Source organism: Pseudomonas sp. RA_35y_Pfl2_P32 (assembly GCF_963970735.1).
Taxonomy (GTDB): Bacteria; Pseudomonadota; Gammaproteobacteria; order Pseudomonadales; family Pseudomonadaceae; genus Aquipseudomonas.
Genome location: NZ_CAXAQF010000029.1, coordinates 1 through 57671, shown reverse-complemented (window position 1 = coordinate 57671; position 57671 = coordinate 1). Strand labels below are relative to the sequence as shown.

Annotated in this window: 54 protein-coding genes, 1 other RNA gene and 1 pseudogene (1 of these 56 running past the window's edge); 23 read left to right on the top strand and 33 right to left on the bottom strand. The window is 61.5% G+C overall.

Annotation, left to right across the window (positions count from 1 at the left end; all coding sequences use genetic code 11):
• The 6 genes and pseudogenes from AACY45_RS24440 to AACY45_RS24415 all read left to right on the top strand — a co-directional run.
• Positions 1-260, top strand: partial view of an ABC transporter ATP-binding protein gene (locus tag AACY45_RS24440; RefSeq protein WP_339547847.1) — the 3' portion only. Its footprint begins 832 nt before the window's first position; the window shows 260 of its 1092 coding nt (coding positions 833-1092); the start codon falls outside the window, past its left edge; it ends in the stop codon at positions 258-260.
• A gap of 90 nt (positions 261-350) precedes the next feature.
• On the top strand, positions 351-1463 hold the full coding sequence (locus AACY45_RS24435) for an ABC transporter substrate-binding protein (RefSeq protein WP_339547846.1): 1113 nt from the start codon (positions 351-353) through the stop codon (positions 1461-1463).
• Between the two features lie 10 nt (positions 1464-1473).
• On the top strand, positions 1474-2340 hold the full coding sequence (locus AACY45_RS24430) for an ABC transporter permease (protein ID WP_339547845.1): 867 nt from the start codon (positions 1474-1476) through the stop codon (positions 2338-2340).
• 8 nt (positions 2341-2348) lie between these two features.
• A complete protein-coding gene (locus AACY45_RS24425) occupies positions 2349-3176 on the top strand; it encodes an ABC transporter permease (RefSeq protein WP_339547844.1) in 828 nt (275 codons plus the stop codon).
• Positions 3177-3272: 96 nt separating this feature from the next.
• Positions 3273-3350: pseudogene (locus AACY45_RS24420) on the top strand (outer membrane lipoprotein carrier protein LolA); the annotation flags it as partial.
• A 173-nt stretch (positions 3351-3523) separates the two neighbouring features.
• Positions 3524-4228: a hypothetical protein gene (locus AACY45_RS24415; protein ID WP_339547843.1), complete on the top strand. Its 705-nt coding sequence runs from the start codon at positions 3524-3526 to the stop codon at positions 4226-4228.
• Between the two features lie 642 nt (positions 4229-4870).
• Here the strand turns inward: AACY45_RS24415 and cyoE are convergent.
• The 7 genes from cyoE to hmpA all read right to left on the bottom strand — a co-directional run bounded on the left by cyoE (position 4871) and on the right by hmpA (position 12931).
• Positions 4871-5758 carry a heme o synthase gene (gene cyoE / locus AACY45_RS24410; protein WP_339547842.1) on the bottom strand — a complete coding sequence of 296 codons (888 nt, stop codon included), beginning with the start codon at positions 5756-5758 and terminating at the stop codon, positions 4871-4873.
• A gap of 11 nt (positions 5759-5769) precedes the next feature.
• A complete protein-coding gene (cyoD, locus tag AACY45_RS24405; RefSeq protein WP_339547841.1) occupies positions 5770-6102 on the bottom strand; it encodes a cytochrome o ubiquinol oxidase subunit IV in 333 nt (110 codons plus the stop codon).
• The gene (locus AACY45_RS24400; RefSeq protein WP_339547840.1) at positions 6103-6729 is read right to left on the bottom strand and encodes a cytochrome o ubiquinol oxidase subunit III; all 627 of its coding nucleotides are present in this window, start codon (positions 6727-6729) and stop codon (positions 6103-6105) included. It lies immediately after the preceding gene.
• A 3-nt stretch (positions 6730-6732) separates the two neighbouring features.
• Positions 6733-8763 carry a cytochrome o ubiquinol oxidase subunit I gene (gene cyoB, locus AACY45_RS24395; protein WP_339547838.1) on the bottom strand — a complete coding sequence of 677 codons (2031 nt, stop codon included), beginning with the start codon at positions 8761-8763 and terminating at the stop codon, positions 6733-6735.
• Between the two features lie 3 nt (positions 8764-8766).
• On the bottom strand, positions 8767-9702 hold the full coding sequence (cyoA, locus tag AACY45_RS24390) for a ubiquinol oxidase subunit II (protein WP_339547837.1): 936 nt from the start codon (positions 9700-9702) through the stop codon (positions 8767-8769).
• Positions 9703-10520: 818 nt separating this feature from the next.
• Positions 10521-11030, bottom strand: a complete 510-nt coding sequence (locus AACY45_RS24385; RefSeq protein WP_339547836.1) for a disulfide bond formation protein B — start codon at positions 11028-11030, stop codon at positions 10521-10523.
• A 719-nt stretch (positions 11031-11749) separates the two neighbouring features.
• Entirely contained in the window at positions 11750-12931 is a 1182-nt protein-coding gene (hmpA, locus tag AACY45_RS24380; RefSeq protein WP_339547834.1) for an NO-inducible flavohemoprotein, read from the bottom strand.
• A gap of 157 nt (positions 12932-13088) precedes the next feature.
• On the opposite strand from hmpA, the gene norR reads away from it, so the two are divergent.
• The 5 genes from norR to AACY45_RS24355 all read left to right on the top strand — a co-directional run bounded on the left by norR (position 13089) and on the right by AACY45_RS24355 (position 17435).
• Entirely contained in the window at positions 13089-14645 is a 1557-nt protein-coding gene (gene norR / locus AACY45_RS24375; protein ID WP_339547832.1) for a nitric oxide reductase transcriptional regulator NorR, read from the top strand.
• Positions 14646-14831: 186 nt separating this feature from the next.
• Positions 14832-15734, top strand: a complete 903-nt coding sequence (locus tag AACY45_RS24370) for a chemotaxis protein CheV (RefSeq protein ID WP_339547831.1) — start codon at positions 14832-14834, stop codon at positions 15732-15734.
• 3 nt (positions 15735-15737) lie between these two features.
• Positions 15738-16220 (top strand): GNAT family N-acetyltransferase, encoded by a 483-nt coding sequence (locus AACY45_RS24365; RefSeq protein WP_339547829.1) that lies wholly within the window; start codon positions 15738-15740, stop codon positions 16218-16220.
• A 58-nt stretch (positions 16221-16278) separates the two neighbouring features.
• Positions 16279-16605 (top strand): hypothetical protein, encoded by a 327-nt coding sequence (locus tag AACY45_RS24360; RefSeq protein WP_339547827.1) that lies wholly within the window; start codon positions 16279-16281, stop codon positions 16603-16605.
• Positions 16606-16685: 80 nt separating this feature from the next.
• Positions 16686-17435 (top strand): YkgJ family cysteine cluster protein, encoded by a 750-nt coding sequence (locus AACY45_RS24355; RefSeq protein WP_339547825.1) that lies wholly within the window; start codon positions 16686-16688, stop codon positions 17433-17435.
• A gap of 50 nt (positions 17436-17485) precedes the next feature.
• Here AACY45_RS24355 and AACY45_RS24350 read toward each other — a convergent pair whose 3' ends face one another.
• On the bottom strand, positions 17486-17731 hold the full coding sequence (locus AACY45_RS24350) for a hypothetical protein (protein ID WP_159997873.1): 246 nt from the start codon (positions 17729-17731) through the stop codon (positions 17486-17488).
• A 209-nt stretch (positions 17732-17940) separates the two neighbouring features.
• On the opposite strand from AACY45_RS24350, the gene AACY45_RS24345 reads away from it, so the two are divergent.
• From AACY45_RS24345 to AACY45_RS24315, 7 genes are all read left to right on the top strand, one after another.
• Positions 17941-19110: an efflux RND transporter periplasmic adaptor subunit gene (locus AACY45_RS24345; protein WP_339547824.1), complete on the top strand. Its 1170-nt coding sequence runs from the start codon at positions 17941-17943 to the stop codon at positions 19108-19110.
• Entirely contained in the window at positions 19107-22202 is a 3096-nt protein-coding gene (locus tag AACY45_RS24340) for a multidrug efflux RND transporter permease subunit (protein WP_339547823.1), read from the top strand. The genes AACY45_RS24345 and AACY45_RS24340 overlap by 4 nt, the downstream gene beginning before the upstream one ends.
• 8 nt (positions 22203-22210) lie before the next feature.
• Positions 22211-22888: a heavy metal response regulator transcription factor gene (locus AACY45_RS24335; protein WP_159997879.1), complete on the top strand. Its 678-nt coding sequence runs from the start codon at positions 22211-22213 to the stop codon at positions 22886-22888.
• Positions 22878-24242 (top strand): heavy metal sensor histidine kinase, encoded by a 1365-nt coding sequence (locus tag AACY45_RS24330; protein WP_339547821.1) that lies wholly within the window; start codon positions 22878-22880, stop codon positions 24240-24242. The genes AACY45_RS24335 and AACY45_RS24330 overlap by 11 nt, the downstream gene beginning before the upstream one ends.
• Before the next feature lie 141 nt (positions 24243-24383).
• Positions 24384-24608 carry a hypothetical protein gene (locus AACY45_RS24325; RefSeq protein WP_339547820.1) on the top strand — a complete coding sequence of 75 codons (225 nt, stop codon included), beginning with the start codon at positions 24384-24386 and terminating at the stop codon, positions 24606-24608.
• 193 nt (positions 24609-24801) lie between these two features.
• On the top strand, positions 24802-26118 hold the full coding sequence (locus AACY45_RS24320) for an OprD family porin (protein ID WP_339547819.1): 1317 nt from the start codon (positions 24802-24804) through the stop codon (positions 26116-26118).
• A 300-nt stretch (positions 26119-26418) separates the two neighbouring features.
• A complete protein-coding gene (locus AACY45_RS24315; protein WP_339547818.1) occupies positions 26419-27927 on the top strand; it encodes a sensor domain-containing diguanylate cyclase in 1509 nt (502 codons plus the stop codon).
• A gap of 65 nt (positions 27928-27992) precedes the next feature.
• Here the strand turns inward: AACY45_RS24315 and lpxC are convergent, their stop codons facing one another.
• The 18 genes from lpxC to rsmI form a co-directional block, all read right to left on the bottom strand.
• Positions 27993-28904: a UDP-3-O-acyl-N-acetylglucosamine deacetylase gene (lpxC, locus tag AACY45_RS24310; protein WP_007939852.1), complete on the bottom strand. Its 912-nt coding sequence runs from the start codon at positions 28902-28904 to the stop codon at positions 27993-27995.
• A 112-nt stretch (positions 28905-29016) separates the two neighbouring features.
• Positions 29017-30213 (bottom strand): cell division protein FtsZ, encoded by a 1197-nt coding sequence (gene ftsZ, locus AACY45_RS24305; protein ID WP_339547816.1) that lies wholly within the window; start codon positions 30211-30213, stop codon positions 29017-29019.
• Positions 30214-30287: 74 nt separating this feature from the next.
• Complete coding sequence (ftsA, locus tag AACY45_RS24300) at positions 30288-31550, bottom strand: cell division protein FtsA (RefSeq protein WP_095168933.1); 1263 nt, start codon at positions 31548-31550, stop codon at positions 30288-30290.
• Between the two features lie 14 nt (positions 31551-31564).
• Complete coding sequence (locus AACY45_RS24295) at positions 31565-32431, bottom strand: cell division protein FtsQ/DivIB (protein WP_095168934.1); 867 nt, start codon at positions 32429-32431, stop codon at positions 31565-31567.
• A 4-nt stretch (positions 32432-32435) separates the two neighbouring features.
• On the bottom strand, positions 32436-33392 hold the full coding sequence (locus AACY45_RS24290; protein ID WP_339547815.1) for a D-alanine--D-alanine ligase: 957 nt from the start codon (positions 33390-33392) through the stop codon (positions 32436-32438).
• Positions 33389-34849: a UDP-N-acetylmuramate--L-alanine ligase gene (gene murC, locus AACY45_RS24285; protein ID WP_339547813.1), complete on the bottom strand. Its 1461-nt coding sequence runs from the start codon at positions 34847-34849 to the stop codon at positions 33389-33391. The genes AACY45_RS24290 and murC overlap by 4 nt, the downstream gene beginning before the upstream one ends.
• Positions 34842-35912, bottom strand: coding sequence for an undecaprenyldiphospho-muramoylpentapeptide beta-N-acetylglucosaminyltransferase (gene murG / locus AACY45_RS24280; protein ID WP_339547811.1), 1071 nt, complete (start codon positions 35910-35912; stop codon positions 34842-34844). Before murG ends, murC begins: the two co-directional genes overlap by 8 nt.
• Positions 35902-37119, bottom strand: a complete 1218-nt coding sequence (gene ftsW, locus AACY45_RS24275; RefSeq protein ID WP_095168938.1) for a putative lipid II flippase FtsW — start codon at positions 37117-37119, stop codon at positions 35902-35904. The genes murG and ftsW overlap by 11 nt, the downstream gene beginning before the upstream one ends.
• On the bottom strand, positions 37116-38462 hold the full coding sequence (murD, locus tag AACY45_RS24270; protein WP_339547810.1) for a UDP-N-acetylmuramoyl-L-alanine--D-glutamate ligase: 1347 nt from the start codon (positions 38460-38462) through the stop codon (positions 37116-37118). Before murD ends, ftsW begins: the two co-directional genes overlap by 4 nt.
• Before the next feature lie 5 nt (positions 38463-38467).
• Positions 38468-39550: a phospho-N-acetylmuramoyl-pentapeptide-transferase gene (gene mraY, locus AACY45_RS24265; protein WP_095168940.1), complete on the bottom strand. Its 1083-nt coding sequence runs from the start codon at positions 39548-39550 to the stop codon at positions 38468-38470.
• Entirely contained in the window at positions 39550-40917 is a 1368-nt protein-coding gene (locus AACY45_RS24260; RefSeq protein WP_339547807.1) for a UDP-N-acetylmuramoyl-tripeptide--D-alanyl-D-alanine ligase, read from the bottom strand. Before AACY45_RS24260 ends, mraY begins: the two co-directional genes overlap by 1 nt.
• Positions 40910-42373: a UDP-N-acetylmuramoyl-L-alanyl-D-glutamate--2,6-diaminopimelate ligase gene (locus AACY45_RS24255; protein WP_339547806.1), complete on the bottom strand. Its 1464-nt coding sequence runs from the start codon at positions 42371-42373 to the stop codon at positions 40910-40912. Before AACY45_RS24255 ends, AACY45_RS24260 begins: the two co-directional genes overlap by 8 nt.
• The gene (locus AACY45_RS24250) at positions 42373-44112 is read right to left on the bottom strand and encodes a peptidoglycan D,D-transpeptidase FtsI family protein (RefSeq protein ID WP_339547854.1); all 1740 of its coding nucleotides are present in this window, start codon (positions 44110-44112) and stop codon (positions 42373-42375) included. The genes AACY45_RS24255 and AACY45_RS24250 overlap by 1 nt, the downstream gene beginning before the upstream one ends.
• A complete protein-coding gene (gene ftsL, locus AACY45_RS24245; RefSeq protein ID WP_095168944.1) occupies positions 44112-44405 on the bottom strand; it encodes a cell division protein FtsL in 294 nt (97 codons plus the stop codon). The genes AACY45_RS24250 and ftsL overlap by 1 nt, the downstream gene beginning before the upstream one ends.
• Positions 44402-45349 (bottom strand): 16S rRNA (cytosine(1402)-N(4))-methyltransferase RsmH, encoded by a 948-nt coding sequence (gene rsmH / locus AACY45_RS24240; protein ID WP_445261219.1) that lies wholly within the window; start codon positions 45347-45349, stop codon positions 44402-44404. Before rsmH ends, ftsL begins: the two co-directional genes overlap by 4 nt.
• Positions 45346-45801 (bottom strand): division/cell wall cluster transcriptional repressor MraZ, encoded by a 456-nt coding sequence (mraZ, locus tag AACY45_RS24235; protein WP_019693566.1) that lies wholly within the window; start codon positions 45799-45801, stop codon positions 45346-45348. Before mraZ ends, rsmH begins: the two co-directional genes overlap by 4 nt.
• Before the next feature lie 453 nt (positions 45802-46254).
• An RNA gene (rnpB, locus tag AACY45_RS24230) (RNase P RNA component class A) lies at positions 46255-46608 on the bottom strand.
• A gap of 75 nt (positions 46609-46683) precedes the next feature.
• The gene (rsmI, locus tag AACY45_RS24225) at positions 46684-47556 is read right to left on the bottom strand and encodes a 16S rRNA (cytidine(1402)-2'-O)-methyltransferase (RefSeq protein ID WP_339547803.1); all 873 of its coding nucleotides are present in this window, start codon (positions 47554-47556) and stop codon (positions 46684-46686) included.
• Between the two features lie 209 nt (positions 47557-47765).
• On the opposite strand from rsmI, the gene AACY45_RS24220 reads away from it, so the two are divergent.
• The 4 genes from AACY45_RS24220 (at position 47766) to AACY45_RS24205 (ending at position 51209) form a co-directional block, all read left to right on the top strand.
• Positions 47766-49577: a penicillin-binding protein activator gene (locus AACY45_RS24220; protein WP_339547802.1), complete on the top strand. Its 1812-nt coding sequence runs from the start codon at positions 47766-47768 to the stop codon at positions 49575-49577.
• Entirely contained in the window at positions 49577-49939 is a 363-nt protein-coding gene (locus AACY45_RS24215) for a YraN family protein (RefSeq protein ID WP_339547800.1), read from the top strand. Before AACY45_RS24220 ends, AACY45_RS24215 begins: the two co-directional genes overlap by 1 nt.
• 101 nt (positions 49940-50040) lie before the next feature.
• Positions 50041-50634 carry a phosphoheptose isomerase gene (locus AACY45_RS24210; RefSeq protein ID WP_007904374.1) on the top strand — a complete coding sequence of 198 codons (594 nt, stop codon included), beginning with the start codon at positions 50041-50043 and terminating at the stop codon, positions 50632-50634.
• Positions 50631-51209: a BON domain-containing protein gene (locus AACY45_RS24205; protein WP_095168947.1), complete on the top strand. Its 579-nt coding sequence runs from the start codon at positions 50631-50633 to the stop codon at positions 51207-51209. Before AACY45_RS24210 ends, AACY45_RS24205 begins: the two co-directional genes overlap by 4 nt.
• A gap of 122 nt (positions 51210-51331) precedes the next feature.
• Here the strand turns inward: AACY45_RS24205 and AACY45_RS24200 are convergent, their stop codons facing one another.
• The 7 genes from AACY45_RS24200 to rplM form a co-directional block, all read right to left on the bottom strand.
• Positions 51332-51745, bottom strand: coding sequence for a ClpXP protease specificity-enhancing factor (locus AACY45_RS24200; RefSeq protein ID WP_095168948.1), 414 nt, complete (start codon positions 51743-51745; stop codon positions 51332-51334).
• 16 nt (positions 51746-51761) lie between these two features.
• Positions 51762-52379: a glutathione S-transferase N-terminal domain-containing protein gene (locus AACY45_RS24195; RefSeq protein WP_339547799.1), complete on the bottom strand. Its 618-nt coding sequence runs from the start codon at positions 52377-52379 to the stop codon at positions 51762-51764.
• A 150-nt stretch (positions 52380-52529) separates the two neighbouring features.
• A complete protein-coding gene (locus tag AACY45_RS24190) occupies positions 52530-53312 on the bottom strand; it encodes a cytochrome c1 (RefSeq protein ID WP_339547798.1) in 783 nt (260 codons plus the stop codon).
• Positions 53312-54523, bottom strand: coding sequence for a cytochrome b (locus AACY45_RS24185; RefSeq protein WP_095168951.1), 1212 nt, complete (start codon positions 54521-54523; stop codon positions 53312-53314). The genes AACY45_RS24190 and AACY45_RS24185 overlap by 1 nt, the downstream gene beginning before the upstream one ends.
• Complete coding sequence (gene petA / locus AACY45_RS24180) at positions 54523-55116, bottom strand: ubiquinol-cytochrome c reductase iron-sulfur subunit (RefSeq protein ID WP_095168952.1); 594 nt, start codon at positions 55114-55116, stop codon at positions 54523-54525. Before petA ends, AACY45_RS24185 begins: the two co-directional genes overlap by 1 nt.
• A 252-nt stretch (positions 55117-55368) precedes the next feature.
• The gene (gene rpsI / locus AACY45_RS24175) at positions 55369-55761 is read right to left on the bottom strand and encodes a 30S ribosomal protein S9 (RefSeq protein WP_003205364.1); all 393 of its coding nucleotides are present in this window, start codon (positions 55759-55761) and stop codon (positions 55369-55371) included.
• A gap of 14 nt (positions 55762-55775) precedes the next feature.
• Complete coding sequence (gene rplM / locus AACY45_RS24170; protein WP_007905295.1) at positions 55776-56204, bottom strand: 50S ribosomal protein L13; 429 nt, start codon at positions 56202-56204, stop codon at positions 55776-55778.
• 245 nt (positions 56205-56449) lie between these two features.
• On the opposite strand from rplM, the gene AACY45_RS24165 reads away from it, so the two are divergent.
• A complete protein-coding gene (locus AACY45_RS24165) occupies positions 56450-57490 on the top strand; it encodes an NADP(H)-dependent aldo-keto reductase (RefSeq protein WP_339547795.1) in 1041 nt (346 codons plus the stop codon).
• The last annotated feature ends 181 nt before the right edge of the window (positions 57491-57671 follow it).

The following is a 57671-nucleotide window of genomic DNA, read 5'->3' as shown; positions in this document are numbered from 1 at the left end:
CGAGTGTGCTGGCGGTGCGTCCCGAACACATGGACCTGCACAGCGAACGCCCGAACCGCGACGGCTACAACGTGATCCCGGCGCAGCTCACCGACAAGGTCTACCAGGGCTCCAGCACTCACCTGTCGCTGAAGGTCGGGGGCGATGCCCTGCCGATCAACCTCTCGGTACCCGGCAATCACCCGGGGGCTTTGATGCCCAGCGGCGCGCCGGTGTGGCTGAGCTGGCCGGTCCAGCAAAGCTTCCTGCTGCAAGCCTGAATCCCTGAATTACGTGCGTCACAAAGCTCTCTCCTAACGACAACAATAGGCCCTTGTCCCAACGGACACCCGCCATCTGAGGACTTGCCCATGAGCCAGGATCATCAACGCGACTGTATTGAAGTGCTTATCGAAAAGGCCCGTGGCGGGCAGATCAACCGACGCACCTTCATCCAGGCCATGGGCCTGCTGGCGGCCGTGCCCCTGGCGCTGCGCAGCGGTATCAGTTGGTCGGCCGACAAGCCGCTGGTGGTGGTCAACTGGGGTGGCGACGCACTGACCGCCTTCCGCTCCGCCTGGACCGACACCTTCACCAAGAACACCGGGATCCAGGTGCGCATCGACGGCGCCGGCCCCACCGAGGGCGCGATCCGCTCGCAACTGGCCAGCGGCCAGCCCAGCTGGGATGTGGTCGACGTCGAGAGCTACAGCGCCATTGTCCTGGGCAAGGAAAAGATCCTGCAGCCCCTGGACTACACCGTGATCAAGCGGGACCAGGTGGCGCCGGTACTGGCCTCCGACCATGGCATCGCCAGCTACCAGTTCAGCTACGTGATGGCCTGGGACAGCGAGAAGTTCGGCGATAACGGGCCGAAAACCTGGGCCGATTTCTGGGACGTGAAAAAATTCCCCGGCAAACGCACCCTCTACAAGTGGATGAACGGCATGCTCGAGGCGGCCCTGCTGGCCGACGGCGTACCGGCCGATCAGCTCTACCCGCTGGACGTGGTGCGCGCACTGAACAAGATCGACGAGATCAAGCCCCACGTGCTGTCGTTCTGGAGTTCGGGCGCCGAAAGCCAGCAACTGATGGTCGACGGCGAAGTTTCGGTGGGCGCCATCTGGCACACCCGCGCCAAGCTGCTCAGCGAAGACACCGAAGGCCGCGTGCGCTGGAGCTTTGACAACGGTTTCATCAACTCCAGCAGTTGGGCGGTGCTGTCGGCCAACCCGGCGGGCAGCCAGCCGGCGATGCAGTTCATCCAGCATGCCCTGCAACCGGAAGGCCAGCTCAAGCTCTTCGAACTGCTGGGCAACGGGCCGTCCAACAGCGCGACCGAGAAGCTGATGTCGGCCGAACAACTGCAAGCCAACTGCGCGTCGCCAGAGAACCTGAAAAAGCAGATCGCGCTCAACGCCCAGTGGTACGCCGATCACTACTCCAACGCCCTGGAGCAGTACCTGACGCGGCTGTCCAAGTGAGCCATCGATCATGACCATGACCTTGACCCTGAGCAAACCCAAGCCGCGGTTCAGTTCGCCGACGCTGGAACGCAGCTTGCTGCTGTTCCCGCTGCCGGTGTTGCTGCTGATCTTCTACGTGCTGCCGTTTATTGGCGTGGTCGGCTGGAGCTTCTCGCTGCCGACACCGGGCCTGGAGCAGTACGAACGCATCGCCACCGACCCGGCCATCCACGACATGCTCTGGCGCACCCTGCGCCTGTGCCTGACCGTCAGCGTCCTGGCCCTGGTAATCGGCTACCTGCTGGCCTACTGCTGGGTGTTCAGCCCGCCGTTCTGGCAACGGGTGGTGGAGATCTGCATCTTCATCCCGTTCTGGATCTCGGTGCTGGTGCGGGCATTCGGCTGGTTGATCGCCCTGCGCAGCAACGGTGTGCTCAACAATGGGTTGATGGGCATGGGCCTGATCGATCAACCGCTGCAACTGAGCCGTAACGAAATCGGCGTGGTGATCGGCATGCTCCACGTGATGATTCCGTACGCGGTGTTCCCGCTGCTGTCGAGCATGCGCCAGCTGGACCAGCGCGTCCTCATGGCCTCCCGCGGCCTGGGAGCCGGGCCACTGCGCACCTTCTGGCAAGTGCTGCTGCCCCAGACCCTGCCGGGGGTGCTGGGCGCCTTCATCATGGTCTTCGTGTTCTGCCTGGGCTTCTTCATTACCCCGGTACTGCTGGGTGGCGGGCAGACGGTGATGATCGCCGAATACGTGTTCCTGCAAATGTTCCAGACCAGCAACTGGGGCCTGGGGGCCGCCTTGAGCGTGGTGCTGCTGTTACTGGTCAGCGCATTGATCTGGGTGCTGCTGAAAATGACCCGCGTGAACCGCCTGGTAGGCTGAGGTTACCTATGAACACCCACCGTACAAGCCTGAGTACCCGCCTGCTGGCCGTGATCGCCATGGCGTTCATGCTGTTCCCGCTGCTGACGGTCATTCCGGTGTCGTTCACCAGCAAGCGCTTCCTGTCGATGCCGCAGGGCAACTGGTCGCTACGGCACTACGAGGCGCTGGTGAGCAATCCGGACTGGTTCCATGCCATCAGCCAGAGCCTGACCATTGCCTTTGCCACCAGTATCATCGCCACCCTGCTGGCGGCCAGCTTCAGCCTCGGCATCTGGTACATGCGCTCGAAACTGGCCACCGCGCTGATCGGCCTGGTGCTGTTGCCCATGGCGATTCCGCCGGTGATTTCGGCGCTGGTGCTGTACTTCATGGAAACCAAGCTCGGCCGATTCGCCCCGGGCATGGGCTACGACACCCTGACCGGGGTGGTGATCGCCCACGTGATCATGGTGGTGCCGTACGGGGTGGTGACCATGCTGGTGGCCCTCAGCCAGATCGACCGGCGGATTGAACTGGCCTCGCGCAACCTCGGTGCCAGCCTGATGCAGACCACCTTCATGGTGATCCTGCCGAACCTCAAGCTAGGCCTGGCGTCCACCGCCCTGCTCGGCTTTGCCCTGTCGTGGGAAGAAGTGGCGGTGACCCTGTTCATCACCAGCGTCAACGTCGACACCCTGCCCAAGCGCATCTGGAGCGGCTTGCGCGACAACGTCGACCCAAGCGTGGCGGCCATCTCGGTGTTGTTGATTTCGCTGACCCTGCTGGTCTTGATTGGCCGCCTGGTGGTCCAACACCTGGCCGACAAGCGTGCGCAGAAACTTCTGCATCCGTAACGCGCTTACCCCCGAGAGAGCCCCGCGTTTGCCTGGCATGCGCGGGGCTTTTTTCGTTTATCCCCCGCCGCCCCTGTAGGAGCGAGCTTGCTCGCGATGGTCGTCAACGATGACGCGAACATCCTGAATGCACGCGGCGCCCTCAGGTTTTTCGCGAGCAGGCTCGCTCCCACAAGGAGTTTGCGGTGGACGCTGATCTCGTGATCAGCCACAAACATTGCAGGAACGAAAACATGACCAGTCACCCGTTCATCCGTGACAACGCCGCCCCGCTCCCATAAATTAGGCGGCCCGAAAAGCCCCCAGGCTTTCTCGCCCGATCCAGTTATAGAAGTAGTGAAATTTCAATGCCAGATTCCAACACCGCTGAATCCGTAGTCACCTTGTCGTCCAAAGCGGAATACGAAAACTCCATCAATCTTTCACAACACGTGCCCCAAGCCAAAACCATCAGCGAGATGGTCCTGGACGCCTTCCACACCTCCAAGGAAAGCGAGCAGATTCGCGAGTTGCGCGCCGCCATCCGCCAGGCCCACGACCGCTTCGACGACGACCAGGCCTATGAACTGATGGGCCAGCTCAAGCAACTCAAGGACGCCGAGGCCGCCGACATCGCCGCCCTCGAAGACCTGAGCAGCAAGTTCCCGATCAGCCGCATCCTGTCCAGCTTCAAGGACGACCCCAGCTTCCAGGAACTGGTCTACGGCCTGGCCCTGAAAGTCCTCAACCAGACCCACCAGGCCATCAGCAACCCAAGCGGCAGCAAGGGCAAGGCTGCCCGCGCGAAGAAAGACGTCGAAGTGTTCAGCATCAGCAAGGACGGCCTCAGCGTGACCCTGCCCCTGCGCACCCCACGCTCGAAACCCAGCGTCGATCGCCAAGCCTATGAATTCCTCGGCTTCAGCTTTGTCGGCGAAGGCGACGACCTGGAACTGGAAAACGAAACCTTCCTCGACACCAGCGGCACCGAACAACCGGCCACCCGCAAAGCCATCATCACCGCCCTGCAACAGCAGACCGCGTTCGCCGGCTACAGCATCGCTGCCCAGTAATCGCCAAGCAAAACCGGCCCGATAAAAAAGCCCCGCTCTTCGTTTGAAGGCGGGGCTTTTTGCTGGGGCGACCGAACGCATCGGCCCGCAAACGCAGCCTCGCGGGCTCGACAGCTGCTACGGGGGATTGGGGGTCATGTCGATATCTACGGTGTGGCGGAGATCGTCATCGCGAGCAAGCTCGCTCCCACAGAAATACTCCAGCCAGAAAAAGCAGGCCGGCCGGTAGGCCGCCTCGGCCGCCCTTACCACTCAGGCCGACCGGTAGGTCGCCGTGCTCTGGCTCTTGATCTTGATCCACCCGCCCCATCGGCAGGCTGAGCGAAGGTGTCCATCAGGGGTAGGCGCGTAGCGCCGTGCGGCGAAGCCGCATACATCGAGAGGAGGTGCAGCGAAGCAAACCGGAGGCGATGGCCCCTGATGGGCACCGTAGCGAAGGAACCCCGAGCCCTAGCGAGGGGCCGTACGTCAGGGGCAAAGCGTTTTGCTTCCTTTTGGGCGTTTGTAAAAGGGAGTCGCCGTAAGGGCGAAACCATAAGCAGCCGTTACCGCAGCAACGGATATGCCCCCCACCCCCCACCCCCTGAAACAAAAAGCCCCGCTCTTCTCACAAAGGCGGGGCTCCCGGTACAGCGGCAAACCTTAAGGCGCGTAAGTCAGCAACAACTCACTGGGCACCTTGAAATCCAGCGACATCATCACGCTCAGCGCCGTGATGGTGAAGATCGAGAACACAAACAGCTTGCGTGCCCACACCGTGTCATCGACTGCCTTGTAGCCGGTCCAGGCCATGTACAACCAGTACATGCCCATGGCCGCGGCGACAGCCAGGTAGCTCATGCCCGCATAACCACTGAAGGTCAGCATCAAGGTCGCCACCAGGAACGCCAGGATATAGAGCAGGATGTGCCGCTTCGCCACCTTGATCCCACGCTTGACCGGCAACACCGGAATCGATGCCGCCAGGTAGTCGTTGAAACGGAAGATCGCGATCGCATAGGAATGCGGCATCTGCCACAGGCTGAACATCACCAGCAGGGTCAGCGCAGCCATGTCGAAGCTGTTGCTCACGGCCACATAACCGATCACCGGCGGCATTGCCCCCGACAGACTGCCCACCAGCGTGCCGTGAACCGACTTGCGCTTGAGGTACAGGCTGTAGAAGCCGACATAGATGACAAACCCGATCACCGCGAACAGCGCCGCCAACGGGTTGGCCACTTTGTACAGCAGGGCCACGCCGGCAACACCCAGGACCGTCGCGTAAACCAGTGCCAGTTTCAGGGAGATCAGGCCCTGCACCAGCACCCGGTTTTTGGTGCGCTCCATCTTCAGGTCGATGTCTCGGTCGATGCAGTTGTTGAACACGCAACCCGAGGCCACCACCAGGGACGTGCCGATCATCGCTGCCAGGAAAATGGCCAGATCGACATGCCCCTTCGAGGCCAGGAAGAATCCGCCTGCCACAGAAAGCACGTTACCGAAAATGATCCCCGGTTTGGTGATTTGGATAAAGTGCTTAAAGGACATCCGGACTTACCTCACTTCGCCATCATGAAGGTGTGGATGCTGAACATGATCCACAGCGACAGACCCACCAGTAGGACAATCACCAGTGCGGCGAAGACAAACGCGATCACGTTGTTACGCTGAGCCTGCGAACGATCCAGGTGGAGGAAGTACACCAGGTGCACCAGCATCTGGATCACGGCGAATGCCAGGACGATCCACAGGGTGATCGACTTCGGCAGCGATGGGTACATCACCAGGCCGAACGGGATCACCGTCAGGATGACCGACAGGATGAAGCCGATGGCGTAGGACTTGACGCTGCCGTGGCCGGCGTCGTCGTGGGAATGTGATGTGTTAGCCATTTACATAGTCCCCATCAGGTAAACAACGGTGAATACGCAGATCCACACGACGTCCAGGAAGTGCCAGAACAGGCTCAGGCAGCTCAGACGGGTCTTGTTGGTCGCCGTCAGGCCGTTTTTCTGCACCTGATACATCATGATCGCCATCCAGATCAGACCGCTGGTCACGTGCAGACCGTGGGTGCCGACCAGGGTGAAGAACCCGGACAGGAAGCCGGAACGGCTAGGACCGTAGCCTTCGGAGATCAGCAGGTGGAACTCGTTGATCTCCATGGCGATAAAGCCGGCGCCGAGCAGGAAGGTCATGGCCAGCCAGCCCAGGACCTGGCTCTTCTTGCCCTTGAACAACGCCAGCATGGCGAAGCCGTAGGTGATCGAACTGAACAGCAGCAGAGCGGTTTCGCCCAGTACGTACGGCAGTTCGAAGATGTCGTGGCCCGACGGGCCACCGGCGACGTTGTTTACCAGTACCGCGTACACCGCGAAGATCGACGCAAACAGGATGCAGTCGGTCATCAGGTAGAGCCAGAAGCCGTATACGGTCATCTCGCCCGAGTCGTGGTGATGGTCATCATGCCCATGTCCATCGACATGGGTGTGTCCAGCATTGGTCACTAAGTTCGACATGGTTTAAGCCTGTTCCAACGAGGTTTCAACACGGGTGGCGGTGGCTGGAATTTTCCCGGCCGCTACCAGACGCTTGTGCTGCTCGGCTTCGATGCGCTCGATCACGTCGACCGGCACCATATAGCCCTGATCATCACGCGCAGCGTGGATCACGAAGTACACCACGGTGCCGACCAGACCGAAGGCGGCCAGCCACCAGATGTGCCAGATCATCGCGAAACCGAACACGGTCAACAGTGCGCCCATGACCACACCGGTCGCGGTGTTGTTGGGCATGTGGATCGGTTCGTAACGGCTTGGCGCCTGGTACGCAGTACCGTTTTCCTTGGCTTCGGTGAACGGATCGATCACATCGGCTTTTGGCAGTACGGCGAAGTTGTAGAACGGTGGTGGCGAGGAGGTCGACCACTCCAGGGTATGGGCATTCCACGGGTCACCGTGTTCGCACATGTTTTCTGGCTTGTTGCGATCACGCACGCTGACGTACAGCTGGATCAACTGGCAGGCGATGCCGACAGCGATCATCACGGCGCCGAACATGGCGACGTACAGGTACGGTACCCATTCCGGGTTGGTGGTGGCGTTCAGGCGACGGGTCATGCCCATGAAGCCCAGGACGTAGAGCGGCATGAATGCGACGAAGAAGCCGGTGATCCAGAACCAGAATGCAGCCTTGCCCCAACCTTCGTGCAGCTTGAAGCCGAACGCTTTCGGGAAGTAGAAGCCGAAACCGGCGATGTAGCCGAACACGGCGCCGCCGATGATCACGTTGTGGAAGTGCGCGATCACAAACAGGCTGTTGTGCAGGACGAAGTCAGCACCCGGGATGGCCAGCAGTACGCCGGTCATGCCGCCGATGGCGAAGGTCACCATGAAGCCCAGGGTCCACAGCACTTGGCTGGTGAAACGCAGACGGCCCTGGTAGATGGTGAACAGCCAGTTGAATAGCTTCACACCCGTGGGGATCGAAATCAGCATCGTCGCCAGGCCGAAGAAGGCGTTGACGCTGGCACCCGAACCCATGGTGAAGAAGTGGTGCAGCCAGACCATGAAGCCCAGGACCGAGATCGCGCCCGAGGCGTAGATCATCGAGTGGTGGCCGAACAGTTTCTTGCCAGTGAAGGTCGAGATGACTTCGGAGAAGATCCCGAACGCCGGCAGAATCAGGATGTAAACCTCGGGGTGACCCCAGGCCCAGAACAGGTTGACGTACATCATCGGATTGCCACCAAGTTCATTGGTGAAAATGTGGAAATCCATGTAACGGTCAAGCGTCAGCAGTGCCAGGGTAGCGGTCAGGATCGGGAACGAAGCGACGATCAGGACGTTGGCCCAGGTGCAGGTCCAGGTGAAGATCGGCATGTCCATCAGCTTCATGCCCGGGGTACGCATTTTCAGCACGGTAGCCAGGAAGTTGACCCCCGTCAGCGTCGTACCTAACCCGGATAGCTGTAGCGCCCAGATGTAGTAGTCCATCCCCACGCCCGGACTGTATTGCAGGCCCGACAGCGGCGGATAGGCAACCCAGCCGGTCTTGGCGAATTCGCCAACGCCCAGGGACAGGTTGATCAGCACCACGCCGGACACCAGCAGCCAGAAGCTCAGGGAGTTCAGGAACGGGAAGGCAACGTCACGCGCGCCGATCTGCAGCGGCACTGCAAGGTTCATCAGGCCGGTGAAGAATGGCATCGCCATGAAGATGATCATGATCACACCGTGAGCGGTGAAGATCTGGTCATAGTGTTCAGGAGGCAGGTAGCCCGGCGAACCCTCGGTGGCCATGGCCAGTTGGGTACGCATCATGATGGCGTCGGCAAAGCCGCGCAGCAGCATGACCATGGCGACGATGATGTACATCACGCCGATTTTCTTGTGGTCGACCGACGTCAGCCACTCGGTCCACAGGTAGGTCCACTTCTTGAAGTAGGTGATTGCAGCGAACAGCGCCAGACCACCGAGCGCGATCATGGCGATGGTCACCATCACGATCGGTTCGTGGAACGGGACCGCTTCCCAACTTAATTTACCAAACATCGTTTACTCCTCTGCCCCGGCAGCTGAATGCGATTCCATGTCCGTAGCGGCCACTTCTTTCTCTTTCTTCTCGTGCTTGACCTTCGGACCCGGTTTCATGCCCTCGTACTTGTCGACGATGATCTGGAACAGGTTCGGCGTGACCGAGGAGTAGAGTTCGACTGGGTTGTTCTGGCTCTGCTTGGAAAGGGCTGCGTATTCAGCTTGTTCAAGCTGTTTAGGTGCCTTTTTGACTTCGCTTACCCAGGCGTCGAACGCTTCCTGGGTGGTGGCGATTGCCTTGAATTTCATACCGGTGAAACCAGCGCCGCTGTAGTTGGCGGAGATACCGTCCATTTCAGCGTTCTGGTTGGCGATCAGGTGCAGCTTGGTCTGCATGCCCGCCATCGCGTAGATCTGGCCGCCCAGGCCCGGGATGAAGAACGAGTTCATCACGGCGTCCGAGGTCACCTTGAAGTTGATCGGGGTGTGCGCCGGGAACACGATCTTGTTGACCGTGGCAATGCCTTGTTCCGGGTAGATGAACAGCCACTTCCAATCCAGCGCGACCACTTCGATGGTCACCGGCTTGACGTCGGATTCCAGCGGACGGTACGGGTCCAGGGCGTGGGTCGACTTGTAGGTGACGTAACCCAGGGCAATGATGATCAGTACCGGGACAGCCCACACTGCGATTTCGATCTTGGTGGAGTGGTTCCACTTGGGCGTGTAGGTGGCGCTGGTGTTGGACGCACGGTACTTCCAGGCGAACAGGAAGGTCATGACGATGACCGGAACCACGACCAGGAGCATCAGCAGCGTTGCGGTGATGATCAGGTTTCGCTCGTCCAGGCCGACCTGGCCCTTGGGATCGAGCAAGGTCATGTTGCAGCCTCCCAGCAACAGCGTGCCGAGCAGCGGCAATAAGCCTAGTAGTCTGGGGTACCTGTTTTTACTCATCTCACGACCTCTAAAGCAGCTTGCGCAATGCAGTTGGGTTTTGATCGCCAACACTTCACCCTGCCAAGGGTTGGCATTTTTCTTGGATTGAATAAGGGCTTGCCCGTCACGCGTTAAACGCTGATTGACACATCCTGGGCCAGCGGTGAGTTCTTATTCGAATTCGTGGTCAAAGGCCTTGTTACAGACCAATTCCATTTGGTGCGGATAATTGGAAAGGCACCGACACCTGGGGTCGCACGAAGCCATCGAACCGCTCCTCGACCACCCTTTTCTGCTCAGGGGTGAGCAGTGCCGGAATTTCAGTGCGGGCGATTGTAGATATGTAACGTTTTATAAACCATGTCTCATCTCGAAATAATTTTTATCGGATACGGCAACAATCATTAACCAATCCTGTAAAGACTGCCGATTTTATCGCGATTAATTCTCAACAAGAACCCCAAAATTTGTAGGTCTACTGGGCGCAGTTCAGACAGTTTCTGGGTCCAACCTTCGCCCGTCAGGCTCGCCAAAGCCCCCTTTTCACAAGGCCTGTGGCCATTCGCCCAAGCCTGTTAAAACTGCCTGGCGCGGCATGCTGGCTGGCTTTTGGCCAATTCCGAGGCTGGGCAAATCTTTGTATCTTTCCATGCCAGAACACAGAGTTTGAAATGCATTGCGACACTTGAGCTGTGACAACATGTCGCACACTTGTCGCGCCCGCGATTGCCCCACATCACGAACTTTTTCCCGCCCCGCCGAAACGTCAAACGCCCCGGCCTCTTTCGAGGACCGGGGCGTTTTTTGTGCAGCGACGGTGGCTGAGGGTATCGGCCTCAGTTCAGCGGTTTGCGGTTGCGCGAAACCAGCAGCGGTACCAGCACCACGGTCAGCACAAAGGCCAGCAGGGCCCACTGCGCCAGCGACAGGCCGAGGATCGGCGGATAAGGCGTGGAGCAGAAACCGTCGACCTGGAAGCCCAGCGGGAAGATCTTCGCCAGTGGCAGGCCATCGACGATCGGCTGCAGCACATCGATGCCGCAGCTCACCGATGGATAGAACTGGGTGTAGACGTGATGGGCCGCGGTGCCCGCGCCCGCCAGGGCAAAGATCACCACCAGGGTCTCGAATACCGTGACGCTGCGACGGGTGCGCATGGCCGCCCCGGCGAACGCACTGAGGGCGATCAGCAGCAACGCGTACCGTTGCAGGATGCACAGTGGGCACGGCGCTTCGCCCAGCACGATCTGCATGTACAGCGCCCCCCCGATCAGCGCCAGGCAGATAATGCCCAGCAACACCAGAAAGCGCCGCTCACGGCCCAAGCGCATCGAATCCTCGTTCATTCCCGTTTCCTTCGTCATAAATGCTGGCTATGGCCGCCAGTTTACACGCCAGGCGTGTGCATGCAGCACGTGGCGTGGGGGCGAACCTTTGGCTGGGAATTAACAGTGGGAGGTATTAACAGCGGATTAACCCTTGGGGTCGGTGTTGACGCGCATGACGCCATCGCGAGCAGGCTAGCTCCCACAGGGGGAGATCCGTACCCCAGGAAAAAGCAGGCCGGCCGGTAGGCCGCCTCGCCCGCCCTTACCACTCAGGCCGACCGGCAGGTCGCCGTGCTTTTGCTCTTGATCCACCCGCCCCATCGGCAGGCTGAGCGAAGGTGTACATCAGGGGGGAGGCGCGGAGCGCCGTGCGGCGCAGCCGCATACATCGAGAGGAGGTGCAGCGAAGCAAACCGGAGGCGATGCCCCCGGATGGATACCGTAGCGAAGGGACCCCGAGCCTTAGCGAGGGGCCGAACGCCTGGGGCAAAGACCTTTGGTTACTTTGGGGCGTTTGCCAAAGTGACCCGCCGTAAGGGCGGAACCATTAGCCGCCACAACCGCAGCAATGGATATACCCCAAATCCAAGATCAAAAGATCACAACCTTCAGCAGCTCCCACAGACCCTCAACACCATAGAATCTCCCACCGTTGACCTTGCCTCGACTAAAGACTGGTGGAAGCGAGCCTGCACGCGATGGGGGCGACTCGGCCTGACCAAGTCGCCCCCTTGCCGTCATTCCAACGCCGCCGCCGGCCCAAAGAACTCGTAACGGCTCTGGCTCGGCGGCACACCCAGCGCCTTGAGGTGACGCTTGATCACCGCCATGAAGCCCTTGGGGCCCAGGAAGTAGGCGTCCAGGTCCCGTTGCTCGGGCAGCCAGTGACCCAATTGCTCCTGGCTCAGCAGCCCGACCTGGTCGGCTGCCGGGCTGACCCCGTCATCTTCGGCGTAGCAGTAGAAGCGCTTGAGTTGGGGATGACGCTCGGCCAGGTCGTCGATCCAGTCGCGGAAGGCATGCACCCCGCCGTTGCGCGCGCAGTGGATAAAGTGCACCGGCCGCTCGGTGGCCAGGGCCGCTTCGAGCATGGCCAGGGTCGGGGTGATGCCCACCCCGCCGCTGATCAGCACCAGCGGCTTGTCGCTGGCCGTCAGGGTGAAGTCGCCAGCCGGGGGAAACAGCTCGATGTGGGCACCGACCTGGAACTGGTCATGCAGGTAGTTCGACGCGCGGCCACCGGCTTCGCGCTTGACGCTGATGCGGTACTGGCCGTCAGTGGCCAGGGACGACAGCGAGTAGTTGCGACGAATCTCTTCACCGTCCAGCAGCAGCTTCATGCCGATGTACTGGCCAGGCTCTGCGGCAAGGATCGGGCCTTTGTCCGCCGGTTCGAAGTAGAACGAGGTGATTTCCGCGCTCTCCTCGACCCGCTGGGTCAAGATGAACGCCCGCGCCCCGCGCCAACCGCCAACGGCCTCGGCTTTCTGGTCGTAGATCGCGGCTTCGGCACCGATCAGGATCTCGGCCAGTTGGCCGTAGGCCGCGCCCCAGGCACTCATCACTTCGGGCGTGGCGATCTCGTCGCCGAGCACTTCACTGATGGCGCGCAACAGGCAGCTGCCGACAATCGGATAGTGCTCAGGAAGAATCTGCAGGGCCACGTGCTTGTTGATGATCTTCGCCACCAAGTCGCCCAACTGGTCGAGCTGGTCGATATGCCGGGCGTACATCAGCACGCCGTTGGCCAGGGCCCGAGGCTGGTCGCCGCTGGCCTGGTGCGCCTGGTTGAACAGCGGGCGCACTTGCGGGTATTCGCTGAGCATCATGCGGTAAAAGTGAGTAATCAGGGCTTCACCACCGCTTTCCAGCAGCGGCACAGTGGATTTGACGATGGCACGGTCTTGGGCACTCAGCATAAGGGGATGAACTCCTGAACGACTGCTTTTAATGGATTGCCCTTTGGGTATCAGTTTCCATGCCAATAATTAAATCCTTATAAATCAATGATTTAATTAATATGTAGTCATAACGACCCTTAGGGTTTTATAGTCACCTCGACTACATGGAGTCAATATGACTGCAAAATCCTTGCTGACCACCCTACTGCCCCTGGTCTCTGACCTGTCCCGCGAACTGCCCGAAGGCGAGCGCTACCGGCGCCTGCTGGAAGCCATGCGCGCCCTGCTGCCCTGCGATGCCGCCGCCCTGCTGCGCCTGGATGGCGAATGGCTGGTGCCACTGGCGGTGGACGGCTTGAGTACTGACACCCTGGGCCGGCGCTTCAAGGTCAGCGAGCACCCGCGCTTCGCGGCACTGCTCAGCAGCCCTGGCCCGACGCGCTTTGCCGCTGACAGCGAGCTGCCGGACCCCTATGACGGCCTGGTGGAGGGCCTCGACGAGCACCTGGAGGTCCATGATTGCATGGGCTGCCCACTGTTTATCGATGAACGGCCCTGGGGCCTGCTGACCCTGGATGCGCTGGACCCGGAGCGCTTTGAACCCATCGAACTGGATGCCCTGCAGGCCTTCGCCAGCCTTGCGGCCGCCACGGTCAACGCCGCCGAGCGCATCGAACGGCTGGCCAATCGGGTCGAAGACGAGCACCAGCGGGCCGAGGTCTATCGCCAGGCCAGCGGCCAGCAGGACCGCGAACTGATCGGCCAGAGCAAGGCGCACAAGCGCCTGGTAGAGGAGATCAAGCTGGTGGGCGGCAGCGACCTGACGGTGCTGATCACCGGGGAAACGGGGGTCGGCAAGGAGCTGGTGGCCCAGGCGATTCACGCCGCATCCGCGCGGGCCCACAAGCCGATCATCAGCCTCAACTGCGCCGCCCTGCCCGATACCCTGGTGGAAAGCGAGCTGTTCGGCCACGTGCGCGGGGCCTTCACCGGCGCCACCAGTGACCGGCGCGGCAAATTCGAGTTGGCCAATGGCGGCACCCTGTTTCTCGACGAAGTCGGCGAGTTGTCCCTGACGGTGCAGGCCAAATTGCTGCGGGTCCTGCAAAGCGGCCAGTTGCAGCGCCTGGGGTCGGACAAGGAGCATCAGGTCGACGTGCGCCTGATCGCCGCCACCAACCGCGACCTCGCCGAAGAAGTGCGCAGCGGCCGCTACCGTGCCGACTTCTACCATCGCCTGAGTGTGTATCCGTTGCGGGTGCCGGCCCTGCGTGATCGCGGGCGGGATGTGCTGTTGCTCAGTGGCTATTTCCTCGAACAGAACCGCTCGCGCATGGGCCTCAACAGCCTGCGCCTGTCCAGCGATGCCCAGGCGGCGCTGCTGGCTTACAGCTGGCCGGGCAATGTGCGCGAACTTGAACACTTGATCGGCCGCAGTGCCTTGAAGGCTCTGGGCAACTCCCGCGAGCGGCCGAAGATCCTCAGCCTCGGCGCGGCCGACCTGGACCTGCCCCATGACCCCCTTGAGGCCACCGCAGCCCCTGCGCCTGCCGAACCGGCGCCGGCACTGGAGGTGGGCGGCGACCTGCGCCAGGCCACCGAGCACTACCAGCGCCAACTGATCAGCGCCTGCCTGGAGCGCCACCAGCACAACTGGGCCAGCGCCGCCCGCGAGCTGGGCATGGACCGGGCGAACCTGGGGCGACTGGCCAAGCGACTGGGCATGAAATGATCGCAGCCCCTGCAACTGCCGAAAGCTGCGTGAGAGGACGCCGCCCTCGCCAAGCCAGTCACCGCGCGGCGACTGCGACAAAGGTTGTACCGACCCTAAAGCCTGCCCCCGACAAGTCGATAACCCGTTATCAATAGTTGTCGGCGCTCCCGCGATCCCCCGTCACCTTTTCCACAGAAGGTTTTTATGTCCTCCACCAAAGCCCGCGCAGATTCACTTTCGCTTCTGCTGTTTACCTTGCGCAGTGGCAAGCTGATGGCGATCAACCTGCTGAAAGTCAGTGAAATCATCCCTTGCCCACCGCTGACCCGGCTACCGGAGTCGCACCCCCACGTCAAAGGCATCGCCACCCTGCGTGGCAACTCGCTGTCGGTCATCGACCTGAGCCGGGCCATCGGCGAGCGCCCCCTGGCGGACCCGGACGGTGGCTGCCTGATCGTCACCGACGTCAGCCGCTCGAAACAGGGCCTGCACGTGCAGGCGGTGAGCAAGATCGTGCACTGCCTGACCTCCGACATCCGTCCGCCGCCCTATGGCTCGGGTGGCGGACGTTCCTACATCACTGGCGTGGCCTCGGTCGATGGCACACTGGTGCAGGTGCTGGACATCGAAAAAGTCATCCACGGCATTGCCCCGGAGCCGGTGCCAGTGGCGCCCACCGAATTGAGCATGGAAGATGCCGAGTTGCTGGGCAACGCGCGCATCCTGGTGGTCGACGACAGCCAGGTGGCGCTGCAACAGTCAGTGCACACCCTGCGTCACCTTGGGCTGTTGTGCCACACCGCACGCAGCGCCAAGGAAGCCATCGACTGCCTGCTGGAACTGCAAGGCACCGCGCAACAGATCAACCTGATTGTCTCGGACATCGAGATGTCGGAAATGGACGGCTACGCCTTCACCCGCACCCTGCGCCAAACCCCGGATTTCGCCCACCTCTACGTGCTGCTGCACACCTCCCTGGACAGCGCGATGAACAGTGAAAAAGCCCGACTGTCCGGCGCCAATGCGGTGCTGACCAAGTTCTCCTCGCCGGAGCTGACCCAATGCCTGATCGACGCCGCCAAAGCGGTGGCGCAGCAAGGCCACTGAGCCATGGCCCCGGCTTACTGCCTGTTATTGCGCCGCGACCTGGCCGGCCCCCTGCCGCCCAGCACATGGCCAGCAGGCATCCGCCTGGACACCTACCAACCGGCGCTGGCCGAGGCGGTGCATCAATTGCTGGAGGCCGGTTATCGCCAGGGCGGTGGTCAGGTGTCGACCCTGGCTATCTGGCGCGAACGTTTTGAGCGCGACCCCGAGTACGATCCACACCTGTGCGTCATTGCCACGGACGCCCAGGGCCTCGTCGGCGTGATCCAGTGTTGGACCAGCGCCTACATCAAGCACCTGGTGGTGCATCCCCGCGCTCAGGGACAAGGGCTGGGTCGGGCGTTGCTGTTGCATGCCTTCAGCCTGTTCCAGCAACGTCGCGAAGGGTTTGTCGATTTGAAGGTACTGGAAGACAACCTTCGGGCACGGCAGTTGTACGAGCGTTGTGGCATGCGCCTGATCCGCCGGGAACCCGTTCCCGACTGAGGACCTCTCCCCCCCCTCCATCAGGCATACTCCCTCTCTATTTTCCAGGAGCCCTGCCATGCGATCCCCTGCCCTGCTTTTCATCGCCCTGACCAGCCTCGCCCTCCACGCCCAGGCCTCGACCCCAGATGCCTGGGCCGCCTACGACAAGACCGTACTCGCCAGTTGCACCAATGCCGGCCAGTTGAGCCACGCCAAGCCGGTGGGCAACGCCGCGCAGTTCGATGATCGCGTCGGCTACAGCGCCTTGCTGCTTGAGGGCCAGTACCCGCAGAAGCACATGAAGGGGCAGCGGGGCACGGAGCTGTGCCTCTACCACAAGAAGAGCAAGACGGCCCATGTCACTGAATGGGACTCGGTGCGCCCGGCCACCCAGGGCCAATGACTGGCGCACAACTTGCTTTGCACCAGGCCCAGGCGGTGTTTTTTTGTCATCGCTGATGCTTTCGGACTGTGACCGCTCCCATGAACACATCGTTTTCCTGCGTAGGCTGCGGCAAATGCTGCAATGACCACCATGTGCCCCTGACCCTCGCCGAGGCCCGTATGTGGGCGGCGGATGGCGGCGCGGTGATCGTGCTGGTCGAGGGGTTCCTGGACAACGGCCTGGGCTTGCCGCTCGCGCAGCGCGAACACGCCCAACGCCGCTCCGTGGTAGTGCCCTGCGGTGACACCCACGCCTACGTGACCATTACCTTCGCCGCCTTCAACGTGGGCCGCTGCCGGAATCTTGACGAAGACAACCTGTGCCGGATCTACGAGCGTCGGCCGCTGGTGTGCCGGATCTACCCGATGGAAATCAACCCGCACATTCCCCTGACACCGGGGGCCAAGGACTGCCCGCCCGAGTCATGGCAGCAAGGGCCTGAGTTGATCGTTGGCGGCCAGTTGGTCGACCAGCCGCTGGCGAGCCTGATCGAACAGTCGCGCCAGGCCGATCGGGACGATATTCAAGCCAAGGAAGGGATTTGCGCACAGTTGGGGATTGGCACCACCGCCCTCAAGGGCGACGGTTTTACCGCCTATCTGCCCGACATGAGCGCGTTTGCCGCCGCCATGGACCGGGCCCAGGCCGAACCGCTATCGGGCTCGGTCGGGCAGTGGCAGTTTCATCTGTCAGGACCCGCGCTCGCCGATCAGGTGCTGGCCGCCGGCGCGCTGGTGACGACTGAGCAGCCCCTGACTTACGCCTTTATCTCATTACAGGCGGCTTAGGCCACAAGCGCAGTGGCCTGATGACCACTGCGCAAGGCAAGGTCCACCGATCAGCGCTTGCCCATCGAGCGACGGGTGCCTGGCGGCGCGGCGCCCGGCACCTTGGTGTGGCCATTCTTGGCGCCGTTCTTGTACCACGGCTGGTTGCCGGCCTTGGCCGCGGCCAGTTCACCTGGCTTGAACGGAAATTTGAAGGCCGGGATCGCGGCGTTGCTGTCGCTGTCGGCGCTGGAGTCGACGCTGTCTGGCAGGTCAGCCTGGTCGTCAGCCGCAGGCGCTTGTGTCGGGGAAGTCATGAATGCTCCGGGTGTAGCGTTGAGTCGCGCCCGGATGATGGGTCGCGAAAAGCCGGCAGTATAGCGGGAAGAGCAGTGGCTAGCTGCAAGCTTCAAGCTTCAAGCTGTCCCCCCTGTCAGTTAGCCGTCACGCTGCTGACCGGATCGCGGGGCTATAACGGATGCATACTGGCTACGTATCCGACCCACCGGCCCCGGCGACTGACCTGATGCCCAGCAAAAAAACCACGCTCCTGCTTGTCGGTACCCTTGTCGTGCTTGTCGCTGCCGGGGCCTGGGCTCTGCTCCGGCCGGCGTCGAGCAAACTCGCCGCGCCGACGGCGGTGCCGGTGCGTGTGATCAGCGTCGCGCAGCGCGATGTACCGCGTTATGTCAGCGGCATCGGCTCGGTGCTGTCGTTGCACAGCGTGGTCATTCGCCCGCAGATCGACGGCATCCTCACCCACCTGCTGGTCAAGGAAGGCCAGCGGGTAAAGGCCGGCGACCTGCTGGCCACCCTCGATGACCGCTCGATCCGCGCCAGCCTCGACCAGGCCCGCGCGCAACAGGGCGAAAGCCAGGCCCAGTTGCAGGTGGCCCAGGTCAATCTGCAGCGCTACAAGCTGCTGAGCGCCGATGACGAGGTGTCGAAGCAGACCTACGACCAGCAGCAGGCGCTGGTCAATCAGTTGAAAGCCACCCTGCTGGGCAACCAGGCCGCCATCGATGCGGCGCAGGTGCAACTCTCCTACACCCAGATACGTTCACCGGTGACCGGGCGGGTCGGGATTCGCACCGTGGACGAGGGTAACTTCCTGCGCATGAGCGATACCCAAGGGTTGTTCTCGGTGACCCAGATCGACCCGATCGCCGTCGAGTTCTCCCTGCCACAACAGATGCTGCCGACCTTGCAGGGCCTGATCGGCGCGACGCCCGCCGCCAAGGTCAACGCCTACCTGGGGGGCGATACCGATGGCCAGACCGGCGATTTGCTCGGGGAAGGCCACCTGACGTTGATCGATAACCAGATTAACGCCAACACCGGCACCATTCGCGCCAAGGCCGAATTCGACAACCCCGGGCAAAAGCTCTGGCCCGGGCAACTGGTGACGATCAAGATCCAGACCGCGCTGGACAAGGCGGCCCTGGTAGTACCGCCGAGCGTGGTCCAGCGCGGCCTGGACCAGCATTACGTGTACCGGGTCACGGAGGGCAAGGTCGAATCGGTGCCGGTGCAAATGGTCTACCAGAACAGTGACCTGAACCTCATCACGGGGGTGCAGGCCGGTGATGTCCTGGTCAGCGATGGCCAGTCGCGCCTCAAGCCGGGGAGCCGCGTGCAGATCCTCGACGAACCACCGGCACTGACCCAGGCCACCGTCTCGGAGCAGCAGCCATGAAGGCCCGTGGCGGGATCAGTGCCTGGTGTATCGATCACCCGGTGGCCACCGTCCTGTTGACCTTCGCCCTGGTGCTGATGGGCCTGATCGCCTTTCCCCGATTGCCGATTGCGCCCCTGCCGCAAGCCGAGTTCCCGACCATCCAGGTCAACGCCCTGCTGCCCGGCGCCAGCCCGGACACCATGGCCTCGTCGGTGGCCACGCCCCTGGAGGTGCAATTCAGCGCCATCCCCGGCATGACCCAGATGACCTCCAGCAGCGCCCTGGGCTCGACCAACCTGACCCTGCAATTCACCCTCGACAAGAGCATCGACACCGCCGCGCAGGAAGTCCAGGCAGCGATCAACACCGCCGCTGGCAAACTGCCCAGGGACATGCCAACCCTGCCGACCTGGCGCAAGGTCAATCCGGCCGACAGCCCGGTGCTGATCCTCAGCGTCAGCTCGACGCAAATGCCCGGCACCGAGCTCAGCGACTACGCCGAAACCCTGCTCGCTCGCCAACTGAGCCAGGTCGACGGCGTCGGCCAGGTCAATATCACCGGCCAGCAGCGCCCGGCCATTCGGGTCCAGGCCTCGGCGGACAAGCTTGCCGCCATCGGCCTGACCCTGGCCGACATTCGCCTGGCCATCCAACAGGCCAGCCTCAACCTGGCCAAGGGTGCGCTGTACGGCGAGTCGAGCATTTCCACCCTGGCGACCAACGACCAACTGTTCCACCCCGAGCAATATGGCGAACTGATCGTCTCCTACAAAAACGGCGCGCCGGTGCACCTGCGCGATGTCGCCCGGGTGGTCAACGGCGCGGAGGACGCCTACGTGCAGGCCTGGTCCGGCACGCAACCGGGGGTCAACCTGGTGATGTTCCGCCAGCCAGGGGCCAACATTGTCGAGACCGTCGACCGCATCCAGGCGGCGTTGCCCAGCCTGCAGGCGATGCTGCCGGCGTCGGTCGAGGTCAAGGTGCTGATCGACCGCACCCAGACCATCCGCGCCTCGCTGCACGAGGTGGAGCTGACGCTGTTGATCGCGGTGTTGCTGGTGGTGGCCGTGATGGCGCTGTTCCTGCGCCAGCTGTCGGCGACGCTGATCGTCTCCAGCGTGCTCGCGGTGTCGTTGATCGCCAGTTTTGCCCTGATGTATGTGATGGGCTTCAGCCTTAACAACCTGACCCTGGTGGCGATCGTGATTTCGGTCGGCTTCGTGGTCGACGATGCGATTGTGGTGGTGGAGAACATTCACCGCCACCTGGAGGCCGGCGACGATAAACGGGAGGCGGCGATCAAGGGCGCCGGCGAGATCGGCTTCACCGTGGTCTCGATCAGCTTCTCGCTGGTGGCGGCGTTTATTCCATTGCTGTTCATGGGCGGGGTTGTCGGGCGCCTGTTCAAGGAGTTTGCCTTGACCGCGACCTCGACCATCCTGATTTCGGTGGTGGTGTCCCTGACCCTGGCCCCCACCCTGGCCGCCCTGTTCATGCGCGCGCCGGTGCATCATGCCCATGCCAGGCCGGGCTTCGGCGAACGCCTGCTGACCCTGTATGAGCATGGCCTGCGCCGCGCCCTGGCCCATCAGAACGTGATGCTGGGGGTGTTCGGCCTGACCCTGGCCATGGCCGTGGCCGGCTATGTGTTTATCCCCAAGGGGTTTTTCCCGGTGCAGGACACCGGGTTTGTCCTCGGCACCACCGAAGCCGCCGCCGACATCTCCTATGGCGACATGGTGAACAAGCACCTGGCGATGGCGCAGATCGTCGCGGCCGATCCCGCCGTGCAGGCGTTTTCCCACTCGGTCGGGGTGTCGGGCAGTAACCAGACCATCGCCAACGGTCGCTTCTGGATCGCCCTCAAGCCACGGGGTGAGCGCGATGTCTCCGCCAGCCAGTTCATCGATCGGATTCGTCCGCAATTGATGGCGGTCCCCGGCATCGTCCTGTACCTGCGGGCCGGGCAAGACATCAACCTCAGCTCCGGCCCCAGCCGGGCCCAGTACCAGTACGTGCTCAAGAGCAACGACGGCCCGACCCTCAACCTGTGGACCCAGCGCCTGACGGAAAAACTGCGCGGTATGCCGGCCTTCCGTGACATTTCCAACGATCTGCAACTGGGCGGCAGCATCACCCACATCACCATCGACCGGGCAGCCGCCGCGCGTTTCGGACTGACCGCCAGCGATGTCGACGAGGCACTCTACGACGCCTTCGGCCAACGCCAGGTCAACGAGTTCCAGACCCAGATCAACCAGTACAACGTGATCCTCGAACTGGACACCCGGCAACGGGGCAAGGCCGAAAGCCTGGCGTATTTCTACCTGCGCTCGCCCCTGAGCGGCGAGATGGTGCCGCTGTCGGCGCTGGCCCGCTTCGACGCACCGACCATCGGCCCGCTGTCCATCGCCCACGATGGCATGTTCCCCGCCGCCAACCTGTCGTTCAACCTGGCGCCGGGAGTGGCCCTGGGCGATGCGGTGATCCTGCTCAACCAGGCGAAAGCTGAAATCGGTATGCCGAGCTCGGTCAACGGCAACTTCCAGGGCGCGGCCCAGGCGTTCCAAAGCTCGCTGGCCAGCCAGCCATGGCTGATCCTGGCGGCGCTGGTGGCGGTGTACATCATTCTCGGGGTGCTCTATGAGAGTTTCGTGCACCCACTGACGATCATCTCGACCCTGCCCTCGGCCGGCCTCGGTGCCTTGATCATGTTGTGGCTGCTGGGCCAGGATTTTTCGATCATGGCGCTGATCGGCCTGGTGCTGCTGATTGGCATCGTCAAGAAAAACGGCATCCTGATGATCGACTTCGCCCTCGACGCCCAGCGCAATGGCGGGCTGACGCCCGAGGACGCGATCTATCAAGCCTGTATCACGCGCTTTCGGCCGATCATCATGACCACCCTTGCCGCCTTGCTGGGTGCCCTGCCGCTGATGCTGGGCCACGGCCCCGGCGCGGAGTTGCGCCAGCCACTGGGGATTGCCGTGGTCGGCGGCTTGCTGGTCAGCCAGGCGCTGACGCTGTTTACCACGCCGGTCATATACTTGTGGCTGGAACGGCTCTTTCACCGGCCTACACCAGCACCGACGCTGGCGACCACACACTGAGGCGGGTCATGCGCGTCCTGATCGTTGAAGACGAAGAAAAAACCGCGGACTACCTGTATCGCGGCCTGACGGAACAAGGCTACACGGTGGACGTTGCCCCCGATGGCATCGAAGGCCTGCACCTGGCGCTGGAAAGCGACTACGCGGTGATTGTCCTCGATGTGATGCTGCCGGGGCTGGATGGCTACGGCGTGCTGCGGGCCCTGCGGGCGCGCAAGCAGACGCCGGTGATCATGCTCACCGCCCGCGAACGGGTCGAGGACCGGATTCGCGGCCTGCGCGAGGGGGCCGACGATTACCTGGGCAAGCCCTTCTCGTTCCTCGAACTGGTGGCCCGGCTGCAGGCCTTGACCCGCCGCAGTGGCGGCCACGAACCGGTGCAGGTGAGCGTGGCCGACCTGTGGATAGATTTGCTCAGCCGCAAGGCCACGCGCGCCGGCACCCGTCTGGACCTGACCGCCAAGGAGTTCTCCCTGCTCAGTGTGCTGGCCCGGCGCCAAGGGGAAATCCTGTCCAAGACCGCGATTGCGGAAATGGTCTGGGACATCAATTTCGACAGCGATGCCAACGTGGTCGAGGTGGCGATCAAGCGCCTGCGGGCGAAGATTGACGGCCCGTTCGAGGAAAAACTGCTGCACACCATCCGCGGCATGGGGTATGTGCTGGAGAGCCGACGTGCCCCGTAACTCCATTGCCCTGCGCCTGAGCGCCATGTTCACCCTGGTGGCGGCGCTGGTGTTCCTGTTGATCGGCGGGGCCTTGTATCAACAGGTCGACAAGGGCCTGGGCCTGTTGCCGGAAGCGGAACTGGATGCACGCTACAGCGTGCTCGAATCCACGGTGGGCCGTTACGGCACACCGGAGCATTGGGTGAAGATCAACAACAAGCTCACGTTGCTGGGCGAAGAAGACAAGCGCATCCGCTTCTGGATCATCAGTGGCGAGCGCCGCTACGAGTACGGCGACATCTCCCCACAGATCCGCGCCTTCGCCGAGGGCCCGCTGGGCATGCGCGACCTGCAGTTACCGCAGCAGCCCTACCCGCTGAAGGTGCTGGTCAGCCAGTTCCCGGCCAAGGATCAACGCCCGCCCCTGCGCTTCATGATCGGTATCGACACCCAGGCCGTCCATGAAACCCAGCACCATCTGCTGATTGCCCTGATCAGCCTGGCGATCGTTGGCGTGCTGTTGGCCTCGGCACTGGGCTATTGGGTCGCGCGAATCGGCCTCAAGCCGCTGATCAAGCTGTCCCAGGAAGCACAGCGCCTGACACCGCCGCTGCTGTCGGCGCGCTTGCAGTTATCGCCCTTGCCACCGGAGCTCGGTCAATTCGTCACCTCGTTCAACTCGACCCTGGAGCGGGTCGAACAGGCCTATACCCGCCTGGAGTCGTTCAACGCCGACGTGGCCCACGAACTGCGCTCACCGCTGACCAACCTGATCGGCCAGACCCAGGTGGCCCTGACGCGCGGGCGCTCGGCGGAACACTACTTCGAAGTGCTGCAATCGAACCTGGAAGAGCTCGAGCGGCTGCGCTCGATCATCAACGACATGCTGTTCCTGGCCAGCGCCGACCAGGGCAGCAAGGCCACCAAACTCACCAGCACCTCGCTGGCCGATGAAGTGGCGACCACCCTGGATTACCTGGATTTCATCCTCGAAGACGCCCAGGTCCAGGTCCGGGTCAGCGGCGATGCCCAGGTGCAGATCGAAATCGCCCACCTGCGCCGGGCCTTGATCAACCTGCTGAACAACGCGGTGCAGCACACCGCGCCCGGGCAGGTGATCGAGGTACGGATCGACGCCGAAGAACATCAGGTTCGCCTTGGCGTCGCCAATCCCGGTGAGCCCATCGCCCGCGAGCACCTGACGCGCCTGTTCGAGCGCTTCTACCGGGTCGACGCCTCGCGCAGCAACAGCGGCGCCAACCACGGCCTGGGGCTGGCCATCGTCAAGGCGATTGCGCTGATGCACGGCGGCGATGTGTTTGTGCGCAGTGACGACGGGGTCAATACCTTCGGTCTCTACCTGCCCATTTAGTGGCAGCCACAGGGTGGGCGCCGCGCCCACTATTGCTGTTCACGCAACAGTCCTTTCTGCAATCCGCTCTGTTTCCTTTTACCCGGCCCCCTTATCTTTGCCCGCACCAAACAGCACTTGCCAAGCAAGAAGGTTTTTCAGATGTCCAACAGTATGGGTATTGCCAGCGCGTTCGTTTTGTCGTCCTTGTTCCTTTCGCCATTGGCCATGGCCGAAGAGTCGCCCGCCTTTGTCGCGCAGAATGCCGCCCGGGCAGCCGCCTTCGACAAGGCCCAGCACGAACTGACCGCCAAGGCGAAAAACCCTGAGCACACCCCGCACGCAGCGACTGTCCAGGCTCAACCCCAGGTTGAGAAAGACAGCTGATCGCTCATCGTTTCGAGTTTCCCTCGACACTTCACTCGGCTCTTTCCCACGTGAAGTTGTCTTAAAAGCCGCTGCTATCAGCGGCTTTTTTTTGTTGTGTGTTTGCCCCGCCCGTACGCGTCCCCCGTCATAAGAAACACCAGATTTCAAACAATGCCCCTACAGGTCATTGCGCCAAGGAGCTGTATCCCACGTGAGTATCACCGTCAAACTGAGTCCCCTGTTCATTGCAATCGCCGCAACGATCACCGCCGCCCAGGCCGCCGAAAATTCCCCGCGCGAAGGTTTTGTCGAGGGTTCCAGCCTCAACCTCAGTGCCCGCAACTACTACATGAACCGCAATCGCCTGCAGCAGGCTGACGACAATATCGAGTGGGGCCAGGGTTTGCTGGGGCTCTTCGAGTCGGGTTATACCCAAGGCCCACTGGGTTTTGGCCTGGATGCCCATGCCATGCTCGGGCTGAAGCTTGATGGCGGGGGCGGCACCGACGGCTCCAGCATCCTGCCGATCAGCGATGGCAACGGCAAAGCCCCGGGGTCGTTTTCCACCGGCGGTGCGACCCTGAAAATGCGTGCCATGGACACTGAGCTCAAGGCCGGTGACCTGTTCCTCAATAACCCGGTGATCGCCGGCGGCATGAGCCGCCTGTTGCCGCAGACCTTTCGCGGCGTCAGCCTGAGCAACCAGAGCTTCGATGGCTGGCTGCTCGAAGGGGGCCAGGCCAGTTTCACCAAGCCGTACAACCAGAGCGGACATCAGCGCATCGGCACCTCCTACGGAACCTTGGCCGACGGTGACGAAAGCCGCCACCTGAACTGGGCCGGCGTGGCCTGGAGCGCTGTGCCGGAGTTGAGCAGCAGCCTGTACGCCTCCGAGCTCAAGGACGTGTGGAATCAGTACTACTACGACCTCGACTACCGCTACGCGCTGAGCGATCACGTCAGTCTGAACCCGGGCCTGCACTACTATCACACCCAGGACAGTGGCGAGGCGCTGCTGGGGGCGATCGACAACAACACCTACAGCCTGCATGTGACCCTCGGTGTCGGCAATCACGCCATCACGGCCGCGTACCAGCGGGTGAACGGCAATACCCCGTTTGACTACATCGCCCAGGGCGACAGCGTCTACCTCGACAATTCGCAGCAGTACTCGGACTTCAACGGCCCCAACGAGCGTTCGTGGAAGCTCAAGTACGCCTATGACTTTGCCGGTGTCGGCGTGCCGGGCCTGACCTCGGCCCTGTCCTATTCGCGCGGTACCCTCGACCTGAGCAAGGTGGCCCCGGACAGCCCGGGCTACGGCGCCTGGTACAACGCGCACGATCAGCACGCCAAACACTGGGAGCGTGATCTCGACCTGCAGTACGTGGTCCAGGATGGCACGGCGAAAAATCTCGCCGTACGCCTGCAATGGGCGACCAACCGCGGTGGCAACGGCTATGGCGCACTGGACAGCGACACCGATGAGTACCGGGTGATCCTCGACTACCCGCTGAACGTTTTCTAAGGCACGCCTACGCATACCTGAATGTGTGCGAGCCTGCTCGCGATGAACCTGAGAGCGCCGAGTGTTCACGGTATTTACGCGCTATCGTTCACGTCCATCGCGAGCAGGCCGCTAGCGGGCGCTCGCTCCACAAGAAGTGGCGTTCGATTAACTGATCGACATCAAGCCTTTGGACTGGCCTTTTGTCCGTATGGGATCTATACATGCACCCAGGCAAACCATTAACGAACTGATATCTGCAATGCCGCCCGGCCCGTCCGGGAACTACGCTGATGATGTCCCTCTGCAGAAATCAGAACCATGAGTGCAAGCCGTACGCACCTACACTTGACGGGCAACACCCACCGGCCGGAATTCATGCTGATTCTCGGCAGTTCGCTGACCGTGATTGCCATCATCGCCATCGTCACCTTCCTGCTGATACGCGAGCACGCCAATGCGATGCAGACGGCGACCCGCAGCGCGACCAATATCGTGCAGTTGATCGACGCGGATGTGCTGCGCAACGTCGAACTCTATGACCTGTCGCTGCAAGGCCTGATTGCAGCCTCCCAGCGTGACGACCTGAAACAGGTGTCGCCACTGATCCGCCACCTGGTGTTGTTCGATCGCTCCAGCACCGCGCGCTTCAAGGGCGACCTGCTGTTGCTGGACAAGTATGGCAACGTGATCGCCGACTCCTCCCTGGTGGAGCCCAAGCCGGGGAACTTCGCCGACCGTGATTATTTCCTGACCCATGCGTTCAACGATGACGCCGGGATGTTTATCAGTCGTCCGTTCAAGCCGCGCTGCGCGTGCCCCGAGAATGACCAGTGGCGTATCAGCTTCAGCCGGCGTATCTCCTCGCCCACGGGAGACTTCCTCGGTGTGGCCGTGGCGTCCATGCGCCTGTCGTACTTTGATGAGCTGTTCAAGAGCCTGAATATCGGCATCGACAGCACCCTCAATGTGCTGGACAACAACGGTATTCTGCTCGCGCAAAAACCCATGCTGCAGGACAACAGCATTGGCAAGAGCTTCGGCGCCCGGCCCAATGTGGTTCGGATCATGCGTGAAGGCACAGGCAGTTTCAGCAGTGTCTCGAGCATGGACCGGCGCAATCGCCTGTACACCTTCTCGCGTGTCGGCAACCTGCCGTTGACCGTGATCGTCGCGCTGTCCATGGACGAAGTCTTTGCCACCTGGAGGCGCACCGCCTATGTGATCAGTGGCGCCACCGGTGTGCTGTGCATCGGCCTGATGTGGTTGGCCCTGCTGTTGTGTCGCGAGCTGCGCCTGCGCCAGCATGCTGAGCAGGAACTGGCCCAGCAGGCCGCCATCGATGCGCTCACCGGCGTCGCCAACCGTCGCACCCTGGACCAGGTCTTGAATCGCGAATGGGCACGCGCCCATCGCACGGGTAACCCGCTGTCGGTGCTGATGATCGATGCCGACCACTTCAAGGCCTTCAATGATCGTCACGGCCATCAGGGCGGGGATGATGCGTTGCGTGTGCTGGCCCGGGTGATCAGCGAAAACACCCGGCGCCCGGGCGACCTGGTGGCCCGTTATGGCGGTGAAGAATTTGCCGCGGTGCTGCCCGAAACCGACAACGCCGGCGCGTTGCGCATTGCCGAGAACATCCGTGCCGCGGTCGAGCAACTGCCGCCGTTTGCCGCCGAGCAAACCCCTATGACGGTCAGTATCGGCCTGAGCACCTCCACCGGAAAACCCAACCAGAGCCTGGAAAACCTCATGTATACCGCCGACAAGGCCCTGTACCAGGCCAAGCACCAAGGGCGCAATCGGGTGGTCAGCGCCCAGCAGTAGTGCCGAACACAGGCATAAAAAAAGGCCACCCGAAGGCAGCCTTTAAAAACTAGAGAGGTTTTTACTTACACCGCCGCAACCGGGCGCATGTAAGAGATCGGAGCAGTGCTGGCGTCTTCAAAGGTCACGACTTCCCAAGCATCTGTCTGCTCAATCAGTTTGCGCAGAAGCTGGTTGTTCAGTGCATGGCCGGATTTGAAGCCCTTGAACTCACCAATCAGGCTATTGCCCAGCAGGTAGAGGTCGCCAATGGCGTCGAGGATCTTGTGCTTGACGAATTCGTCTTCGTACCGAAGGCCGTCTTCGTTCAGTACACCGTCCGCATCGACCACGATGGCATTTTCAACGCTACCGCCGAGTGCGAGGTTATGCTTGCGCAGGTACTCGATATCACTCATGAAACCAAAGGTCCGGGCGCGGCTGACTTCTTTTACGAACGAAGTGCTGGAAAAATCCACGCTGGCACTTTGGGTGCGGTCACGAAACACCGGGTGATCGAAATCGATCTCGAAGCTCACCTTGAACCCTTCGAAAGGGACAAAAGTGGCGCGCTTGTCGCCATCTTCCACTGTCACTTCACGCAGGATGCGGATGAACTTCTTGGCGGCATCCTGTTCTTCCAGGCCAGCCGATTGAATCAGGAATACAAAAGGTCCAGCGCTACCATCCATGATTGGCACTTCGGACGCGGAGAGCTCGACGTAGGCGTTATCGATGCCCAGGCCAGCCATGGCCGAGAGCAAGTGCTCCACCGTGTCCACTTTGACGTCACCGTTGACCAGAGTGGTCGACATGGTGGTTTCGCCAACGTTTTCTGCGCGAGCAGGAATCTGCACCACAGGGTCGAGATCGGCACGACAAAACACAATGCCAGTGTCGACAGGTGCAGGCTTGAGGGTCAGGTAGACCTTCTCCCCGGAGTGCAGGCCGACACCTGTGGCACGGATAATATTCTTCAGGGTGCGTTGTTTAATCATGGCATGGGCCGCTTCAGCGCAAAGTGCGAACTGGTATCAACAAAGGCTGGCGATAATAGCAGACCAGACCTTTGCTGAACACCAATCAACTTAATACGCCTGATACATTTCATCAATCGGCCTGACGACGCAGGAATGCCGGAATGTCCAGGTAATCCAGATCGTCTTGCGGATTGAGCTTTGCCGCCGCCGCTGCGCCGGCCTGAGCCTGGTTGCGCATCACGGTTGGACGGTCCAGGTCGCGGTAGTTCACCGACGGCATTTCCGGACGTGCGGCAGCGGCAGCAGGGGCCGGGGCGCTGGTCATGGAAGTGTGGACGGTGTTGTCGATGACCTTGACCGGCTTCTCGATTTTCGCGCCCAGACCGGTAGCAACGACGGTCACGTGCAGTTCGTCGCGCATGTCCGGATCGATAACGGTACCGACCTTGACCATGGCGTGCTCGGAAGCGAAGGCTTCGATGATGCTACCCACGTCGGAGTACTCACCCAGGGACAGGTCAGGACCGGCGGTGATGTTCACCAGGATGCCGCGCGCACCTTGCAGGTTCACGTCTTCGAGCAACGGGTTGCGGATGGCCGCTTCAGTCGCTTCACGTGCACGGTTCGGACCGCTGGCGCAGCCAGTGCCCATCATCGCCATGCCCATTTCGCTCATCACGGTACGCACGTCGGCGAAGTCGACGTTGATCATGCCCGGACGCTTGATGATGTCGGAGATACCGCGCACGGCACCGGCCAACACGTCGTCAGCCTTGGCGAAAGCCGACAGCAGGCTGGCGTCCTTGCCGAGGATGGTCAGCAGCTTCTCGTTGGGAATGGTGATCAACGAGTCGACGCTTTCGGACAGCAGACGGATACCTTCGTCGGCCAGCTGCATGCGCTTGCGACCTTCGAACGGGAACGGACGGGTCACCACCGCAACGGTGAGGATCCCCATTTCCTTGGCCACTTCGGCAATGATTGGCGCAGCACCGGTACCGGTACCACCGCCCATGCCTGTGGTGATGAACACCATGTTGGTGCCTGCCAGCACTTCGGCAATTCGCTCACGGTCTTCCAGGGCGGCCTGACGACCGACCTCAGGGTTCGCGCCGGCGCCCAGACCTTTGGTCACGCCGGTGCCCAGTTGCAGGATGGTCCGCGCGCTGATGCTTTTCAGCGCCTGGGCATCAGTGTTGGCGCAGATAAATTCAACGCCTTCAATGTTGCTCTTGACCATGTGGTTGACAGCGTTGCCGCCGCCTCCGCCAACACCGATGACTTTGATGACCGGGCTTGCGGGGATGTTGTCTACGAGTTCGAACATTTTCCCTCTCCTTCAATTCTCTAGTTTTTTTCGCCTACTGCGCCTACTGCTTGTAACGGTGTTGCGGTAAATCTTCAGAAATTGCCCTGGACCCAGCTCTTGATGCGGTCGAGCAACGGGCTCTTGGCCTCTTCGTTGCTGTAGCTATCGCGGCTGCTGCTGATCCCCGAGAAGGAAATGCCGTCGGACTGCTTTTGCAGGCCGTACATCAACAAACCAACACCGGTTGAATAAATCGGGTTGCGCACTACATCGTCCAGACCCTTGACGCCATGGGGCACGCCCAGGCGGACCGGCATGTGGAAAATCTCTTCGGCCAGTTCCACCGCGCCTTCCATCTTCGACGTGCCACCGGTCAGCACGATGCCGGCCGGGATCAGGTCTTCATAGCCGCTGCGACGCAGCTCGGCCTGGATCAGGGTGAACAGCTCGTCGTAACGCGGCTCGACCACTTCGGCCAGGGCCTGGCGGGACAGCTCGCGGGGCGGACGATCACCGACGCTGGGGACCTTGATGGTTTCACCGGCACCGGCCAGCTTGGCCAGGGCGCAGGCATAACGAATCTTGATTTCCTCGGCGTACTGGGTCGGAGTACGCAACGCCATGGCAATGTCGTTGGTCACCTGGTCGCCAGCAATCGGGATGACCGCGGTATGGCGGATCGCGCCTTCGGTGAAGATCGCGATGTCGGTGGTACCGCCACCGATGTCCACCAGGCACACACCCAGCTCTTTCTCGTCATCGGTCAGTACCGAGTACGCCGAAGCCAATTGCTCGAGGATGATGTCGTCGATTTCCAGGCCGCAGCGGCGCACGCACTTTTCAATGTTCTGTGCCGCATTGACCGCACAGGTGACCACGTGGACCTTGGCTTCCAGACGCACGCCGGACATGCCCAGCGGCTCGCGCACGCCTTCCTGGTTATCGATCACGTAATCCTGCGGCAAGGTGTGCAGGACCCGCTGGTCGGCCGGGATTGCAACCGCCTGGGCGGCATCGAGCACGCGCTCGAGGTCGGCGGAGCTGACCTCACGATCACGGATCGCCACAATGCCGTGGGAGTTCAGGCTACGGATGTGATTACCCGCTACGCCGACGAACGCCGAGTGGATCCGGCAACCGGCCATCAGTTGCGCCTCTTCGATGGCGCGCTGGATCGACTGCACGGTGGACTCGATGTTCACCACCACGCCCTTCTTCAGGCCGCGGGAAGGATGGGTGCCGATCCCGACGATTTCCAGTTGGCCATCGGCCGCGACCTCGCCTACCAGTGCCACCACCTTGGAGGTACCGATATCCAGACCGACGATCATTTTGCCGCTTTGCACGTTTGCCATGGTCCTGCCTCTTCTCAATTCTTCGCGACGGCGGGTTGGGCCGTCGTGGGCGCTACAGGTTCCCGCCAGCCGACGGCAAGGCCGTTGGCATAACGCAGGTCGATGCGCGCAATGTTCGTAATCTGTTCTTTAAGCGTCTTGTCGTAGATGGCAAAGAAGCGGCGCATCTTTTCCACCAGGTTGCCGCGGCCCAACAACAACTCGATCCCCGGCCCCGCACTGCCGGCACCTGTGGTCAGGAACCAGCTGCCGCGTTCACGCAACTCCAGCCGGGCAATGGAAAAACCCAAGGGCCGAAGCATCTGGCTCAACACCTGATACTGCTGCATCACTTGCTGCTGGGCCCGCTGCGGACCGAACAACTGTGGCAAATGTTCGTAGTTGGCCAGCTCACGCGGGGTAAACGCCTGGCCCTGGTTGTTCAGCAGGGCCTCATCACCCCAACGGGCCACGGGCAGTTGTTCTTCCAGGCGAATCACCACCTGGTCAGGCCAGACGCGACGCACCTCGGCGTGGGCAATCCAGGGCATCTGTTCCAGTTCGGTGCGCATGCTCGCCAGGTCAATGGTGAAGAAGCTCGCCGCCACGTAGGGGGCGATCCGCTGCTGCACCGCTTGCTGGCTGATGTAGCTCAAGTCGCCCTGCACGTTGATCTTGGTGATCGGCCGGTCAGCGTAAGGCATCAGGCGCTGCGCGCCCTCGTAGGTACCAAACCCCAACGCCACCAGCAGCACCGGCCAGAACACCGCTTTGAGAAAACCAAAATTGGCTTTCGGCAGGCGCACCGACATCGGCTCTTTGGCCACCATTCGGCTGGCACCCCGCGGTACCGGCTTGCGGCCGGGTGCGGGTGGCTGATGACGTAGCTGGGCGCCTTGCATGGACTTACCCTCGCGGCTCAATGCTTGCAGCCAGGATCGCCAACACCAACTGTTGGAAATCCAGGCCGGCTGCCCGGGCCGCCATCGGCACCAGGCTGTGATCGGTCATGCCCGGTGCGGTGTTGACCTCGAGAAACCAGAATTGCCCTTCGGCGTCCTGCATCACGTCAGCCCGTCCCCAACCGGCGATACCCAGCGCCTCACAGGCTTTCGCCGTAAGGTCCATGAGCTCTTGTTCCTTGGCACTGTCGAGGCCACACGGGATCCGGTACTGGGTATCGGAAGCCAGGTACTTGGCGTCGTAGTCGTAGAAAGTGTGCGGCGTCCCCAGAGCGATCGGCGGCAACACCTGGTCGCGCAGCATGGCAATGGTGAACTCCGGACCTTGAATCCATTGTTCGACCAAGACTTGCGAGTCGTAGGTACTGGCCGCTTTCCAGGCGTCGGTCAACTCAGACGCTGATGTCACTTTGGCCATACCGATACTTGAACCTTCATGCGCCGGTTTGACGATCAAAGGGAAGCCCAGTTCCGTCGCAGCCGAAATACAATCGGCTTCGCTGCTCAGGACGGCGTGACGCGGGGTCGGAATACCCAGGGTGTGCCAGACCTGCTTGGTGCGCAGTTTGTCCATGGCCAGGGCCGAGGCAAGGATGCCGCTGCCGGTGTACGGAATGCCCAGGCATTCGAGCAGGCCTTGCATGCTGCCGTCTTCACCGCCCCGACCGTGGAGGATGATGAACGCACGGTCGATTTTTTCATTGAGCAGGCGTTGCAGGAAGTCGTCACCGACGTCGATGCCGAACGCATCTACGCCGGCGCTCTGCAGGGCATCGAGGACGGCGTTGCCGGATTTGAGCGACACTTCGCGCTCGGCGCTCTTGCCGCCGAACAGCACGGCGACACGCCCGAAGTCTTGTGGGGCGATGGTCGAGAACAGGTTGGCGTAGGCTGCAGTCATTTCAACTTCCCCTCGCTAGGCGCGACAACAGCGCCTGCGAACAACGAACTTTTCAACAGTTTGGGTGCGAGGCCACCGATATCACCGGCGCCCTGGCACAGAAGGATGTCACCAGCACGCAGCAACGGCTTGACCAGCGGCGCGAGGTCAACGCCGCGCTCGATGTAGATCGGGTCAAGCTGGCCACGCTGGCGAATGCTGTTGCACAGCTTGCGGCTGTCGGCGCCCGGGATCGGCTCTTCGCCGGCCGGATAGACTTCCATCAGCAGCAGCACGTTGGCGTCGGCCAGTACATTGACGAAGTCGTCGTACAGGTCACGGGTGCGGCTGTAGCGGTGCGGCTGGTAGACCATCACCAGGCGACGCTCCGGCCAGCCACCGCGCACGGCCTGGATGACCGCGGCCACTTCAGTGGGGTGGTGACCGTAGTCGTCCACCAGCATCACGCTGCCGCCTTCGACCGGCAGCTCGCCGTAGACCTGGAAGCGTCGACCGACACCCTGAAAGCCCGACAAGCCCTGGACAATGGCTTCATCGCTGACGCCTTCGTCGGTGGCGATGCAGATGGTCGCCAGGGCGTTGAGCACGTTGTGGTTGCCGGGCATGTTCACCGAGACATCCAGCGGCTCGCGATCGGGGCGCAGCACGGTGAAGAAAGTCTGCATGCCCTGCTGGCGAACATTGATCGCCCGCACGTCGGCGTCTTCGCTGAAACCGTAGGTGACGGTTGGGCGCTTGACCTGTGGCAGGATCTCGCGAACCACCGGATCGTCCAGGCACACCACCGCCAGGCCGTAGAACGGCAGGTTGTGCAGGAACTCGACGAAGGTTTTCTTCAACTTGTTGAAGTCGCCGTCGTAGGTCGCCATGTGGTCGGCGTCGATGTTGGTGACCACGGCCACCAGCGGCTGCAAGTGCAGGAAGCTGGCGTCGCTTTCATCGGCTTCGGCGATCAGGTAGCGGCTGGTGCCGAGCTGGGCATTGGTGCCGGCCGCATTCAGGCGGCCACCGATGACGAAGGTCGGGTCCAGGCCACCGGCGGCGAACACCGAGGCGATCAGGCTGGTGGTGGTGGTTTTGCCGTGGGTACCGGCGACGGCGATGCCGTGGCGGTAGCGCATCAGCTCGGCCAGCATCTCGGCACGGGGCACCACCGGGATACGCCGCTCGAGCGCGGTCGCCACTTCCGGGTTGGAGGTGTTCACGGCACTGGAGACCACCAGTACATCGGCATTCGCCGCGTTCTCGGCACGGTGGCCGAGGAAAATCTGTGCGCCAAAGGATTCCAGGCGCTCGGTCACGGGGGACGCCTTGAGGTCGGAACCGGACACTTCATAGCCCAGGTTCAGCAACACTTCGGCAATCCCGCACATGCCCACACCGCCGATGCCGACGAAGTGGATACGACGGATACGGCGCATTTCCGGCTGCGGCATGGCTTTCTGATTCTCAACCATGAACCACCTCCAGGCAGATATCGACCACGTTACGGGTGGCATCCGGTTTGGCCAGGCGACGAGCTGCGCCAGCCATGTCGTTGAGTCGTTGTGGTTGCATCAGGACCTCGGTCAGGCGCGCAGCCAGTTCTGCGGCGCCGGTCGTTCTTTGCGGCATCAGGAAGGCAGCGCCTTCACGAGCCAAATAATCGGCATTGCGGGTCTGGTGATCGTCGATCGCATGGGGCAGAGGCACCAGCATCGAGGGCAGACCGGCAGCAGCCAGCTCACTGACAGTCAGCGCACCTGCGCGACAGACCACCAGGTCGGCCCAGCCGTAGGCTTGGGCCATGTCTTTGATGAACGGCTGCACTTGCGCCTCGACACCGGCCGCGCGGTAGCGCTCGGCAGTCACTTCATCGTGGTTTCTGCCAGCCTGGTGGAACACTTCCGGGCGCAGTTCGACGGCAACCTGCGACAGGGCTTCAGGCAGCAATTTGTTCAAGGGTTCGGCCCCCAGGCTTCCGCCCAGGATCAGCAAACGCGCCTGGCGTCCGGCCAGGGCCGGGCGCGGGGTATCGAGGAACAACTCAGCACGCACCGGGTTACCGGTGGTCCGCCGGCTGCCACGGGCAGCAAAGGTATCCGGGAAAGCTTCGCAGACTCGCGCAGCCAAGGGCACCAGCAACCGATTGGCGGTACCGGCGACGGCATTCTGTTCGTGGACGATCACCGGCACGCCGGCCAGCCTGGCCGCTACGCCACCAGGACCAGTGACATACCCGCCAAAACCAAGGACGCATACCGGCTTCAACTGGCGAATGATCGCGCGCGCCTGGAACACCGCCTTGAGCAGCACAAAGGGCGCCTTGAGCAGGGACAACTTGCTCTTGCCGCGCAAGCCGCTGACGTTGATCAGGTGCAACGGCAGGCCCGCATTGGGCACCAGCTCGTTTTCGATGCCACGGGGCGTGCCGAGCCAGTGCACGGTGTAGCCGCGCGCCTGGAACTCGCGGGCACAGGCCAGCGCCGGGAATACGTGGCCACCGGTGCCGCCCGCCATGATCAGCACGTTAGCGCCCATGGGTTGGCTCCTCGGCAAAATCGCTCTCCTTGAATTCCATTTCTTCGCTGCCCAGGTGGGTCCGACTCTCCCACTCGATGCGCAGCAACAGCCCCAGGCACGCGCAGCAGATCACCAGCGAACTGCCGCCGTAGCTGAGGAACGGCAAGGTCAGGCCCTTGGTCGGCAGCAGGCCGACGTTCACCCCGATGTTGATCAGGAACTGACCGATCCACAGGAACGACAAGCCATAGGCGATGTACGCGGCAAAGAACTGTTTGGACTTCTCGGCCCAATAACCGATGTACATGCCGCGGATGCAGACAAAGGTAAACAGCGCGACGGTGCACAGCGAGCCAATGGCGCCCAGCTCCTCGGCCAGCACCGAGAACACGAAGTCGGTGTGGGCTTCCGGCAGGTAGAACTGCTTCTGCACGCTGTTGCCCAGGCCGACCCCCAGCCACTCGCCGCGACCAAACGCAATCAGGGCCTGGGACAGTTGGTAACCGGCGCCGAACTGGTCGGCCCACGGATCGGCAAAGTTGGTCAGGCGCGCCATTCGATAAGGCTGCACTTGAATCAGCAGCACCACGGCCGCCACGGCCAGGACCACCATCAGCGAGAAACGGAACAACCCGACCCCGCCGAGGAACAGCATCGCTGCCGCCGCCCCCATCATGACCACGGTGGCACCGAAGTCCGGCTCCATCAGCAACAGGCCCGCCATCGGCAGCAGCACGATGAACGGCTTGAAGAAACCCATCCAGCTTTCACGTACTTCTTTCTGCCGGCGCACCAGGTACCCGGCGAGGTAGATCACCACGAACACCTTGGCAATCTCGGAAGGTTGGACGTTGAAGAAGCTGAAGCCGATCCAGCGCATCGAGCCGTTCACTTCGCGGCCGATCCCCGGGATGATCACCATCACCAACAGGCCGAACGCGCCAATCAGCATCAGCCAGCCCAAGCGTTGCCAGGTGGCGATAGGAATCATCATGGTGACGATGCAGGCCCCGAGGCCAAGCAGGACGTAGATCAGGTGACGAATCATGTAATACAGGGCGCTGCCCGACTGCACGGCCGCCACTTCGGTGGAGGCCGATGCAATCATCACCAGCCCCAGGCCGATCAGCGCCAGGCAACCGGCGAGCATCGGGAAGTCGAGGTCGATCCCGCGCCCGGTAATGATCGGCGACGGGTAAGGCTTGATGATATTTCTCAGGTTCATGCCAAGTCCTCCACGGCCTGGGCGAACAGATGCCCACGCTCTTCGTAGTTCTTGAACATGTCGAAACTGGCGCAGGCCGGCGACAGCAGCACCGCATCACCGGGCTGGGCCACGGCGCGGCATTGTGCGACCGCTTCGACCAGCGAGTTGACGCGAATCAGCGGGACACCGTCGCCGATGGCCTGGCCGATCAGCTCGCTGTCACGGCCCATCAACACCACCGCCCGGCAGTTGGCCGCGACCGGGTCACGCAGGTCCTTGAATTCGGCACCCTTGCCATCACCGCCGGCAATCAGCACCAGCTTGCCGTCGATGTCGGCGCCCAGGCCTTCGATGGCCGCCAGCGCGGCACCGACGTTGGTGGCCTTGGAGTCGTTGTAGTAGCTCACGCCGTCCAAGTCACGCACCCACTGGCAGCGGTGCTCCAGGCCGGCGAAAGTGCGCAGGGTGGCGAGCATGGCGTCGAACGGCAGGCCCACGGCGTGCCCCAGCGCCAAGGCCGCGAGGGCGTTGGACTGGTTGTGGGCGCCACGGATTTTCAGCTCGCGCACCGGCATCAGGTTGGTGAATTCGAAGGCCAGGTATTTCTCGCCATTCTCTTCACGCAGACCAAAGGCCTTGAAGTCCGGTTTGCCCAGGCCGAAGGTCCAGCACGGCAGGGCCTCCCCCATCAACGGCCGGCTCAGGGCGTCCTGGCGGTTGACCACCACTTGTCGCGCGCCGCGGAAGATCCGGTGCTTGGCCAGGTGGTAGGCCGGCAGGCCGCTGTAGCGGTCCATGTGGTCTTCGCTGACGTTGAGCACGGTGGCCACTTCAGCGCCCAGGTGGTCGGTGGTTTCGAGCTGGAAGCTGGACAACTCCATTACATACAGCTCGATGTCGTCGCGCAGCAGGTCGAGCGCCGGCGTACCCAGGTTGCCGCCCACGGCCACCCGCTTGCCGGCCGCTGCCGCCATGTCGCCGACCAGGGTGGTCACGGTGCTCTTGGCGTTGGAGCCGCTGATGGCGACGATCGGCGCTTTCGCGTTACGCGCGAACAGCTCGATATCACCGGACAATTTCACACCACGGGCAGCCGCCGCCTGCAGGGCTGGAGTGGCCAGCGCCAGGCCGGGGCTCACGTAGAGCTCGTCGGCACGGCACAGGAACTCGACATCCAGCTCGCCACAACGCACTTCCACGTGCGGGTAGTCACGGCGCAGCGTGACCAGCTCCGGTGGATTTTCCCGCGTGTCCGCCACAGCAAACGCCACGCCCCGGTTCGCCAGGAAGCGAACCAGGGACATGCCGCTCTTGCCGAGGCCGACAACGATGCGGAAGTGGTCAGAAGCGATCAGAGACACTCGTTCTACCTCAGCTTCAGGGTGGCAAGGCCGAACAGCACGAGAATCACGGTGATGATCCAGAAACGGACGATCACGCGTGGCTCGGGCCAGCCCTTGAGTTCAAAGTGGTGGTGGATCGGCGCCATGCGAAACACCCGGCGACCGGTCAGCTTGAAGGACGCGACCTGGATCACCACCGACAGGGTTTCCATCACGAACACGCCGCCCATGATGAACAGCACGATTTCCTGGCGCACGATCACCGCGATGGTGCCCAGGGCCGCGCCCAGCGCCAATGCGCCGACGTCGCCCATGAACACTTGCGCCGGGTAGGTGTTGAACCACAGGAAACCCAGGCCGGCACCGATCAGCGCGCCGCAGAACACAATCAATTCACCGGCGCCTGGGACATAAGGGATCAACAGGTATTCGGCGAATTTCACGTTACCCGACAGGTAGCAGAAGATCCCCAGGGCGCCGCCGACCATCACGGTCGGCATGATCGCCAGGCCGTCGAGGCCGTCGGTCAGGTTGACGGCGTTGCTGGAGCCGACGATCACGAAGTAGGTCAGGACGATGAAGCCGGCACCCAAGGGAATGCTGTAGTCCTTGAGCATCGGCAGGATCAGGGTGGTCTCCACCGGGCTGGCGGCGGTCATATAAAGGAAGATCGCCGCGCCCAGGCCAAACACCGACTGCCAGAAGTACTTCCAGCGACTCGGCAAGCCACGAGAGTTCTTCTCGATGACCTTGCGGTAGTCGTCGACCCAGCCGATGGCACCGAACAGCAGGGTCACCAGCAACACAACCCAGACATAACGGTTGGTCAGGTCGGCCCACAGCAGGGTACTGACACCGATGGCGGACAGGATCAGCGCGCCACCCATGGTCGGGGTGCCGGACTTGGACAGGTGCGATTGCGGCCCATCGTTACGTACCGATTGGCCGATCTGACGATTCTGCAGGGTGCGGATCATCCACGGCCCGAAGCACAGCGACAGCGACAGCGCGGTCAGCACACCCAGAATCCCGCGCAGGGTCAGGTACTGGAAGACCGCGAAGCCTTTGTAGAACTGTTGCAGATACTCCGCTAGCAGCAGCAGCATTAATGTTTCTCCCCGCTCGAACCGCACAGAGCCGCAACGACGTTTTCCATCGCAGCACTGCGCGAGCCCTTGATCAAAATAGTGGTGGTTGAATCGTGTTCGGCGCCCAGCGCCGCAATCAGGTCAGCCTGAGTGGCAAAGTGACGAGCCTGCTCACCGAAGGCGGCGACGGCATGCGCCATCAACGGCCCCACGGCGTAAAGTGCAGACACCTTGCCGTTGGCATACGCGCCAACTTCGCGGTGCCCCTGCTCCGCCCACTCGCCCAACTCGCCGATATCTCCGAGCACCAGGACGGTGCGGCCGGAAAAGCCGGCAAGTATATCAACCGCCGCGCACATCGAGGTGGGGTTTGCGTTGTAAGAATCATCAATGACCCGCAGGCCATTGCTCGCCAGTTGCGCCACCGCGCGCCCCTTGACCGGTTGCACGGCGTTGAGGCCGGTAACGATGCCGAACAGCGACACCCCGAGGGCATGGGCGGCAGCGGCAGCCGCCAGGGCGTTGGCCACGTTGTGGGTGCCCAGCAGGTTCAACTGGACGTGCTCGACACCCAGTGGACTGTGCAGTTTGAAGGACGGACAGCCCCGTGCGTCGCGGCCCAGGTCGCTGGCATGGAAGTCGGCCTGATTGTCGAGCAGAGCGAAGCTCAGCACCTGGCGACCGGCTGCACGAGCCTTCCAGATGGCGAAGGCCTTGTCGTCCAGGTTCAGTACGGCGACGCCATCGGCGTCCAGCCCTTCGAGAATTTCACCCTTGGCCTCGACGATTTTTTCCGGCCCGCCGAACTCGCCGACGTGGGCGGTCCCGGCGTTGTTGAGTACGGCCACGTGGGGCTTGGTCATGGCCACGGTGTAGGCGATTTCGCCGATCCGCGAAGCCCCCAGCTCGATCACCGCGGCACTGTGCTCGGTCGCCAGTTCCAGCAGGGTCAGGGGCACACCGAGGTCGTTGTTCAGGTTGCCACGGGTCGCCAGTACGGGGCCGCGGGTGCGCAGGATGCTCGCGAGCATTTCCTTGACCGTGGTCTTGCCGCTGGAGCCGGTGATCGCCGCGACCGACTTGGTAAAGGCTGCACGGTTCAGGGCGCCCAGTTGACCCAGGGCCTGACGCGTGTCCTTGACCAGCAGTTGCGGCAAGGTGGCGTTGGCCACTTCGCGCTCGACCAGGGCGGCGACCGCACCTTTGCCGGCCACTTCATTGAGGTAGTCATGGCCGTCGAAACGCGGGCCGGCCAGGGCCACGAACAACTGGCCCGGCGCGATGGCCCGGCTGTCGATGCTCACGCCCTCGAAGCGGCTGTCGGTGCTGACCAGACGGCCACCCAGTGGACCCGCCACTTCGCTCAGTTGCAGGGGCTTAAGCATGGGTCACCTCCCAGGCGGTCAAGGCGCGATCGGCCTCTACCAGGTCAGAGAAGGCTTGGCGCTGGCCATTGATTTCCTGATAGTCCTCATGGCCTTTGCCGGCCAGGACAATCACGTCATCGGCGCTGGCGCCCGCAACGATTTCGGCAATCGCCTGGCCACGGCCGGCGACAAAACGCACGTTATCCACCGCGCGGAAACCGGCGCGGATGTCGGCGAAAATCTGCTGCGGGTCTTCGCTGCGCGGGTTGTCATCGGTCACCAGCACGCCATCAGCCAGGCGCTCGACCACTTCAGCCATCAGCGGACGCTTGCCGCGATCGCGATCGCCGCCACAGCCGAACAGGCACAACAACTGTCCCTTGGCGTGCGGACGCAGGGCCATCAAGACTTTTTCCAGGGCATCGGGGGTATGGGCGTAGTCGACCACCACCAATGGCTGCGAGCCGCCACCCAGGCGCTGCATGCGACCGGCCGGGCCTTCGAGTTTGGGCAGCACACGGAGGATTTCGTCCAGCGCGTAGTCCAGGCCGAGCAAGGCGCCGACCGCTGCCAGCACATTGCTCAGGTTGAAGCGACCGAGCAAGGCACTGCGCAAGTGGTGTTCGCCCTGAGGCGTCACCAGCGTGGCACGCACGCCCTCGTCGTCGAACTGGGCTTCGCGGCAATACAGGTAGGCGCTGGCGTCTTCCAGGCTATAGGTGATCAGGCGTGATTCGCCCTTGTCAGCAGCCAGTTGCCGACCGAATTCGTCGTCGAGGTTGACCACCCGGCACTTCAGGTCATTCCAGGCGAACAGCTTGGCCTTGGCTTCACCATAGGCCTGCATGGTGCCGTGATAGTCCAGGTGATCGCGGGACAGGTTGGTCATCACCGCCACGTCGAAGGCCAGCGCGCTGACGCGGCCCTGATCCAGACCGTGGGAGGAAACTTCCATGGCCACCGCCTTGGCACCGGCCTTTTTCAGGTCGGCCAGGGTGGCTTGCATGTCGATCGGGTTGGGGGTGGTGTGCAGGCCGCTTTGCAGCGCGCCGTAGAAACCACTGCCCAGGGTACCGACGATGCCGCAATGCTGGCCGAGCAAGTCCAGGGCCTGGGCAACCAACTGGGTCACGCTGGTTTTGCCATTGGTGCCGGTGACACCCACCAGGTTCAGATGACGGCTTGGTTCGCCGTAAAAGCGCCCGGCGATGTCCGACAGTTGCGCGGCCAGGCCTTTGACTGGAATCAACGGTACATCGGTAATCGGCAGGACGGTCGCGCCTTCGACTTCATAGGCCACTGCTGCCGCACCGCGTTGCAGGGCATCGGCGATATGGGCACGGCCATCGAACTTGCCGCCCGGCACTGCCAGGAACAGGTCCCCGGCGCGCACATTGCGGCTGTCCAGGGCCAGTTCGCGAATCAACAGGTCGCGGCCGGCGTGGGCGAAAATCTTGTTCAGGCTCAGAGACATCAGCCGCGCCCTCCGTTGGCTTTGAGTGGGATCGCCGGGGTGGCATTGGCTTGTTGGGTGGGCGGCAGGTTGTCCGGCGAGATGTTCATCAGGCGCAGGGTGCCCGACATCACTTTACTGAACACCGGAGCCGAAACCAGACCACCGAAGTAGCCGGCCTTGCTCGGTTCATCGATCACCACCACGATGGCAAAACGCGGGTCGCTCATCGGGCCGAAACCGGCAAACAGCGAGCGGTAGGAGTTGACCGCATAGCCCTTCAGCCCTGCGGAGGTCTTACGCGCAGTACCGGACTTGCCGGCCACGTGATAGGCCGGAACCTGCGCGCGGAACACTCCGCGCGGCGCCTCGATCACTTGCTGCAGCATGACCTGCATGGTCTTGGCGACGTCTTCCGGAATCACCTGGGTGGTTTGCGGCAGCTTGTCGGTCTTGACCAGGGTCAGGGGCGCGATACGGCCATTGTTGGCCAATGCCGAGAACGCGTGGACCAGTTGGATCGCAGTTACCGACAGACCGTAACCGTACGACAGCGTGGCCGTCTCGGCTTTGCGCCACTCGCGGTAGTTAGGCAGGTTGCCGACGCGCTCGCCCGGGAAACCGAGACCGGTGTCCTGGCCCAGGCCGATTTTCTGTGCCAGGCGGAAAATCGTCTCGCCGCCGATGTCGAAGGCAATCTTGCTCATGCCCACGTTACTGGAGTTGATCAGGATGCCGGTCAGGTCGAGCACCGGGCCTTCGCTCTTGGACACGTCACGAATGGTGTACTTGCCCAGTTGCAGGGTGCCCGGATAGACCTCGACCCGGTCGCTCGGCTTCCAGCGCCCGGTTTCCAGCGCGGCACTCATGGAAATGGCCTTCATGGTCGAGCCGGGCTCGAACACGTCGATCATCGCACGGTTGCGCATCATCGCTGGCTGCAGGTTGCGACGGTTGTTCGGGTTGTAGGTCGGCTGGTTGACCATGGCCAGGATCTCGCCGGACTTGACGTCCATGATCACCAGGCTGCCAGCCTTGGCGCCGTTCTCGATGATCGCGTTGCGCAGTTCGCGGTTGGCCAGGTATTGCAGGCGCAGGTCAATCGACAACGCCAAGGGCTTGCCGGCCTTGGCGTTTTTGGTGACTTGGACATCTTTGATCAGTCTACCGCGCCGGTCCTTGATGACCTGGCGTTTACCGGGGACCCCGGCCAGCCATTCGTCATAGGCCAGCTCCACACCTTCGCGGCCATGGTCGTCGATATCGGTAAAGCCAACCATGTGGGCGGTGACTTCGCCGGCCGGGTAGAAGCGCCGGAACTCTTCGATGCCATAGACGCCTGGCACTTTCAGGTCGAGCACCACCTGGCCTTGCTCCGGCGTCAGGCCGCGCACCAGGTAGATGAATTCTTTATTGGCCTGGGCTTCCAGGCGCTCGGCCAGCGCACGCGGGTCCTGGCCCAGGGCGGCAGCCAGGGCCGGCCAGCGGTCCTTGGCACCCTGCATTTCCTTGGCGTTGGCCCACAGGGTGGTGACCGGGGTACTGACCGCCAGGGGCTCACCGTTGCGGTCGGTGATCAGGCCGCGGTGTGCCGGAATCGGGATGTGCCGGACACTGCGCGCGTCGCCCTGGCCCTTGAGGAAGGCACGGTCGACCACTTGCAGGTCAATGATGCGCCAGGCAATCGCCGCCACCATGATCCCGAGCAAGCCCACGACCAAGCGAAACCGCCACGGAAAGAGTGCCCCCTCGAGTTTCATCATGGCGCCACCATCCGCACTTCTGCCGCGCCGGGAATGCGCATCTTCAGTTGTTCGGTGGCCAGCACTTCAATGCGACTGTGGGCGGTCCAGGTGCTCTGTTCGAGAATCAACCGCCCCCACTCTGCCTGCGCCTTGTCACGCACACTCAACTCGCCGTACAGCGAGTTGAGTAGTTGCCGATTCCAGTGGGCGCTGTAGGACACCGCGATCGCGGAAACCAGCACGCCGATAAACAGCAGCAGCATGATAAAGCTGCCGCCTGGAAGAGGCTTGGCGAAAAGCTTGCTCACCGCAGCTTCTCCGCGACACGCATGACGGCGCTACGGGAACGTGGGTTGGCTTTGAGTTCGGCTTCGCCGGCGAACTGCGCTTTGCCATGGACTTTGATTTTCGGCACAAAGGCTTCGAAACGTACCGGCAGGTTGCGCGGCAGGTTGTCGGTTTCACCCTTGACCAGTTTGCGCATGAACAGTTTGACGATGCGGTCTTCCAGGGAGTGGAAGCTGATCACCACCAGGCGGCCACCGATTTCCAGCGCTTCGAGCGCTGCTTCAAGGCCGGTTTCGAGATCGCCCAGTTCATTATTAACGTGGATACGCAGGCCCTGGAAGGCACGGGTAGCTGGGTTCTTACCCTTTTCCCACGCTGGATTGGCAACTTTCAGGACTTCTGCCAGGTCGCCGGTGCGCTCGAACGGCTTGATGTCGCGGCGCTCGGCCACGGCACGGGCCATGCGCCCGGAGAAACGCTCTTCGCCGTATTCCTTGAACACCCGGGCAATTTCTTCGACGGGCGCGGTATTGACGAACTCGGCAGCACTGATCCCGCGGGACGGGTCCATGCGCATGTCCAGGGGACCATCATTGAGGAAGCTGAAGCCACGCTCAGGGTCGTCGAGCTGGGGCGAAGACACGCCCAGGTCGAGCAGCACACCGCTGACCTTGCCGGCCAGGCCGCGCTCGGCAACTTCCGAACCCAGTTCGGCAAAGCTGCGCTGTACAACGACAAAGCGGCCGTCTTCGGCCGCTAGCGTTTGCCCGGTGGCAATCGCTTGAGGATCTTTGTCAAACCCCAGCAACCGGCCATCAGGACCGAGCTGGCTGAGTATCAGGCGGCTATGGCCGCCGCGCCCGAACGTGCCATCGAGATAGCAACCATCAGGGCGTACGGCGAGAGCCTCGACGGCTTCGTCAAGCAGCACGGTGATGTGGTTAAAGCCGCTATCAATAGTCACAGGATCAAATCACGCAGTTCATCAGGCATGGCGCCCGGTTGTTGAATAGCAGCCAGGTCAGCAGCAGACACTGCATCCCAGGCATCCTCGTCCCACAATTGGAACTTGTTCAGTTGGCCTACCAACATCGCGCGCTTATCCAACTTGGCATATTCACGCAGACGCGGTGGAACCAGAAAACGACCACTGCCGTCGAGCTCGAGGTCGACGGCATTACCAATCAGCAAACGTTGCAGGCGACGGTTCTCTTCGCGAAGCGAAGGCAGTGCGCGCAGTTTGGTTTCAATCAGCTCCCACTCATCGAGGGGATAAACACACAAACAAGGATCAACCGCATCAATGGTCACGATCAGCTGCCCGGAACTACGCGAAACCAACTCGTCACGATACCGGCTCGGCATGGCGAGACGGCCTTTTGCATCGAGACTGATAGCGTTAGCTCCGCGAAACACGTCAGCGTTTCTCCAAATTCTAGCGTTTTACGCTCAAAAAACCCACTTCATGCCACTTTCCGCCACTTGCGCACACTATAGGAATGCGCCTACCGCACCGTCAAGGCGCGCAGTAAAGGAAAACCCTTACAGATCGGAGATTTAGCGGTACAAAAGAAGGGGTTACGAGTATTTGGCGGATGACTGAGCTCAATAACTTGAAGCAGCGCAGGAGGCTACATTCAGAAGTTAAAGTAATTTGTTAAGAGTAAGATTTTTTCGGTATTACAAAAGCGCTTCTGCTATTGATTCAGCAGGGTGGGTAATTGCTACTACACGCGCGCCTCTACTAAGGGGTCTAACGAGATGGTGGCATATCGACATCAATTAACACATGCCCACAACATACTGCGGGCGGCGAACCGATAATACCAAGCCCCTGTGCCGGCGATTCAAGCACAAAAGCGAAAAAAGGTGGAGAGTCGATCTGTAAGCCGGGTTCTGTCTTGAACAGTCATTCGTCTACGATGGCCATCACTGGACACCTTTAGCAACCTACCCGGTCCCAGCGCGGGCCACGCCTTGGGACCCTATTTGGTCTTGCTCCAAGTGGGGTTTACCTAGCCACGAACTGTTGCCAGTCGTGCGGTGCGCTCTTACCGCACCTTTTCACCCTTACCGGCACCGAAGTGCTTAGGCGGTTATTTTCTGTGGCACTTTCCGTAGGCTCACGCCTCCCAGGCATTACCTGGCACTTCGCCCTATGGAGCCCGGACTTTCCTCCCCCCCCTAATTTTCATAGAGGGCAGCGACTGTCCAATCGACTCTCCGCCGCGAAGGTTAACGGCACAGCGCCCGAAGAACAAGCAATAAAAGCCTTTTGCCGCTCTGCAGACCCCGTTTTTACTCGCCCTTCTGTTTTTCCAGGGCCACTTGATAGAGCACATTCTTGCGCTCGCCGGTAATTTGCGCCGCCAACGCCGCGGCACGTTTGAGCGGCATCTCCTCGAGCAACAGATTGAGGATGCGCATGGCCTCGCTGCTGACGGCATCCTCAGTCTCCGGCGCGGTCCAACCCGCCACCAGCACCACACACTCGCCACGCTGCTGATTGCTGTCGCCCTCGACGAACCCGCGCAGTTCGGCCAGAGGCAGGCCCTTGAGGGTCTCGAAGGTCTTGGTCAGCTCGCGCGCCAGCAACGCTGGTCGTTCAGGGCCGAACACCAGCTCCATGTCCTGCAGGCATTCGAGGATCCGGTGAGGCGCCTCATAGAAGATCAGGGTCCGCGGCTCTTCCTTAATGGACTCCAGGCGCGCGCGCCGACCAACGGCCTTGGCCGGCAGGAAACCTTCGAAGATGAAACGGTCGGACGGCAGCCCCGCTGCCGACAATGCGGCGATCAGTGCGCACGCCCCGGGAACCGGGACTACATTGATACCGGCAGCGCGTGCCTGGCGTACCAAGTGATAACCCGGATCGGAGATCAGCGGCGTGCCGGCATCGGAAATCAGCGCGACATTGTCACCGGCCAGCAACCGCGTGATGAAGCGACTGCCCTCATCGCGCTCGTTATGTTCGTGACAGGCCGCCAGGGGGGTCACGATACCGAAGTGCTGCAGCAAACGCAGGGAGTGACGGGTGTCTTCGGCGGCGATCAGCGCCACCTCGCGCAAGATTTTCAGCGCGCGGGCACTGATGTCATCCAGGTTGCCGATGGGCGTCGCCACCACATAAAGCGAGCCAGCAGCGGAATTCAAAGCACCTGGAGCAGTCAAAGCGCACACCTCATGATCGGTAAAAGCGCCATTGTAGCGCGTAGATGCCTGCTGGATGCGCACCACTGTCATCAGGTCGCACTACCTTTTCGTGAGCCCGGCAACATTTACACGACCTAAATTGCACGATTCACGCCAGTAACATCGCGCCCCGGCCAGTGCTTGGGTACAATTCCACGCTAATTTGATCGAGTATCAGGAACACTTACATGATCGCTTGCCTGCGGCTGTTCACTGCCCTCTGCCTCGCTGCCCTGTTGGCGGCTTGCGCCAGCTCGCCCTCGTCCAGCCTTGGCGACCTTCCACGGACGGCCGATGCCAGTATCGAGCAATTGCTCGAACAGGCTGCCACCAGTAGCAATCCGGAAAAGGCTGCCCTGCTGCGCCTGAGCGCGGCCGACCTGGCTTATCGCCAGGGTAACGCCGGCCAGTCCGCGCAAATCCTGCAACAGGTTCCGCTGGACACGCTCAAACCGGGCCAGCAGGTCTATGCCAGCACCCTGGCCGCCGAACTGGCGATGACCCGCAACCAGCCCAAGGCCGCACTGACTGCCTTGAGCCACCCGAGCCTGCAGCGCCTGAGCGAATTGCCAGACGAGCAGCAGGTCCGCACCAGCACCGTACGTGCCCGCGCGCTCGAAGCCGATGGCCAAACCCTGGCCGCCGCCCGCGAGCGGATCGCCATCGCGCCGATGCTCGAAGGTGAGGCCGCGAGCAAGAACCACGAGGCGATCTGGGCACTGATCGCCTCGCTGCCCACCGACCAGTTGCAACCGATCACCGACGATGTACTCGGTGGCTGGATGAGCCTGGCCGTGGCGGTGAAAACCGCCGGCACCCTGGAACTGCAACAGGCCGCCATCGACACCTGGAAGGCCCAGCATCCGAAACACCCGGCCGCCCTGCAGTTGCCACTGCCACTGACCCAACTCAAGCAACTGGCCAGCCAACCGCTGGGCAAGATCGCCCTGCTGCTGCCCCAGGAAGGCCCGCTGGCCTCGGTGGCCAAGGCGTTGCGCGAAGGCTTCATGGCTGCTCACTACCAGGCCCAACAGGCCGGCCAGAACCCGCCAGCCATCGAGTTCTATGACAGCGCGCGCCTGACCTCGCTGGACGACTTCTATCGCAAGGCCCAAGCCGATGGCGTACAACTTGTAGTCGGGCCACTGGAAAAACCCCTGGTCAAACAACTCAACGCCCGCCCTCAGCTGCCGATTACCACCCTGGCACTGAACTACAGCGAAGGCGACCAAGGCCCGGCCCAACTGTTCCAGTTCGGCCTGGCAGCCGAGGACGAGGCGCGCGAAGTATCCCGTCGTGCCCGTGCCGATGGCCTGCATCGCGCTGCGGTACTGGTCCCCAAAGGCGAATGGGGCGACCGTGTCCTCAAGGCCTTTAGTCAAGACTGGCAAGGCAATGGCGGCACCATCATCGGCGTCGAACGCGTCGACCAACCCGTGCAACTGGCCCAACAGATCGCCGACCTGTTCCAACTGCGCCAGAGCGAAGGTCGCGCCAAGAGCCTGCAAAGCACCGTAGGCTCGCAGATCGCAGCACAACCGGCACGCCGCCAGGACATCGAGTTCATTTTCCTTGCCTCGACCCCGCAACAAGCGCAACAGATCAAGCCCACCCTGAACTTCCAGTACGCCGGTGACGTGCCCGTCTATGCCACCTCCCACGTGTACAGCGCCAGCGGCGACCAGAACCAGTACAACGACATGAACGGCGTGCGCTTTTGCGAAACCCCGTGGCTGCTTAACACCAGCGACCCGTTGCGCCAGCAAGTGACCGCACAATGGCCACAAGCCAATAGCAGCCTGGGCCGCCTGTACGCCATGGGCGTCGACGCCTACCGCCTGGCCCCACGCCTGGGTCAACTCAAGGCCCTGCCGGACAGCACCATCGAAGGCCAGTCGGGCAACCTGAGCATGAGCCCGACACAACGGGTTCAACGCCAGTTGCCTTGGGCGCAGTTCGTCAACGGCCAGGTTCAACGTCTGCCGGATACCCCGCGCTGATGCCCGACAGGTCACGCCAGCAAAGCGGTCGAGATGCTGAAAGCCAGGCGCTCCAGCATCTCCAGCAACAGGGACTGCGCTTGCTGGCGCAGAACTGGTTGTGTAAACGCGGCGAGCTTGATCTGGTCATGCTTGACGGCGATACAGTAGTATTCGTCGAAGTCCGCTACAGACAAAACACCCAATGGGGTGGCGCGCTCGGCAGTATCGATGCGCGCAAGCGTCAAAAACTGATACTCGCCGCGCAGTATTTCCTGCAGAGCGAGTCACGCTGGGCCGACTCCCCCTGCCGTTTTGATGTGGTTGCCATAGACAACACTGCAGCGCATCTGAACTGGATACGGAATGCCTTTGATAGCTGAGCGCTCTCGGGCAGGACCGTTTTTCACCCAACACTTTTGCTCTTTGCTTTGCGGGCCGCACATTGCTGTGCCACCAGGCCGCGCCACTTAAGGTCACACAGATGGACATGCAATCCCGAATTCGCCAGCTTTTTCAGGCCAGTATCGATACCAAGCAACAGGCGATGGACGTACTTGCACCGCACATCGAGCAAGCCAGCCAAGTGATGGTCAACGCCCTGCTCAACGAAGGCAAAATGCTCTCGTGTGGCAATGGCGGTTCGGCCGGTGACGCACAGCACTTCTCCTCCGAACTGCTCAACCGCTTCGAGCGCGAGCGCCCCAGTCTGCCGGCCATCGCCCTGACCACCGACAGCTCGACGATCACCTCGATCGCCAACGACTACAGCTACAACGAAATCTTCTCCAAACAGATCCGCGCGCTCGGCCAGCCCGGTGACGTCCTGCTGGCGATTTCCACCAGCGGCAACTCGGCCAACATAATTCAAGCGATCCAGGCCGCACATGATCGCGAAATGATTGTCGTAGCATTGACCGGTCGCGATGGCGGCGGCATGGCGTCGCTGCTGTTGCCCGAAGACGTGGAGATTCGCGTACCGGCCAACGTCACCGCACGCATTCAGGAAGTTCACCTGCTGGCGATCCACTGCCTCTGTGACTTGATCGACAGCCAATTGTTCGGGAGTGAAGAATGACCCCTAATCGCCTAGGCCTACTGGCCCTGACCCTGTGCCTCGGCATCAGCGGATGCACCTCGGTGGTGAACGCCAGCCGTGAAAGCCCCATTCAAGATGACCGCGGCACCCGCACCTTCGGCAGCAAGATCGACGACTCGCTGATCGAAACCAAGGTCGGCGTGAACGTGGCCAAGGCCAACCCGGACCTAGACACCCAATCGCACATCGTCGTCACCAGCTTCAATGGCGTGGTGCTGCTGGCCGGGCAAACGCCCCGCGCCGACCTCAAGGCCCAGGCCGAGCAGGCCGCTGCCGCTGTGCAGCGGGTCAAGACAGTACACAACGAACTGCAGGTGATGCAGCCCTCGTCGCTGCTGGCGCGCAACAACGACGCCTGGCTGACCACCAAGATCAAGACCCAGATGCTCACCGACGCCAGCATTCCCGGTTCGCGCATCAAGGTCGTGACCGAAAACGGCATCGTCTACCTGCTGGGCCTGCTGACCAAGCAGGAAGCGGCCCAGGCCACCAATCTGGTGCAGGGCGTTTCCGGGGTACAGAAGATCGTGAAGCTGTTTGAGTACATTGACTGATACTCCCCCCTGCAGGCGCACGGCTTGTCGGCGATGGCGATGGCGATTGTGAAATGGCCATCGCGAGCACGCCCGGCTCCTACAGCAATAAAAAAGGCGATCCATTCGGATCGCCTTTTTTATTACTTCACCACCTTCAAGCTTGGCCGTCCGCTAGGGCGCGGCGGCTCGTTGTCGGGTGGCGGCAGATCGTCTTCGGGCTCGAACTCGTCCTCGCCCTCTACCGGCGACTCCAAGTCAAATACCATACCCTGGCCATTCTCCCGGGCGTAAATACCCAGGATCGCAGCGATAGGCACGTACAGGGTGTGCGGCACACCACCGAAGCGCCCCTCAAAGCTCACTGCATCGTTATCCATGTGCAGATGACGCACGGCAGCGGGCGAAACGTTCAGGACAATCTGTCCGTCACTGGCAAAACCCTGCGGCACCTGCACCGAAGGAAACTCGGAGTTGACCAGCATGTGCGGGGTGCAATCGTTATCGACAATCCACTCATAGAGCGCACGGACGAGATAAGGACGACTGGAGTTCATAGCGGCTCCTTAAGCCTTAGCGCATATCGCGTTCGACACCAGACAGACTCGCCTGGAATGCCTCACGCGCAAACTGGCGCTCCATATAATCAAGCAGCGGCTTGGCCGGCCGCGGCAGTTCAATACCCAGAATCGGCAAACGCCAGAGTATGGGTAGTAGGCAGCAATCCACCAGGCTTTGTTCCTCACTGAGGAAAAACGGCTTGTCGGCGAACAACGGCGAGACACCCGTGAGGCTCTCTCGCAGTTCCTTGCGTGCCTGCACGCGCGCCGACTCCTTGCTCCGTGAATCCAGGATCAGATCCACCAGGCCACACCAGTCACGCTGGATGCGATGGATCAGCAGGCGACTATTGGCCCGCGCCACAGGATAAACCGGCAGCAAAGGTGGATGGGGATAACGCTCATCCAGGTATTCCATCACCACGGTCGACTCCCACAACGCCAGGTCACGATCGACCAGGGTGGGCAAGCTGCCGTAAGGGTTCACTTCGATCAGTTTAGGCGGCTGACGGCCCGCCTCCACGCTGATGATCTCGGCGCTGACACCCTTCTCTGCCAGTACGATTCGCACTCGGTGGGAATAGTGGTCGGCGGGGTCGGAGTAACAGGCCAACCGGTTGGTCACGCCCATGGCGGTCCTCCTCGCTTGTTGAAATTATCGAAAGCGGAAAAACGAGCGCGCCCAGAGGGCGTCTCCCGTAACGCCTGGATGACCAGACCCGTTACGTTTACAGAGACGCCCTTGGGCGCGCGCGATTAACAGCAAATGCTTGAAGCTAAATCAATGCACATCTTTCCAGTATTCGCGCTTGAGCAAGTAAGCGAATACGAAGAAGAACGCCAGGTACAACAGTACGTAGGTACCAATGCGCTGATGCTCCAGCTTAACCGGGTTAGCCGAGTAAGCGAGGAAGGTTACCAGATTCTTGACCTTCTCATCGAACTGCTCTTCGGTCAGGGCACCGGACTTCGGCACGATGGTCAACTGATCGCACGCTTCATGAGTCAGCGGCGTACCGGTCAGCGGATCATATTGCTTCTTGCCGTCTTCGACGATCGGCACCTGCTTGCAGCCTACGACCTGGCGACCTTGCAGGCCAACCAGCACGTTGGGCATGCCGACGTTCGGGAACACCTTGTTGTTCACGCCCCAAGGACGCGACGGGTCTTCGTAGAACGACTTCAGGTAACCGTAGAGCCAGTCAGTGCCACGCACGCGCGCCACCAGGGTCAGGTCAGGCGGCGCAGCGCCGAACCAGGCCTTGGCGTCTGCTGGCTGCATGCCGATGCTCATGTGGTCGCCGATCTTGGCGCCGGTGAACACCAGGTTCTTGAGCATCAGATCGTGAGGAATCCCCAGGTCGTCGGCAACGCGCTCATAGCGCTGGAACTTGGCACTGTGGCAACCCATGCAGTAGTTGGCGAAGGTACGCGCGCCATCTTGCATTGCCGCTTTATCGGAGACGTCGATGTCGACCTTTTCCAGCTCAGGACCGCCCGCAGAAGATGCGAACGAGAACACAGGCATAGCAGCAAGAATCAGTACAGCAAATAGCTTTTTCATCAGCCAGTCACCCTTTCCGGAACCGGTTTTGTCTTCTCGAGCCGGGTGTAGAACGGCATCAGAATGAAGTAGGCGAAGTACAGGAAGGTACATACCTGCGACAGCAGCGTACGACCTGGCGTCGGCGCCAGCACACCCAACACACCCAGGATCACGAACGAAATGCAGAACACCCAGAGCCAGATCTTGCTCATCCAGCCCTTGTAGCGCATGGATTTGACCGGGCTACGGTCAAGCCATGGCAGGACGAACAGCACGGCAATCGCGGCACCCATGGCGATAACACCCAGGAGCTTGTCGGGAACCGCACGCAAGATCGCGTAGAACGGGGTGAAGTACCAGACCGGGGCGATGTGCTCAGGGGTCTTGAAGGCGTTCGCCACTTCGAAGTTCGGCTTCTCGAGGAAGTAACCGCCCATTTCCGGGAAGAAGAACACGATCGAGCAGAAGATGAACAGGAACACCACCACGCCGACGATATCTTTCACGGTGTAGTACGGGTGGAAGGCAATGCCGTCCAGCGGTACGCCGTTTTCGTCTTTGTATTTCTTGATGTCCACGCCGTCCGGGTTGTTCGAACCCACTTCGTGCAGCGCCAGAACGTGCAGCACCACCAGGCCAAGAATGACGATCGGCAAGGCCACGACGTGCAAGGCGAAGAAGCGGTTCAGGGTAATCCCGGAAATCAGGTAGTCACCACGAATCCACTGGGTCAGGTCGTCGCCGATGACCGGAATCGCACCGAACAGCGAGATGATCACCTGGGCACCCCAGTAGGACATCTGGCCCCACGGCAGCAGGTAACCCATGAAGGCTTCCGCCATCAGGGCCAGGTAGATCAGCATGCCGAACACCCACACCAGCTCACGTGGCTTCTGGTACGAGCCGTAGAGCAGGCCACGGAACATGTGCAGGTAGACCACGACGAAGAACGCCGAAGCGCCGGTGGAGTGCAGCAGACGCAGGATCGAGCCGTACTCGACGTCGCGCATGATGTATTCGACGGAGGCAAATGCTTCTTCCGCCGACGGGGTGTAGCTCATGGTCAACCAGACACCGGTTACGATCTGGTTAACCAGAACCAGCAGCGCCAGGGAGCCAAAGAAGTAGAAGAAGTTGAAGTTCTTCGGAGCGTAATACTTGCTGAGATGGTCTTCCCACATCTTGGTCGCAGGAAAGCGCGCATCAACCCAATCCATGAACTTGCTCATCACGCGTTCTCCGTATCGACGCCGACGACAATGATGTCGTCCGACTCATAGGAATGCGGGGGAACTGGCAGGTTCAAAGGCGCAGGCTGCGATTTGAAGACACGGCCAGCCAGGTCGTAGTGGGAGCCATGGCAAGGGCAGAAGTAGCCGCCCACCCATTTTGGACCGAGGTCGGCCGGCGCCACTTCTGGACGGAAGGTCGGTGAACAGCCCAGGTGCGTGCAGATACCGATCAGCAGCAGCACTTCAGGCTTGATCGAACGCGTCTTGGGATCCACGTAGGTCGGTTGCACCGAGGCCTTGGAGTCCGGATCGGAGAGATCCCCCTCGATCTTCGTCAGGTTCCCCAGAATCTCCTGGGTACGGCGGACGATGAATACCGGCTGACCGCGCCATTCGGCAATCATTTGCTGACCTGGCTCGATTTTGCTGACATTCACTTTCACCGGTGCACCTGCGGCTTTCGCCTTGGCACTGGGAAACCACGACCCCACGAACGGGACCGCAGCCCCCACCGCTCCTGCAGCACCCACCACGGATGTGGCTGCTACCAAGAAGCGACGCCGGCCTGTATTCACGCCGTCATTGCTCATCCAGTCCTCTCCCATCAGCTTTGTGGCCTGTTAAATCAGGCATCTACTAAGTAAAAATCTGAACTTATAAAAATTTTGCAGAATGGTAATGAAAAGCCCCAATTCTGACAAGGTAATTACCACCCTCGGGTAGCGCCAAGCCTTGTAGTATAGGGCCTCTGCGGATGTGGCAAGTTGTCACACCAAAAAACACCGCCCATAAAAAACGCCCAGCTCCGCGAGGAGACTGGGCGCTTTGAACGCGAAAGCGAATTAACGCTTCGAGTACTGCGGACGCTTACGCGCTTTACGCAGACCAACTTTCTTACGTTCAACTTCACGCGCGTCACGGGTTACGAAGCCAGCTTTACGCAGTGCACCGCGCAGAGTTTCGTCGTAATCCATCAGAGCGCGAGTGATACCGTGGCGGATTGCGCCAGCTTGACCACTTACACCACCACCGATCACGGTGACGTAGATGTCGAACTTCTCGACAGTCTCAGTCAATTCCAGCGGCTGACGAACTACCATGCGGGCAGTTTCGCGACCGAAGAAATTATCCAGGGAACGGTTGTTGATGGAGATGTTACCAGTGCCCGGACGCAGGAAAACGCGTGCGGTTGCGGTCTTGCGACGGCCAGTGCCGTAATTTTGAGTCGCCGACATAATGAACTATTCCGTTAAAACTTCAGTTCTTGGGGCTGCTGAGCAGTATGAGGGTGAACAGCGCCCGCATAGACTTTCAGCTTACGATACATGTCGCGACCCAGTGGGTTCTTAGGCAGCATGCCTTTAACCGCGGTCTCGATCACGCGCTCAGGGGCTTTAGCGATCAGCTTTTCGAAGTTGATCGACTTGATGCCGCCCGGGAAACCGGAGTGGGAGTAGTAGATTTTGTCGGTGGTTTTAGCACCGGTTACACGAATCTGCTCAGCGTTGATAACGACGATGTAGTCACCGGTGTCAACGTGAGGAGTGTACTCAGCTTTATGCTTGCCACGCAGACGGCTCGCGATTTCGGTGGCCAGACGACCCAGGGTCTGACCTGCAGCGTCGACGACAAACCAGTCGCGCTGTACTGTTTCCGGTTTAGCAGTAAAAGTTTTCATTCTTTATAGCCTCAGGGGCCGCCCTGTAAATTAGACGGCGGATCTTACTGAATAGTGCGTACTTTGACAAGTCAAAGGCAGCCGGGTACAGACGCTATCGGGGGCTCGGGTCGGCGCGTCCGTTCAACGGCAAGATTCTTCGGCGGCGGCGCATCACTTCCACTGCAGAAAGAGGTGCGCAATTATGCAGATTGCGAAAAAATTTTCAACCTGCTTTTATGATTGTTTTGCCAAGGGAGCACCCGATGGACTATCGCCAGCTAGGCCGCACCGATCTGAATGTGAGCGCCATCTGCCTCGGAACCATGACCTGGGGTGAGCAAAACAGCGAGGCAGAGGCCTTCGCACAGATCGAACGAGCCAAGAGCGCCGGGATCAATTTCATCGACACCGCCGAGATGTACCCGGTCCCGCCGAAGGCAGAAACCTACGCCAGCACCGAACGCTACATCGGCAACTACTTCAAGAGCCGCGGCGACCGCGCCGACTGGATCCTGGCCAGCAAGATCGCCGGTCCCGGCAATACCATCGACTATATTCGCGATGGTCACCTCAAGCACAACCGCGAACACATCGTCCAGGCCCTGGACGCCAGCCTCAAGCGCCTGCAGACCGACTGGATCGACCTCTACCAACTGCACTGGCCAGAGCGCAGCACCAATTTTTTTGGCCAACTGGGCTACAAGCACAAGAGCGAAGTCAACCTGACGCCGCTGGAGGATACCCTTGAGGCCCTGGATGAACAGGTCAAAGCCGGCAAGATCCGTCACATTGGCCTGTCCAACGAAACCCCATGGGGCACCATGCGCTTTCTCGCCCTCGCCCAAACCCGTGGCTGGCCACGTGCGGTGACCATCCAGAACCCCTACAACCTGCTCAACCGCTGCTTTGAAGTGGGCCTGGCGGAAATCGCCATTCGCGAACAATGCGGTCTGCTCGCCTACTCGCCGCTAGCGTTCGGCTTCCTGTCAGGCAAGTACGAAGGTGGCGCGCGCCCGGCAACAGGCCGCCTGAGCCTCTACAGCCGCTTCAGTCGCTATTTCAACCCGCAATCGGAAGCAGCCTGCAGCCGTTATGTCGCGCTGGCCCGTGAGCACGGCCTGGACCCGGCCCAAATGGCCCTGGCCTTCGTCACCCAGCAACCGTTCGTCACCAGCAACATCATCGGCGCCACGACCCTGGAGCAACTGGATAGCAACCTCGCCAGCTTCGACCTGAAACTGTCGGATGACGTGCTGGCGGGCATCGAGGCGATCCACAAGGATCACCCGAACCCGGCGCCTTGATCGGCCTTTAGACCCAATCGTCGCACCGCCGCTCCCACAAGGATCACATCGTACCTAATGAAATGGTTACCCCCACCGCCCCTTGCGATAGCTCACTAAGCTTTCGCAAGGGGCCCATCGGAGACCATTCTCATGAACAACGTAGCTATCGCCGCCATCGACCTGGGTAAAAACTCCTTTC

Coding starts and splice junctions, on each gene's coding strand:
- AACY45_RS24315 (WP_339547818.1), top strand. CDS start 26,419: ATGAGTGCAAGCCGTACGCACCTACACTTGACGGGCAACACCCACCGG.
- AACY45_RS24295 (WP_095168934.1), bottom strand. CDS start 32,431: ATGCAAGGCGCCCAGCTACGTCATCAGCCACCCGCACCCGGCCGCAAG.
- AACY45_RS24345 (WP_339547824.1), top strand. CDS start 17,941: ATGCCCAGCAAAAAAACCACGCTCCTGCTTGTCGGTACCCTTGTCGTG.
- AACY45_RS24255 (WP_339547806.1), bottom strand. CDS start 42,373: ATGTCTCTGAGCCTGAACAAGATTTTCGCCCACGCCGGCCGCGACCTG.
- AACY45_RS24435 (WP_339547846.1), top strand. CDS start 351: ATGAGCCAGGATCATCAACGCGACTGTATTGAAGTGCTTATCGAAAAG.
- lpxC (WP_007939852.1), bottom strand. CDS start 28,904: ATGATTAAACAACGCACCCTGAAGAATATTATCCGTGCCACAGGTGTC.
- AACY45_RS24385 (WP_339547836.1), bottom strand. CDS start 11,030: ATGAACGAGGATTCGATGCGCTTGGGCCGTGAGCGGCGCTTTCTGGTG.
- AACY45_RS24430 (WP_339547845.1), top strand. CDS start 1,474: ATGACCATGACCTTGACCCTGAGCAAACCCAAGCCGCGGTTCAGTTCG.
- ftsA (WP_095168933.1), bottom strand. CDS start 31,550: ATGGCAAACGTGCAAAGCGGCAAAATGATCGTCGGTCTGGATATCGGT.
- AACY45_RS24350 (WP_159997873.1), bottom strand. CDS start 17,731: ATGACTTCCCCGACACAAGCGCCTGCGGCTGACGACCAGGCTGACCTG.
- cyoA (WP_339547837.1), bottom strand. CDS start 9,702: ATGAGTAAAAACAGGTACCCCAGACTACTAGGCTTATTGCCGCTGCTC.
- AACY45_RS24195 (WP_339547799.1), bottom strand. CDS start 52,379: ATGGGCGTGACCAACCGGTTGGCCTGTTACTCCGACCCCGCCGACCAC.
- murC (WP_339547813.1), bottom strand. CDS start 34,849: ATGGTTGAGAATCAGAAAGCCATGCCGCAGCCGGAAATGCGCCGTATC.
- AACY45_RS24190 (WP_339547798.1), bottom strand. CDS start 53,312: ATGAAAAAGCTATTTGCTGTACTGATTCTTGCTGCTATGCCTGTGTTC.
- AACY45_RS24220 (WP_339547802.1), top strand. CDS start 47,766: ATGATCGCTTGCCTGCGGCTGTTCACTGCCCTCTGCCTCGCTGCCCTG.
- AACY45_RS24370 (WP_339547831.1), top strand. CDS start 14,832: ATGTCCTCCACCAAAGCCCGCGCAGATTCACTTTCGCTTCTGCTGTTT.
- murG (WP_339547811.1), bottom strand. CDS start 35,912: ATGGGCGCTAACGTGCTGATCATGGCGGGCGGCACCGGTGGCCACGTA.
- AACY45_RS24365 (WP_339547829.1), top strand. CDS start 15,738: ATGGCCCCGGCTTACTGCCTGTTATTGCGCCGCGACCTGGCCGGCCCC.
- petA (WP_095168952.1), bottom strand. CDS start 55,116: ATGAGCAATGACGGCGTGAATACAGGCCGGCGTCGCTTCTTGGTAGCA.
- rpsI (WP_003205364.1), bottom strand. CDS start 55,761: ATGTCGGCGACTCAAAATTACGGCACTGGCCGTCGCAAGACCGCAACC.
- AACY45_RS24185 (WP_095168951.1), bottom strand. CDS start 54,523: ATGAGCAAGTTCATGGATTGGGTTGATGCGCGCTTTCCTGCGACCAAG.
- AACY45_RS24360 (WP_339547827.1), top strand. CDS start 16,279: ATGCGATCCCCTGCCCTGCTTTTCATCGCCCTGACCAGCCTCGCCCTC.
- AACY45_RS24260 (WP_339547807.1), bottom strand. CDS start 40,917: ATGCTTAAGCCCCTGCAACTGAGCGAAGTGGCGGGTCCACTGGGTGGC.
- AACY45_RS24250 (WP_339547854.1), bottom strand. CDS start 44,112: ATGAAACTCGAGGGGGCACTCTTTCCGTGGCGGTTTCGCTTGGTCGTG.
- rplM (WP_007905295.1), bottom strand. CDS start 56,204: ATGAAAACTTTTACTGCTAAACCGGAAACAGTACAGCGCGACTGGTTT.
- cyoB (WP_339547838.1), bottom strand. CDS start 8,763: ATGTTTGGTAAATTAAGTTGGGAAGCGGTCCCGTTCCACGAACCGATC.
- AACY45_RS24400 (WP_339547840.1), bottom strand. CDS start 6,729: ATGTCGAACTTAGTGACCAATGCTGGACACACCCATGTCGATGGACAT.
- AACY45_RS24200 (WP_095168948.1), bottom strand. CDS start 51,745: ATGAACTCCAGTCGTCCTTATCTCGTCCGTGCGCTCTATGAGTGGATT.
- cyoE (WP_339547842.1), bottom strand. CDS start 5,758: ATGTCCTTTAAGCACTTTATCCAAATCACCAAACCGGGGATCATTTTC.
- AACY45_RS24205 (WP_095168947.1), top strand. CDS start 50,631: ATGACCCCTAATCGCCTAGGCCTACTGGCCCTGACCCTGTGCCTCGGC.
- hmpA (WP_339547834.1), bottom strand. CDS start 12,931: ATGCTGAGTGCCCAAGACCGTGCCATCGTCAAATCCACTGTGCCGCTG.
- AACY45_RS24415 (WP_339547843.1), top strand. CDS start 3,524: ATGCCAGATTCCAACACCGCTGAATCCGTAGTCACCTTGTCGTCCAAA.
- AACY45_RS24425 (WP_339547844.1), top strand. CDS start 2,349: ATGAACACCCACCGTACAAGCCTGAGTACCCGCCTGCTGGCCGTGATC.
- AACY45_RS24335 (WP_159997879.1), top strand. CDS start 22,211: ATGCGCGTCCTGATCGTTGAAGACGAAGAAAAAACCGCGGACTACCTG.
- AACY45_RS24215 (WP_339547800.1), top strand. CDS start 49,577: ATGCCCGACAGGTCACGCCAGCAAAGCGGTCGAGATGCTGAAAGCCAG.
- norR (WP_339547832.1), top strand. CDS start 13,089: ATGACTGCAAAATCCTTGCTGACCACCCTACTGCCCCTGGTCTCTGAC.
- AACY45_RS24210 (WP_007904374.1), top strand. CDS start 50,041: ATGGACATGCAATCCCGAATTCGCCAGCTTTTTCAGGCCAGTATCGAT.
- ftsW (WP_095168938.1), bottom strand. CDS start 37,119: ATGAACCTGAGAAATATCATCAAGCCTTACCCGTCGCCGATCATTACC.
- cyoD (WP_339547841.1), bottom strand. CDS start 6,102: ATGGCTAACACATCACATTCCCACGACGACGCCGGCCACGGCAGCGTC.
- mraY (WP_095168940.1), bottom strand. CDS start 39,550: ATGCTGCTGCTGCTAGCGGAGTATCTGCAACAGTTCTACAAAGGCTTC.
- AACY45_RS24340 (WP_339547823.1), top strand. CDS start 19,107: ATGAAGGCCCGTGGCGGGATCAGTGCCTGGTGTATCGATCACCCGGTG.
- AACY45_RS24165 (WP_339547795.1), top strand. CDS start 56,450: ATGGACTATCGCCAGCTAGGCCGCACCGATCTGAATGTGAGCGCCATC.
- ftsZ (WP_339547816.1), bottom strand. CDS start 30,213: ATGTTCGAACTCGTAGACAACATCCCCGCAAGCCCGGTCATCAAAGTC.
- AACY45_RS24290 (WP_339547815.1), bottom strand. CDS start 33,392: ATGACTGCAGCCTACGCCAACCTGTTCTCGACCATCGCCCCACAAGAC.
- AACY45_RS24355 (WP_339547825.1), top strand. CDS start 16,686: ATGAACACATCGTTTTCCTGCGTAGGCTGCGGCAAATGCTGCAATGAC.
- AACY45_RS24325 (WP_339547820.1), top strand. CDS start 24,384: ATGTCCAACAGTATGGGTATTGCCAGCGCGTTCGTTTTGTCGTCCTTG.